Raw genomic sequence first — 57,671 nt, forward strand, 5'->3', positions numbered from 1 at the left:
GCCTGAAGCTTTTTCAGCATTTACTGCTAAATCATCACCTAAAATCCCAGCTGTTTTCTTTGCAGCAACTTTACTCATTACTGCAACGTCATCCATAATTGCTGCGATATCATCTAATAGAACGAAAAAACCTGAAGCCATTTTTTAATTTATTTTAGTGATGCGAATCTAGACATTTTGCCTTAATCTTCCCAACAATATCGCATCAAAATTTACCTTTTATTCGTAGTTTTCTGAACTGGAATTCCAAAAAAAATTAACTGCACTGCCCTAAAATTACCCAGATAATAATAAAAACTAAAATTGTCCCAAAACAGCCTCCGCCTAATTTTTTAGCACCATATCCTGCAATTAAACCTCTAAATATATTATTCATAGCTTTTCTTTTTTTTAAATTAATTATTTGAATTTGTTTGATTTATATTAATTATAAAATTCTATGTTTTTAATAAATCTGTTGTTACACAAATGAGGGTAAAAGTTTCAGAATTCACGGATAAAAAAAAAGCATCAGTAAAATACTGATGCTTTTTAAGATTAACAATGAAAAAAAATTAATTAGCGGTCTGGTTTCTAAAAACCAATTTGCCATCGAAAGCGTCTAATAAAATAATGCTCTCTGTTGTTATATTTCCTGCCAGAATTTCTTTTGACAGCTGGTTTAAAACCTCTCTTTGTACAACACGTTTTACAGGTCTTGCTCCAAATTGAGGATCATATCCTTTGTCTGATAAATAAGCAATTGCTTCTGGAGTTGCATCCATTGTAATTCCTTGTAAAGCCAGCATTTTAGTAACGCTCTTAAGCTGTAAGCTCACAATTTTCGAAATATTATCAACTGTAAGAGGTGTAAACATTACGATTTCATCAATACGGTTGATAAACTCTGGACGAACAGTTTGTTTTAATAATCCTAGAACTTCGTTTTTGGCTGCTTCTGTCGCTGCCTCAACACCGCCTTTTAGGTTCTCAAACTTTTCTTGTATAATCTGGCTTCCCATATTAGAAGTCATGATAATAATTGTGTTTTTAAAATCAGCCAGACGTCCTTTATTGTCGGTTAAACGCCCTTCATCTAAAACTTGTAATAATATATTAAAGGTATCTGGATGTGCTTTTTCGATCTCATCCAGCAAAATCACAGAATATGGTTTTCTACGAACAGCTTCTGTCAATTGACCTCCTTCATCATAACCTACATATCCTGGAGGCGCACCAACTAAACGGCTCACACTGTGGCGCTCTTGGTACTCACTCATATCGATACGAGTCATGGCGTTTTCATCGTCAAAAAGATATTCGGCCAATGCCTTTGCAAGCTCTGTTTTACCAACTCCTGTTGTTCCTAAAAATAAGAATGTTCCAACTGGTTTTTTCATATCCTGTAAACCAGCACGACTTCTTCGAACAGCATCACTTACTGCTTCAATTGCTTCTTCCTGCCCTACTACACGTTTATGTAACTCATCTTCAAGATGCAATAGTTTTTCTCTTTCGGTTTGAAGCATTTTCATTACTGGAATTCCTGTCCATTTTGCTACAACTTCGGCAATATCTTCTCTGGTAACTTCTTCTTTAATCAAAGATGTACCCGATTGGAATTCAAGTAATTGTTTTTGCAAAGCTTCCTGACGTTCCTGTGCTTCTTTTATTTTTCCGTAACGAATTTCGGCCACTTTTCCGTAATCACCATCACGTTCTGCACGTTCTGCTTCGTATTTAAAGTCTTCGATTTCAAGTTTTACAGCCTGAATGCCGTCAACAATATCTTTTTCAGATTTCCATCTTGCATAAATTTCGTTGCGTTCTTCTTTCAGATTCGCCAAATCCATGTGAAGAATCTTCAATTTGCTTTCTTCCTTCTCGCGTTTAATGGCCTCGATCTCAATTTCAAGCTGCATAATTTTACGATCCAAAACATCTAATTCTTCTGGTTTTGAATTGATTTCCATACGCAGTTTAGAAGCCGCCTCGTCCATTAAGTCAATCGCCTTGTCTGGTAAAAAACGGTTTGTTATATAACGCTGAGAAAGTTCAACTGCTGCAATAATAGCCTCGTCTTTAATTTGAACTTTATGATGCGTTTCGTATTTTTCCTTGATTCCGCGTAAGATTGAAATCGCACTTTCTGTATCTGGTTCGTCGATTAAAACTTTTTGGAAACGCCTTTCTAATGCTTTATCTTTTTCAAAATATTTTTGATATTCATCTAGAGTCGTTGCTCCAATTGCTCTTAACTCACCACGAGCCAAAGCTGGTTTCAAAATATTAGCCGCGTCCATTGCGCCTTCACCTCCACCCGCTCCTACAAGCGTGTGAATCTCATCAATAAACAGAACAATATCACCTTCTGCAGAAGTTACTTCTTTTACAACAGATTTTAAACGTTCTTCAAATTCTCCTTTGAATTTTGCACCAGCGATCAATGCCCCCATATCCAGTGAGTAAACGATCTTATCTTTTAAGTTTTCTGGAACGTCTCCATCTACAATTCTGTGTGCCAAACCTTCAGCAATTGCAGTTTTACCAACACCTGGTTCACCAATTAACATTGGGTTGTTTTTTGTTCTACGAGTCAGAATCTGCAATACACGACGGATTTCTTCGTCACGGCCAATAACTGGATCTAGTTTTCCTGTACGTGCTAATTCGTTTAAGTTTTTAGCATATTTGTTTAACGAATTATAGGTTTCTTCAGCAGATGCCGAGGTTACTCTTTCGCCTTTACGTAATTCTTCAATTGCAGCTTTTAGACCTTTACCAGTAACTCCCTGATCTTTTAAAATCTGAGAAACTTTACTTTTTGAGTCGAAAATCGCTAAAATTAAATGTTCGATCGAAACATATTCGTCGTTCATTTTTTGTGCAATAATTTCAGCTTCATTCAACGCTTTATTGGCGTCTCTCGAAAGCAGAATGTCGCCTCCTGAAACTTTTGGAAAACTCTGAATTGTACTGTCTAGAACTTGTAAAAACAAAGGCACATTAACATTTAATTTTTTCAATATAAAAGGCGCCACGTTTTCATCAACTTCAAAAATTGCTTTGAAAATGTGCTCATTTTCAATTTGCTGCTGGCCATTTCGTTGTGCTATTTGCTGTGACAACTGAATGGCTTCCTGCGATTTAATAGTAAACTTGTTAATATTCATATTTTTTTCAATTTGATTGATTTTATTTGTCTGGTATTCAATAAGATTAAAGTTACAACTTATTGAGATACTTTTTTAGTTCAAATACTCTAACTTTGTACTTGAATAGACAAATTATATTCCATATCAAAAATAAAGACAAAATGACATTAAAAAGATGATTTTTATCATATTTAAATGCCAAAAAGTCATAAAACAAGTCAAATATGAGTTTTTTTAATTCAATCTTCGGAAGTTCAGAGAACTCAGAAGCTCCAAAAAGTAAAATAAACTGGACAGAATTAACAGATATTGTTCAATTAATGGAAATCGAAGCAATATCTAACGAAAAGCCAGTTGTTATTTTTAAACATAGTACAAGATGCAGTATCAGCCGAATGGCATTAAAGCAATTTGAAAGAGATTATGATCTTGAAGGAATTGTCGATGCGTATTTTTTAGATTTGATTGCTCATCGCGATATTTCAAATGAAATTGCAAGCCGATTCGGTGTATATCACGAATCTCCGCAATTAATTTTAATCAAAAATGGAAAAGCTGTTTACAATGTTTCACACAGCGATATTGACGCACAAGCTTTAAAAAGTAAAGTGTAATTTTTTTTTGTAAAATGTGAAATGTAAAATGTGAGGCAGTTAAGGAGTACTAGTCATTTCTTCTCACATTTCACATTTCACATTTCACATGTCACATTTTACAGTTCACATTTTACAGTTCACATTTCTAAAAACTTCCATCAGAACCTCCTCCACTGAAGCCTCCACCTCCAAACTCCATAGGAGAAGCTTGTGGTTTTACTTCCGGTTTCATTCCAAAAGTAGAAGCTACTACTAAAGCTTCAGCGTTTAAAATAGCATCTGAATGATTGATTCTATCAGGTTTAAAAGTTAAGCCACTTTCCTTTCCTTTTAATTTTTTAATGGAGAAATAGGCAATTGCAAATAAAATAAGCCCGCCAAGAGTCAGCGCAACTTCTATAGGTAAAACTGTGTAATAAAAACGGATTGTATAAATTGAAAATCCAATAGCTAAAAAACTGATCCACAACATTATCCTATCTTTTGTTTTTAAAGCCTGAACCAAATACACAATTGGAACAATAAAAGTAAATCCGTAGAAGAAAAATGCAAATGGAATATCAGTTCCTGGTGTAACTTCTGTTCCTAAAAGTTCTGCAGAAAGCTCTCTAACTACCAGATAATTACAAGAAAGATAAAATAGCACTAAACAAAAACTATTGGCTAATAGAAGTCCATTGTAATAGTAACTTTCGTTTAGATTATTAATTAATTTCTTTGTTACAAAATAAAAAATTGCACCTAAAATCATTGCTGTAAAAGGCAGAATAGCTTTTCCTAAATCTCCGAATTCAAACATTCCGAAAAATAAAAAAGCTGTTACAGCTAGACAAAACACCAGCATCGATAGTAAATGTAAATATCTCAAAAACATAAAAATGGCCACAACAGCCACAAAGAAAGCAATAACTATTTCATAACCTTCTGTAGTGATTCCGATAGCAAATCCCACATTTAAAAGTGCTCCTAATATAAATGAGTCATCTAAACCGTGGTTATGGAAATTCTGTTTTGCCAATAATTCTGAGCCCACAAAACCAACAGCAGCAAATAAGTAACAGCAGATTTCAAGAAAGATATCTTCTGAACTTAATCCTAAAATAGAAATCGCCCCACATATTGAGCTATACAATAAATTCCCCAGCAAAAAGAAACCAATTCTAACCAATATATTGTCTTGACTTTTAAAAACGGGTAATTCTTTTTTTATAAACTTCCTCTGCTCTTTACTTATAAAACCTCCTTTGTAAAAAGTATCGGCTTCATCAACTAATGCATCATTCTTTAATATTTGTTTGTCGTATATTATCATTCCGCGATTTCTTTATGAAAGTTTTTGATTAATTTGATGAACATTATAATTGAACCGATAAAATATGCCGGTAATAAGAAAATAAATAATTCCCAAATATTAGAGAAATCAACATTTTCGAAAATTCTAAATATCAATATATTTATTCCAACATAACCGTACACAATCATAAATACATAGATAGACATTGCTTTGAATTCGTAACTAACTTTATAAAAATAAAATGTTGAACCAATTAAAACTCCTGCGAAAATCAGCCAAATTAAAATATAATGATGCAGTAAATTGCTTATTGCCGCGATACTTATAATGTGCAGAGCAAAAGTCAGAAAGATCAAACTAAAATGAGTTTTGAGTGAAATTCGATTACTATAAATGGTCCATACTATGAGTAAAACTCCCAGCATAACAGCAGAATAGCTCAAACTATCGCTGGCATAAAAATCATTCCCGTTTAATAAATCCTGAGGCGTTACCGAAAGTCCGATATAAGCTGCTAAACCGGTTACGGCAATTGTTAATACGCTTTTATTGTCGAAATAGTAAGCACAAAAGAAACTGACTATCGTTGGAACTAAAGTGGCTAATCCGTAATGTTCTCCAAAAGGTTTGTATTGAAATTGAAGGTAACCAATAAAAATACAGGTTAAAATATTAGCTAATAAAACCAGATATTCTAAAACAGGATGCTCGAAAGTTGTTTCTGTTTTTTGAAAGCCTTTTGAATTCTTGAAACAATAATAAAAACAAATTGCTATTACGATTAAAAGAAGGGAAAGAATAGCAATATGACCAATTGTATCTATATTTTCATAGATCAAGATTCCAATTCCTGAAGTAAATAATAAAACAGATAAATAAAGAAATAACTTTAATTCTGCATTTACCGAAAAGATATTTAAATTTCGATATGCTTTAACTTCTTCAAACTGATTTTCTGTAATTAAACCTTTTTCATAAAGACTTAAAGTAGACTGCTCTTTAAATTTTTTCATTCGCATTATTTAAAGTAATAATCAAATATATGTATTTAGCATGAATTTTCTCCTTTTACTTCAAAACCTTTTCAATCGCTACTTCAATCTGTCAATCTGATTATTAATACCATGTAATTTTATTAGTGTAAGAACAACACTTATAAGTCTTGTAATCAAAACTTTAAATGATAAAAAATTGATAAATTGATTTGAAATAATTTTTATTCTTTTACATTTGTGCAATCGATTACATTAACTATTAAAACCACAAAAAACCACGCTTAAATGAAAACAAAACTTATCCTACTCTCATTGCTTTTGCCTTGCTCTTTTCTTTTTGCTCAAAATTATTTTATGAGCTCACCCGAAGGATTTGGAGCTTCTGCAACTGGAGGCGGAAATGCGACTCCTGTAACTGTGACGACTTTACCCGATTTAACAGCAAAATTAAAGCTGACTACTCCACAGGTTATTTTAGTTTCTGGAACTATAAATTGTTCATACACTAGCCTCCTAGTGAATGACAAGACCATTATCGGTCTTCCTGGGGCACGATTAGTTAATCTGGATCAAACAGCAGCAGGTTCTGGAATTTTAAATTTAAAAGCAGGTTCGAATAATATTATTATCAGAAATTTAATTTTTGAAGGTCCTGGGGCTTATGATGTTGACGGACGTGATAATCTAACCTCTGAAGCAACGAATATCTGGGTTGATCACTGTGAATTTCAAGATGGAATGGATGGTAATTTTGATAATAAAGGCGCAGCAGATAATGTAACTGTTTCTTGGTGTAAGTTTATTTACTTAAAAGCTCCAAAATCTGGCGGATCCGGCGGTGCAGATGACCACCGTTTTTCAGATTTAGTAGGCTCTTCTAAAAGTGACGCACCTGCTGATGGTCATTACAGCATTACTTTCAAAAATTGTTATTGGGCAGAAGGCTGTAAAGAAAGAATGCCTAGAGCAAGAAATGCCGAACTGCATATTTTAAACTGTTATTATAATACCTCGGTTTCGGGTTCGCTCGCAATTGGATTGGGTGGAGGAAATAATAATACGACTTGTTATGTAGAAGGAACTGACTTTGCTAAAATCGGAACTGCATTTAAAAATTATGTGAGTACAGATGGCGGTACAATTGGCGTTGCTTTTACAGATTGTTTAAATGCGCCTGCAAGTTCAGGAACCGCTGTCACTAAGCCTTCTTACGCTTATACCGTTTTACCAATTGCAAATGTTGCTGGATTCATTTCGAATTCTTCTTGTGGTGCTGGAGCAACACTTCAAGTTACTGCTCAAGGCGCTTTATCTACAAGCTGCAATAATTTAGGATTGAATGAAAATACAAATAACTTAGATCTAAAATATTATCCATCGGTTATTAATCGTCTTTTAAATATAGATTTTTCGAGTACAGATAATGGATTGGCTCAGGTTAATTTATTTTCATCGAATGGTGCAAAAGTATATTCGCAATCAAAAAATATTTCTGCTGATGAAAAATTAGAACTGAATGTTGGAAATCTTGCTAAAGGATTTTATGTATGCAAAGTTCAAATCGAAAATCGAAGCAAAACTTTTAAACTGGTAAAAAACTAAATTTACTTCATAAAATAAGGTCATTGAAACAAATCAATGACCTTTTACTTTTTACATCCAACTTTTTACATTTCACAAAAACTAAAAAGCTGCTTTCATTTTATCTTTAATAGCATCTAGGCATAAATTATTGATACTTCCTTCGTGCGTGTGTTTGGTTTCTTTTGGAGATTTATACGTTCCCGTTTCTAATTGCTCAGCAACAGCTTTGTAAGCATCTCTAAACGGCATTCCTGCTACAACCATTTCGTTTAAAGTATCAACTGTAAACAAATAATCGTATTTTTTATCTTCTAAAATATGATCTTTAACTGTAATATCTTTTATAGAAAATATTGCAATATCCAAACAAGATTTTAAAGTCTGAATCGCTGGAAATAAACCTTCTTTTAAAAGCTGTAAATCTCTATGATAACCGCTTGGCAGATTATTGGTGATTAAAGTGATTTCGTATGGAAGCGCCTGAATCTTATTGCATTTTCCTCTGATTAATTCGAAAACATCAGGATTCTTTTTGTGGGGCATAATGCTTGAACCAGTTGTAAGATGTGCCGGTAAACCAATAAAATCAAAGTTTTGGCTCATATACAAACAAACGTCCATTGCAAATTTTGATAGCGTTCCAGCCACGCTTGTCATAGCAAAAGCAACTGTTTTTTCTGCTTTTCCACGGCTCATTTGTGCAGCGACGGCATTGTATTTTAAGGTTTCAAAACCTAGTTCTTTTGTGGTAAAAGTTCTATTGATTGGAAATGAACTTCCGTAACCAGCAGCAGAACCTAACGGATTCTGGTCTACAATTTTGGAAGCTGCGTTTAACATCGTAATATCATCAATTAAACTCTCTGCATAAGCAGAAAACCACATTCCGAATGATGACGGCATAGCAATTTGCAAATGCGTATAACCAGGCAATAAAACATTTTGATGTTTTTCTGCCGATTCCATTAATAAGTCAAAAAGTGTTTTTACCTGTTCTTTTATGGCTTTTAATTCGTCTTTAAGATATAAATGAACATCCACTAAAACCTGATCGTTACGAGAACGCGCGGTGTGTATTTTTTTTCCGGCATCGCCCAGTTTTACCGTTAATAAATATTCAATTTTAGAATGTACGTCTTCGAAACTGTCTTCGATTTCGAAATTTCCAACGACAATATCAGCGATAATTTCGTTTAACGCATCAACCAGAGAAGTGGTTTCTTCTTCAGTTAATAAACCAATTTGTCCCAGCATTTTGGCGTGAGCAATTGAACCTAAAGCATCGTATTTTGCCAGAACCAAATCCAGTTCACGGTCGTTCCCAACAGTAAATTGTTCGATTTGTTTATCTGTTGGTATTCCTTTTTCCCAAAGTTTCATAACTTAGATTTTTAGACTTCTTAGATAGTTTAGATTATTAGACTTCTTAGATTTTAGACTTTTAGATTATTCTCTTTGTCGAATCTTTGAAGTTTTTCTCTAATTTACCTCTAGTGTCATTATTTATACTGGTGGTATCTAGCCCCGATAGCAGTGGAAATCCTTTTATTTTTTTTCTTTAAAAAAATAAAAGATTGGAACGGATAGCGGGATTAGCTCCTAAAAAATATTATAATTTAAAGAAATCGGTTAGTATTTTGATATACAAATCGACTCCTTCTTCAATTTCATTTACAAAAATAAATTCGTCTGCTGAATGTGAACGCAGCGTTTCTCCTGGTCCTAATTTTAAAGACTGACAGCTCAAAACCGATTGATCTGAAAGTGTTGGAGATCCATAGGTTGTTCTTCCTAAAGCAATTCCAGCCTGAACCAAACCGTGCGCAACTGGAATAGAAGAAGCATTTAAATGCATAGATCTTGGAGTAACTTCTGCATTTACGTTTGCTTTTACAACTTCCAAAATTTCAGCATTGGTATAACGATCGGTTACACGAATATCTACAACCAAATCGCACTCAGAAGGTACAACATTATGCTGTTTTCCAGCATTAATCTGCGTTACAGTCATTTTTACAGGACCTAAAACGTCTGAGATTTTGTCGAACTTATAGTTTTTAAACCATTCCATTACAGGAATTGATTTGTATAATGCATTATCGTCGTTTTGATGTGCGGCATGGCTTGCAGTTCCTTTTACTTTTACATCCAAAACCAATAAACCTTTTTCGGCAACGGCTAATTGCATTAAAGTTGGTTCTCCTACAATCGCACAATCTAATTCTGGCAAATGCTTTAAAACGCTGTTTAATCCATTTTTTCCGCTGCTTTCTTCTTCAGCCGAAGCCACAATAACAATATTATGCGATAGATTTTGGTTTTCGTAAAAGTGAACAAAAGTCGCTAATAATGACACCAGACATCCGCCGGCATCATTACTTCCTAATCCAAATAGTTTTCCGTCTTTTTCGATTGCTTTAAACGGATCGTTGGTGTACGCCTGATTGGGTCTTACGGTATCGTGATGTGAGTTTAGTAAAAGTGTTGGTTTATTTTCGTCGAAATATTTGTTGAAAGCCCACACATTGTTGTTTTCCCTCTTGAAAGGAATTTCATTCTGATTGAACCAATTTTCGATTAAAAGAGCCGTCTGATCTTCTTCACTTGAAAATGAAGGGGTTTCGATTAAGCTTTTTAATAAACTAATTGCTTCTTGGGTAAGCGTATCTATACTTTTCATAAGTTTGGTTTCTTTGCCACGAAGGCGCGAAGTCACAAAGTTTTTTAATTTAAATCTGCGACATTTTTGATTGGCGCAAATTTCTAAAATTAAATCCTAAAAGCACTGCGCAACTCCGTTTTTTTGCCACTACTTGCACGAGTTTTCATAAATTATCTTTTTGTGACAGATTTAAAATCAAAATAAACTTTTTCATGTAAGTCTAAAATTATTTTCTCTTTTAACTAAAAAAATCAGAGTCAAATTGTGGCAGCATTTTTTATAATGTAATCGTTGTATGCGGAATATTTGAGTTTTGAAGCATTCTGTGATGTCCAATTTTGATTTTCTGCACACCTCTTGACAAACTATTGAAACAGTTATCCAATTTCGGAATCATTCCAGAATGAATTACTTTTTCTTCTTTTAGTTTATTATATAATGTCTCGTTGATTTCTGTTATTACAGAGGAATCGTCTTCTGAATCCTGCAAAACGCCTTGTTTTTCAAAACAATATGTCAGTGTAACATCAAAAACTTCAGATAATGCAATTGATAATTCGCTTGCAATAGTATCTGCATTTGTGTTTAGTAATTGTCCGTTTTTATCGTGTGTAATCGCGCAGAAAACAGGAACAACTCCAGCTTCTAACAAAGTTGCCAATAATTTGGTGTTGACTTGTTTTACATCGCCTACAAATCCGTAATCGATTGTTGGGTGGTTTCTTTTTGTTGACTGAATTAAATTCCCGTCAGCTCCTGAAAAACCAATTGCATTATTGTCTTTGGCTTGCAATTGCGCTACGATATGTTTATTGATTTGTCCGGCGTAAATCATTACCACAACATCAAGCATTGGAGCATCTGTAATTCGGCGTCCGTCAATCATTTGCGGAACTAAACCAATACTCTGAGCCATTTTTGTAGCCGATTTTCCACCGCCATGAACTAAAACTTTATAGCCTTCAATTTTAGAAAAATCGGTTAAGAATTGTTCTAATTCTGCTGGATTATCTATGATGTTTCCACCTATTTTTATTACTGATACGTTCATTTCTTTCAAGGTTCAAAGGGACAAAGGTTCAGAGGAACAAAGTTTTTTCTCAAGGCTGTAAAACCTTTGAACCTTTGTCACTTTGATCCTTTGCACCTAAATTTACAATTTCTTAAGAATTTTTTGTAAAACTAATTGTGCTGAATACGTTCTGTTATTCGCTTGTTCAATAACAATTGAATTTTCTCCGTCTAAAACTTCGTCACTTACAATTACATTACGACGAACAGGAAGACAGTGCATGAATTTTCCGTTGTTGGTTAAAGCCATTTTCTCAGCTGTTACCGTCCAGTTCGGATCGCTGTTGATTACTTTTCCGTAATCATTGAAGTTACTCCAGTTTTTTACGTAAACGAAATCGGCATTTTCAAAAGCTTTGTTTTGATCGTATTCGATTTTGCAGTCTTTTGTAATTTCTGGGCTTAATTCATAACCTTCTGGATGTGTGATTACAAAATCCATATCTTTTTGCATTTGCATCATTTCTACGAATGAATTAGCAACGGCTTGAGGTAAGGCTTTTGGATGTGGAGCCCAAGATAAAACTACTTTTGGTTTGTGTTTCGTTTTGAATTCTTCCATTGTGATGGCGTCTGCCAAAGATTGTAATGGGTGACGAACAGCACTTTCCATGTTTACAATTGGCACTGTGGCATATTTCAAGAATCCTGAAATTACTGTTTCTTGGTAATCTTTTTCTTTATCTACCAAACCTGCAAAGGCACGGATTGCGATAATATCACAGTATTGAGAAACTACTTCTGCCGCTTCTTTAATGTGTTCTGAAGCACCAGAATTCATTACTGCTCCGTCTTCGAATTCTAATGTCCATCCTTCGTTGGTAAAATTCATTACCATTACGTTCATTCCTAAATTTAAAGCCGCTTTTTGTGTACTCAAACGCGTTCTTAAACTCGGATTGAAGAATAACATTCCTAAGGTTTTATTCTTTCCTAAACTTTGATTTTTAAGCGGATTCTTTTTGATTTTTATCGCTTGTTTTACCCATTTTGATAATGAGTTTATGTCTTTTATTGAGATATAGTTCATTTGTTTTTTTTAATTTAGATAATGTGATAATTAGAAAATTGGATAATTGCTCATTATATAATTAACTAATTTTCTAATTGACTCATTAGATTATTTTAGTAAAAGGAATTTCTTCCTTTAATGCTTTCAAAATAAAATTATCATTTAATCCATTAACGATCCAGGTTTCAATATTGGCAGCTTTTGCGATTCCGGCTGCTTCTATTTTAGATTGCATTCCTCCTGTTCCATGTGATGATTTCGATTCACCGATTTCTTTTTCGAGCGTTTTCAAATCATTTACCAATTTGATTGTTTCTGGAACTTCATTGTGAATGGATTCTTTGGTGTAAATTCCGTTTGTATTAGTGGCAATTATCAGAATATCAACATTTAGCAGCACCGCCGTTAAAGCTGCTAATTTATCATTATCACCAAACCGAATCTCATCTGTGGCAACAGTATCGTTTTCATTGATAATCGGAATGTAATTGTTTTTAACTAATACATTAATTGTATTTACAATGTTTTTTTTGGTTTGTTCTTTTTCGAAATCAGAATAAGAAAGCAAACACTGTGAGGTATTTAATCCTAAATCTTTAAAATTTTCATTGTAAATCCGCATTAAATGAGGTTGTCCAATAGAGGCTAAAGCCTGTTTTACAAAAACATCTTTATCTTGATTATCCAGCTTTACAAACTGTTTTGCCGCTGCAATTGCTCCAGAACTTACTATAATAAATTCGTATTCGTCGTTTAGAGCCGCAATCTGAATTCCGAGGTCTTCAATCTTTCCCCGCGAAATATGATTGGTTTCTTTGGTTAAAGTATTACTTCCTATTTTTAATAAAATCCGTTTTTTTGCCATTGTTATAGTTTTGCTCGCGATTTTTTTTACCGCAAAGTCCGCAAGGTTTTTTTATATTGCTTGTGTTTACAAACGCTAAGTTCGCAAAGCTTTGTCCAAATAAATTCCAAATTCCAATATTCTAAAATTGTTAGTCATCATTCTAAAATCTAAAATTCTAAGAAGTCTAACAATCTAAGAAAGTCTAATAATTATCTAATTTGTCCTTCTCCGTAAACGTACCATTTGTTTGTTACTAAATGCTGTAAACCAATTGGACCTCTTTGGTGAAGTTTATCAGTACTTATGGCTAATTCTCCACCTAAACCAAATTGTCCTCCGTCTGTAAAACGGCTTGAAGCATTTTGATAAACAGCAGCAGCATCAACTGCATCCATAAATTCTTTTGCTGCTTGGTCGTCTCTGGTAATTATTACTGCCGAATGCCCGCCGCAATATTTATTGATCTTTTCAATTGCATGTTCCTCAGAATCAATTGTTCCGATTACAATTTTATAATCTAAAAACTCTTCGTACCAAATATCTTCGTTTTGAAGGGTTTCTGTATCTTCAAAATTTTCCAGAGATTTGTCGACGATAACTTCAACATTATTTTCTTTTAATGTTTCTATTAAAATGGCTGTAAAACCTTCAAAATTAGGAAGCTTAGAATCTATTAAAACTTTATCAACCGCATTACAAGCTGAAATTTTAGCTGTTTTAGCATTTAAAATTACCTTTAAAGCCAAATCAGTATCTGCTTTTTCGTGAACGTAAACAAAATTATTACCGCGTCCGCTTACAATTACCGGACAAGTTGCGTGTGCTTTTACAAACTCAATTAATTTTTCTCCTCCTCTTGGAACGATTAAATCGACTTTTTGAGTTGGTTTTTCTAAGAAAGCCTGAGTTTCTGCACGATTATAATTCAGATATTCCACCCAATCTTTCGAAACTCCATTTTCTTCTAAAGCTTTATGCCAAAGACTTACAATTTTTAAATTGGATTTTAAAGACTCTTTTCCGCCTTTTAATAAAATCTTATTTCCAGATTTAAAAGCAATTCCTCCTGCTTCGATTGTAACATCCGGACGTGATTCATAAATAATTAAAATCGTTCCGAAAGCGGCTGTTTTATTAATGACTTTTATTCCATTATCATGAGTAAAATGAAAACGCTCCACTCCAACGGGATCTTCTTGAGAAGCCAATTGGTTTAACGATAAAATCATCTCATCGACTTTTTTATCATCTACTTTTAGGCGTTCTTCCATCGCTAAATCGGAACCGTCGTAATCGGCAAGATCTTCCTCATTGGTCAAGATTATCTGGCTCCGCTCCTGCTCGACCAGCTTTGCCATAGCCCGCAAAACCAGATTGCGTTTTTCAATTGATAATGGGTTCATTTTTTTTTGGTTTAATTGGTTAATCGTTAATTCGTTTAATCGATTAACCAGTTAAACGATTAAACGAATTAACAGTTCTAGATAAACTTAATTCTTAAGTTCTTCTAAACTCTCTTTTAAAGCTTTTACAAACGTATCAATATCAGCTTTTTTGACAGTTAAAGGCGGTAAAATTCTTAACAGGTTTTTATTGTTGGCACTTCCTGTAAAAATGTGTTTTTCGATAATTAGTTTTTTTCTTAAAGCTGCAACATCAAAATCGAATTCTACTCCAAGCATTAAGCCTTTTCCTTTTACTTGTTTGATTCCGTCAACTTCCTTGATTTTTTCTAAGAAATATTCATAAACTTCATTTACATTTTTCTGTAAATCCAGTTTTTCAATTACATCTAAAACAGCAATTCCTGCTGCACAAGATAAATGGCTTCCGCCGAAAGTAGTTCCTAACAATCCGAAACTTGCTTCAAATTTTGGAGAAATTAAAATAGCTCCAACCGGAAAACCGTTCCCCATTCCTTTTGCAACTGAAATAATATCAGCATTGATTCCGTGATGTTGGAAAGCGAAGAATTTCCCGCTTCTTCCGTATCCTGATTGTACTTCGTCTAAAATCAAAACTACATCATGTTTTTTACACGCTTTTTCTAAAGCTTGAAAAAATTCCGTTGTTCCTTGGTCTAAACCTCCAACTCCCTGAATTCCTTCAATAATTACTGCTGTGACGTCTCCTTTAGCCAATTCAGCTTCAACTAATTCGATTTGGTTTAAAGGTAAAAATGTAACTTCCTGCTGTGCATTTAATGGTGCTACAATTTTTTTGTTATCTGTAACAGCAACTGCCGCAGAAGTTCTTCCGTGGAAAGAATTATCAAAAGCTACAACTCTTGATTTTCCGTTATGAAAAGAGGCTAATTTCAAAGCATTTTCATTGGCTTCAGCACCAGAACTGCATAAAAACAATTCGTAATTTTCTAAACCAGAAAGTTTTCCTAATTTCTGAGCCAATTCTACCTGCAAAGGATTTTGAATTGCATTTGAATAAAATCCTAAATGGTCTAATTGATTCTTCAATTTTGCTACATAATCAGGCTGTGTGTGTCCGATAGAAATCACACCATGTCCGCTGTATAAATCTAAGTATTCTACTCCTTTGTCATCAATGATTGTACAATCTATTGCTTTTACTGGAGTGATGTCGTATAATGGGTAAACGTTGAATAAGTTCATGTGTTTTGTTTATTTTGTTTCAGGTTTCAGGTTTCAAGTTGCTCGCAGAACGTGTAACATGAAACTTTAAACTTGAAACTATTATTAAAATCCGCTTGGTTTCAAATGTAAACCTGTGGTTTCTTCTAATCCGAACATTAAATTCATGTTTTGAATTGCTTGGCCTGAAGCACCTTTGGTTAAGTTATCGATAATTGATGTTATGAGAACCCGGTTTCCTTTTTTCAATAAACTAATGATACATTTATTCGTTTGCACCACCTGCTTCATGTTGATGTTTGTTGTGGTTACGGTTACGAAAGGTTCATTTTTATAGAAATCTTCGTATTTAGCAACCAATTGCTCCAAACTATCATCTGAAAGTGTGTATAGTGTTGCGAAAATTCCTCTTGGGAAATCTCCTCTGTTGGGAATAAAAAGCAATTCGCTTTCGAAATCATCCTGCAACTGCACCAAACTTTCTCCGATTTCTCCCAAATGCTGGTGTTCAAAAGCTTTGTAATGCGACATATTATTGTTTCTCCAGCTAAAATGTGAAGTTTCAGAAAGACTTACGCCCGCACCTGTACTTCCAGTTGTAGCATTAATATGAACATCATTATTCAGTCCGTTATGTTTCGCTAAAGGCAATAAAGCCAACTGAATCGCTGTAGCAAAGCAACCTGGATTTGCAATATAATTTGCTTTTTTAATTTCAGCTTTGTTCAATTCTGGCAAACCGTAAATAAAATCTTTTCCTTCGAAATGAGCATCTTTATTCAATCTGAAATCATTTCCTAAATCGATAATTTTTGTATGGCTTGCGAATTTATTTTCCTGCAAAAATGAAATTGATTTTCCGTGTCCTAAACATAAAAATACCACATTTACGTCAGGATTGATTATATCAGTAAAACTCATTTCAATATCACCCATCAAATCATGGTGCGCCACAGAAAGTGGTTTTCCCGCATTTGTCGTGCTGTAAACAAAATCTATATTTACTTTGGGATGATACATTAATATTCTGATGAGTTCTCCAGCTGTATAGCCTGAACCACCAATTATTCCGACATTAATCATGATCTAATTGATTTACAGATGAAAATATGTTTTGTGCATTTCCAAGAATTTTGATAAATCCTTTTGCATCTTCAGATGTCCATGCGTTGTTCATTTCTCCATATTGGCCAAAACCTGTGTTCATCAAATCGTTTTTAGATTCAATTCCGTCAAGTGAGAAATGATATGGTTTTAGTGAAACCGTTACAGTCCCGTTTACTGTTTTTTGCGTGTCTTGCAAAAACGTTTCGATATTACGCATAACAGGATCTAAGAACTGGCCTTCGTGAAATAACATTCCATACCAGTTTCCTAGTTGTTCTTTCCAATATTGCTGCCATTTTCCAAGAGTATGTTTCTCTAATAAATGGTGCGCTTTAATGATAATTAATGGTGCAGCAGCTTCAAAACCAACTCTTCCTTTAATTCCTATAATAGTGTCACCAACGTGAATATCCCTTCCAATTGCATAAGCATTTGCTAGCTTTTCAAGGGCTACAATATTGTTTGAAGGTTTATCTGTTTTTCCGTTAAGTCCAACTAATTCTCCCTGCTCAAAATGAAGCGTTACTTTTTCTTCACCTTCTTTTTGCAATTGAGAAGGATAAGCTTCACTTGGCAACGGTTGGCTTGAAGTTAAAGTTTCTTTTCCTCCAACACTTGTTCCCCAAAGTCCTTTATTGATAGAATATTGTGCTTTTTCCCAAGAATAATGAACTCCGTTTTGAGCTAGATAATCTACTTCTTCTTGTCTTGACAATTTTAAATCTCTAATTGGCGTAATAATTTCAATTTCTGGAGCAATAGTTTGGAAAATTAAATCAAAACGAATTTGGTCATTTCCTGCACCAGTACTTCCGTGAGCGATTGCAGTTGCTCCTACTTTTTTCGCATATTTTATAGCTTCAATTGCTTGAAAAACACGTTCAGCACTTACTGATAACGGATAAGTATTGTTTTTTAATACGTTTCCGAAAATCAAATATTTTATAGCTTTATCGTAATATTTGTCTAAAATCGTTAAGTTGGCGTGCTGCGCACTTCCTAATTCGTAGGCTCTTTTTTCAATGGCTGATAACTCTTCTGCATCGAATCCTCCTGTATCTACAAGTACAGTGTGAACTTCGTATCCTTTTTCATTTTTTAAATATTTCAAACAATACGAGGTATCTAATCCTCCGCTATAAGCTAATACTACTTTTTTCATTTTTTATAATTTTGGCTAATACTTTCGTATTTAGCAGTTTGAGATTTCTTTTTAATTAAATTTTGAATAAAAAAACAAACGACAATAATTTGTTTAAAAATAAAGCCTGTTTAATTTTTTTAAGTCTGCTCAAAACAGCCTCATTAAAAGGGTGTCTCGGCGGTGTTTTTTGTTTTTCTTTTGGGTCGTATAACATCCCCGTACAAAGACACATTTTGTTTTCTTTGCTTTGTAAAATAGGGAAATTGGTACACGTTTTACAGCCGGCCCAAAAACTTGGATCTGTCGTTAATTCAGAGAAAGGAACAGGTTTGTAACCTAATTCAGAATTAATTTTCATTACAGCAAGGCCAGTGGTAATACCAAATATTTTTGCATCTGGAAATCTCTGTAAAGAATAGTCAAACACTTTCGACTTAATTTTTTTTGCCAAACCTAAACTTCTATAGTCAGGATGTACAATTAATCCCGAATGTGCCACGAATTTTCCGTGCTGCCAGCTTTCGATATAACAAAAACCTGCAAATTTCCCGTCTGCCAGAGCAATCATTGCATCACCATTCGACATTTTTTTCTGAATGTACTCAGGAGTTCTTTTAGCAATCCCCGTACCTCTTAATAAGGCAGATGATTCTATCGTATCGCAGATTTCTTGTGCGAATTTGAAGTGTTCTTCCTGGGTAACAACAATAGAGATCTTCATTTCAATAATTGAAGTTAGAGTTAAAAATTAAAGAATATTGTTTGTTTTGAAATCCAGAACTGAATCCAATAAAATTAATCAAAATAGAAGTAACATATTCAAAATCAAAAAGTTGATTCAGAAAATTTACAAAATAATAAATACTTTTAGGATATGTTTGTCCAATGGACAAATTATGTGATTTCAAAATGAAAAATGGATATGAATAAATATACGGCTATAAAACTCAGTGAATACTATAGAGATAGTATCCGTACTTCGGGAGAAGTAATCGGTGAGTTTGTCCGTGACAAAGAAGTTATATGTAAACTTATTTTATTCATCGGTGCAAAAGTACATTATTTTTTTATTTACAAGACAAAAAAATAAAAAACTAACATTTTTTTTACGTTTTGTGAATAAACACAAAAGCAAAACCCGATAATTATTGCTAATTATCGGGTTTTAAATATTTTATATTTTTACAATTTTACTTTTTCGTAAACGGAATTACTTGACCGTTTCCTAAAAGTATCATATCGAAACCAGTTTTGGCTTCATTAAATTTAAATTTTAATCCAGCTCTTTGCGACTCAAATGTATCTTTTTCGTTTGCAACAGGATCTAAAGCAAATTTTGGATAATTTGGAAGCTCTGCATTTAGCACACTGTTTTTCTCTGTCAATTCAATTGTTAGAGGTGATTTAGAAGTAGTATAATTACCTAAATATCCGTCTAGAATAATATCTTTCTCTAATTTACCTTTTCCCGCTGTCCAAACGTTGTTTGATTCATTATTATCGGGAAAAGCATGATTTGGATCTAATGTTATACTTTCAATTTCTTCAGTAGAATTATGTTTGAAAGACCAAGATTTATTTTTCTGCCAGATTTCTACAGGAAGATTAACCCTTGTCACTTTACCGCTTTTTCCTTTAACATCTAAAACGATCGGCATTGGCATTTTATCAAAGTTTTCAACTGTAATTACAGCTCCTTTTGACGGATCATTTTTCACATATTTAACCGAATTGATTCCTTGGTCAAAACGCCAGTTATTTACAAACCAGCTTCTCCAGAACCAGCTTAAATCTTCACCAGCAACATTTTCCATAGATCTGAAAAAGTCATCTGGCTGTGGATGTTTATAAGCCCAACGTTCGATATAAGTTCTAAAAGCAATATCAAAACGCTCTTTTCCTAAAACTTGTTCTCTTAAAAGAATAAGACCTGCACTTGGCTTGAAGTAACACAACATACCAATATTTGCTTCCTTCATATTATCAGGAGAACTCATAATTGTTTCTAGATCAGGACGAGTAAAAGATTCTGCTGATTCATGTAAATCTGTTGCAGGCTCTTTGTATTCTCCATTATTAAACGCTTCTGTACTTAGTGAATTAATGAAAGTGTTAAATCCTTCATCCATCCATCCGAATAATCTCTCGTTTGAACCAACAATCATTGGGAACCAGATATGACCAAATTCGTGGTCTGTAACTCCCCATAAATCTTGCCCTTTAGATTTCCATCCACAGAAAACAATTCCAGGATATTCCATTCCTCCTTCATTTCCTGCAACGTTTGTCGCCGCTGGATAAGGATATTCAAACCATTGTTTAGAGTAATGCTCAATCGATGCTTTTACATATTCTGTAGAACGTCCATAAGCACCTTGACCAGCACTTTCTACAGGATAAGCAGATAATGCCAAAGATTTTTTACCGCTAGGCAAGTTTATTTTTGCTCCATCTAAAATGAAAGCTGGAGACGATGCCCAAGAAAAATCACGTGCATTTTTTATTTTATAATGCCAAGTTTTTTCTGTTCCAGCGTTTGTATTTGCTGTCGCTGCCACATCTTCTGCTGAACGAATTGTAACTGTTTTATCGCTGTCAGATGCTTCTTTGTATTTTTTGAATTGATCACCAGAAAATACTTCCTGACCATTTAATAATTCTCCAGAAGCTACTACATAATGATTTCCTGGAACAGTCAATTTCACATCAAAATCGCCATATTCTAAGTAAAACTCAGAAGCGCCTAAATAAGGTGCAGTATTCCACCCTCTTACATCATCATACACACAAATACGCGGGTACCATTGTGCGATTGTAAAGATTTTTCCGTTTTTAGTTTCTAAAACCCCCATTCTATCAGACCCTTCGAAAGGCGCGATAAAAGAGAATTCGATTTTAATTTTTACAGATGCTCCTTTTGCAGCCAATTCTTCTGGAAGAAAAATCTGCATTCTTGTATCTGTTACAATATATTTTGCATCAACTTCTGTTTTCTTTTTCCCAACAGAAACTATTTTTACTGATTTAATTTTGTTTCCACCGTCAAAAACTTGCCCTTGAGCTCCGTTACGGCTTCCTGTTAATGGCACAACAGCGTTTCCTCTAGAATCCTCCTTAAATAAGTTTTGATCTAAATTCAACCATACAAATGACAATTTATCTGGACTATTATTTGTGTATGTGATTTCGTCTGTACCTATAATCTCATTTGTAGTTGCATTTAATTTTGCCGTAATCTGATAATCGGCTCTATTCTGCCAATATTCCTGCCCAGGCTGACCGCTCGCAGCACGAGTTGTAGTTCCATTTTTTGTATAAAAATTTGGACCAAAGGCATCATGATAATTGTAATTATTGACTGGATTTGCTGTTGTCGCTGACGGAGTTTGCTGCGCCCAAACAGATGAAATCCCAAAAAATAAAGCCGCGGTTAAAATGGCTTTTGCAGATTGCTTTTTCATATTTTTTAGCTGTTTATGTAGCAAATTAATGAAAAAAAAAGCTATTCACAGAGAAAATTTAAAACATAAATTCAATTTTAGCAAAATTTTATCAATAAAATAATTTAAGCCATTTTCTTAGAAAACTAAATTTTATAAAATATATTTACATCTGCATATAAACACATTCATTTTATCCATTACTATTTTGACAACAACTATATCAAATTCAATATTAAGTGCTTCTATCAAACATTCTGGAGCTGAGCTATTTTCTATAAAAGACAACCAAAACAATGAGTATATCTGGGAAGGTAATCCAGATTTCTGGGGCAAGCACTCCCCTGTTCTTTTTCCGATTGTTGGTACTTTAAAAAACAATTCTTATAAAATTAACGATAAGGAATATCATTTACCTCGTCATGGTTTTGCCCGTGATATGGAATTCGAATTAATTGATAAAAGCGAAAATAGAGCTGTTTTCTCGCTGCAGTCTTCTACAGAAACATTGACAAAATATCCTTTCGAGTTTGAACTACAACTTATTTATACGCTTAACGAAAGTTCACTAACTTTAGAATACAAGGTTATTAATAAAGGAGATACCACTATGCCTTTTTCTATTGGTGCACATCCTGCAATTGCACTTCCTGGAAATTTCGATGATTACGCTCTTGAATTCGAAAAAGAAGAAGCACTAAAATATTATATTCTTGAAAATGATTTGATTTCATCTCAAACCAAAATTCTAGAAACTACGCATAATATTGTGCCTTTGAATTATGAATTATTTAAAAATGATGCTTTGATCTTTAAAACATTAGAATCAAAATCTTTGATTATTCTTAAAGATTCAAAACCTTATGTAAAAGTAGCTTATAATGATTTCCCAAGTTTAGGAATTTGGACCAAAGAAAATGCACCTTTTATTTGCATTGAACCATGGCTTGGATATTCCGATACTGACGAAAACTCAGGAGATTTATATGAAAAAGAAGGAATTTTGACTTTAGAAGAAAATAAAAGCTTCGATGCAAAATTTAGTATCACAATATTATAACACAACAAAATGTTAGATTTTAATTTTAGTCCGTTCCCAGTCGTAGAAACCGAGCGTTTAATTTTGGATGAAGTCAATGATGGGGACGTACAAGAAGTTTTTGAACTACGCTCTAATCCTGAAACCATGAAATATATTCCAAGACCTTTGGTAAAGGATCATGAAGATGCGCTGGAACATATTAAAATGATAAAGGAAAAAATTGAAAATAATACTGGAATAAATTGGGCTATTCGATTGAAGGATAATTCTAAACTTCTCGGAATTATTGGTTTTTACAGATTACAGCCAGAAAATTACCGTGCTGAAATTGGTTATATTATTTTACCTGAATTTCAAGGAAAAGGTTTAGTTCCAGAGGCTGTTACTCGACTTACAAAATTCGGATTTGAAGACTTGAGACTGCACTCTATTGAAGCTGTTATTGATCCAGAAAATTATGCTTCAGAAAAAGTACTCCAAAAGTGTGGTTTTACAAAGGAAGCCCATCTTAGAGAATCTGAATTTTATGAAGGAAAATTTCTTGATAAGGTAATTTATTCATTACTAGAAAGATAAACTTTTCTTCTTGTTAAAGTAACTTTTTACACAATATTTATCTACCATTATACGTTATATTTGCGCTCAAAATTAGCTAAAATTGCTTGTTTTGAATCTGAAAACACTTTTATGAAAAAAATACCTGCCTTATTTGTTCTTTTATTTTGTATACAGTTGCAAAGTCAGACTTTTGTAAAATTTAATGGAGCAACTGCTTTGCTTGCAATCCCAAATGTTGGAATTGAAACAAGTATTGGCGAAAAAATGACTTTTAATGCTGATGTAATGGCTTCTTTTTGGGAATCATTTAATGGTCATAATCCAATGAAATTTATTACTGTAACTCCAGAAATTCGTTATCATTTTAAAGAAAAATATAATGGCTTTTATGTAGGTGGTCATATAGGAGCTGATAAATATGAATTACAGAAATGGAATTACTGGGATAGCAATAAATACGAAGACGGCTTTGGTTATAGGCTTGGTGCTACTATAGGTTACAACTTAAAATTAAACGATAAATTTTTACTAGACTTTTTCGTTGGTGGAGGCTGGCATCAAGGTTTTTATCATGGTTACTACAATGATGGAACTCCAGGAAGATATGAAAAAGCGGTGCATTGGAATAAAAGCGGCGAATGGCTTCCTTACCGTGGCGGCGTAATGATTTCGTATAAATTATAAATTAGAGAATTTAGGCAACGATTTTACGTAAAGTTCTTCAACTTTTTTTCGAGCCCAATCTGTTTTTCTTAAAAAAGTAAGACTCGATTTAATACTTGGATTTGATTGAAAACACTTAATTGGAATTAACTCTCCTAAAGTATCAAAACCATAATGATCTACTAAAGTTTCTACAATTTTTTGAAGTGTGATTCCGTGTAAAGGATCTTTGGATTGATTTTGCATTTTATACTTTTTAAATTATATGAAAAGACCGTACTATAAAAAAGTACGGTCTTTCTTTTTTGCAAAATTACTAAATAGAATTTTACATCAATCAAATAAAAAATAATTAGAACAAGAATTTAAATCCAACAGAAATTGGAGATGTTAAATTAGGATTACTTCCTCCTAAAGCTGTATTATAAAACGGGTCAACATTTGCAACATGAGCTAAACCAAAATTAGTAACTGTCGTTTTATCTCCCGTTTTTGGATCAATTGTAGTCGATGTAAAGTTGGCTAAGTCATAAGAAAACTCGACAGAGAAATTTTTAGTTACAAAATAATCAAATCCGCCAGATAGCGATAGACCAACCTGATTCACTTTTAATTCACTTTCTTTCTCTTTACCAGTAATAATTGGAACTGCCACCTGCCCAAAGAAATAAAGAGAACCCGCAACATTCCAATACTTTCTCACTAAAGGCTGCGCAACAAACAAATCTGTTTTGGCGGCTGTTCCTGCATCAGAATCTGCTTTAATATTAATATATCCAACTCCTGCACCAACAGCAACTGATGGCGTTACAAATGTTCCAACAATTGGCAGTACAGATAAAGTGGTGTTTTTCGCATCAGCCGATTTCGTCTGCTGATAACCAAATTGAGACGTTGCAAACCAAGTACCTTTTAAACCTTGACCTGAATCTTGAGCTTTAGCTGTTAAACTAACTAATGCAATACTTACCAGTGTTACAATTTTTTTCATTTTAATTTTGTTTTTGAATTATAAAGCAAACTTAAAAGGAAGCATTTTTGTCGCAGCTGATTAAAATCATAGATTTAAAAAAAACTTTAATTATCTTAGCTCTTCATAAAGTTTTTCATTTTTGTCTTACATTTGCACACATGTTAAAATCAGTCAATATATTAAATAAAAGAGCCCGATTTGATTATGAAATAATCGACACGTATACTGCTGGAATTGTTTTAGCGGGTACCGAAATCAAATCGATACGTTTAGGAAAAGCGAACATTACAGAGAGCTTTTGCGAGTTTAGCGGTATGGAGCTTTTTGCTATCAATACTTACATAGAAGAGTATTCATTTGGAAATCAATTCAATCATAAATCTAGAAGCGAAAGAAAATTGCTTTTAAATAAAAAAGAATTAAAAACACTTCACAAAAGTGTTCAGGCTAAAGGACTTACTATCGTTCCGCTAAAATTATTCACAAATGAAAAAGGTTTAGCAAAACTTCAGATTGGTCTGTGTAAAGGAAAGAAAAACTACGACAAGCGAGAATCGTTAAAAGAACAAGATACTAAACGTGATTTAGACCGTATTAAAAAAGCTTTTAATTAAAAAGCTTTTTTAATTTAGGTAAATTCCTATTTATTAATATTTTATCGTTATTTTTACTTATAACCAATTTAACTGTAAAATATGAAAAAGTATTTATTTTTGTTTTTAACTGTAGTGGTGTTATCAAGTTGCGGCAGTAATACTTCGATCGTAAACAGCTGGAGAGATCCAAAAATTACCGTTTCTCAAGAAAACTTCAAGAAGGTTTTAGTCGTCGCTTTGGTAAAAGATGAAGCTTCACGAAGAGTTACGGAAAACAGAATTGCTGCTGGTAACGAAATTTTCAAAACTTCTTACCAATACTTAAACGAATCTACCAAAGACCTTACTAAAGAACAGAAGTTAAAAATACTTCAAGATGAAAATTTTGATGGAGTAATAACCATGCGATTAGTTAGTAAAGAAAAAGAAACAACCTATGTTCCTGGAACTTACACTGGAATGTATTATGGAGGTTTTGACGGCATGTATGCAGGAATGTATGGTTATGGTTTTGGGAATTGGTACGGAATGTATTCTCCAAACTTCTACGATCCGGGATATTATCAGGAAACAACATCCTATATGGTAGAGACCAATATTTTTTCATTAAAAGAAAATAAATTAATCTGGACAGGAACTACAGAATCTCAATATGTCACAGATTTAGGACAAACAGTTGATGCTATTATGCAGGCTGTAGTTAAAGAAATGAGAAAAGACGGTTCATTACCTCCAAAATAAAAGATATAAAAAAAGTGACTTGAAAGTGTCGCTTTTTTTACAAACAAAAAATTGACTAAATTTGTCAAGACTAAATTTTTCATAATGAAATCGCTTTTAAAAAACGCAAGAGAACAAAAAGGTTTAAAAACCCGTGAACTGGCTCAGCTTGCAGGAATAGATCAAGCATTAATCAGCAAATTTGAGTCGGGAACCCGCAAACCAACCAAAGAACAGATTTCAAAATTAGCGCAGCTTTTAGAAATTGATTATGAAACTTTAATGATTGCCTGGCTTAAAGAAAAAATTCTTTATGAAATTGGTGATGATGAGCTTGCATTAAAAGCTTTAAAAGTTGCAGAAGATGAAATCAAGTATAATAAAACAGTATCTAACCTTAAGCTGTCTACTTCTTTAGAAAAAATTTTAAAAGAGATAGATTTGTTAAAACAAAAATTAGATTCTTACAGGCAGTTTGATAGTTTTAAAATTAAACAAGCTTTAGAGCTTGAGTATACCTTTGAAAGTAATAGAATTGAAGGAAATACAATGACACTTCGAGAAACTGACATGGTTATTAATGAAGGTTTAACAATTTCAGGCAAAAGCATGCGGGAACATCTTGAAGCTATAAATCATCAGGAAGCTATTGGATTTATTAAAGAATTAATGAATAAAAACAATTCATTAAACGAACGCGATCTTTTGTCAATTCATAATTTAATTTTAAGAGGAATTATACCTGAAGACGCAGGACGTTATCGAAAAGTTCAAGTTATGATTCAGGGAAGCAGTCATATGCCTCCACAACCTTTAATTGTGCCGCAAGAAATGGAAGAATATTTTACTTGGTACGAAATCAATAAAAATAAATTACATCCGATTATTCTGGCTGCTGAAATGCACGAACGATTAGTAACGATACATCCGTTTATAGATGGAAACGGCAGAACTTCTAGGTTAATTATGAATTTGATTCTAATGCAAAAAGGATATCCAATTGCCAATATCAAAGGAGATTATGAAACTAGAATGCAATATTATCAGTCTTTAGAAATTGCTCAAACTAAAAAAAACAAAGAAGACTTTTTTCTATTTATAGCTCAAAAAGAGAAAGAAAGTCTGGAAAGATATATCTCGATTCTTACTCAATAAAAGAAGCCCAGTATAAATTGGGCTTTCTCTTTAATTTTTATCTTCTAATAAAGGAACAAATCTAAATTCTCCAAACTCATGTTTTTCAAATTGCGTTTCATTCTTTCTAATTAATAAAGTCATAATCTGAACATCTTCTCCAAGCGGAATCACAAGCCTTCCTCCAATTTTAAGCTGAGCCATTAACGGTTTCGGGATAAATGGTGCACCAGCTGTAACTATAATACTGTCAAAGGGAGCATAATTTGGTAACCCTTTGTAGCCATCACCAAAAGATACATGTTTAGGACGAATATTTAGTTTTGGAAACAAAATAGAAGTCTGTTTAAACAATTCTTTTTGTCTTTCTACAGTATAAACTTTTGCTCCAAGATTAAACAAAACTGCAGTTTGGTATCCAGAACCAGTTCCAATTTCTAGAATTTTGTGATCTTTTTTTACTTCTAACAACTGCGATTGAAAAGCAACTGTGTAAGGCTGCGAAATAGTTTGACCCGCTCCAATAGGAAAAGCCTTATCTTGATAAGCATAATCTTCAAAACTTGAATTCAAAAAAAGGTGTCTTGGGATTTTTTTTATCGCCTCTAAAACCGCTCTATCAGTAATTCCCTTTTGCTCTAAAGTGCTTACTAATTGATTACGAAGTCCTTGATGTTTGGCAGTGTCTTTCAAAATGGGTAGGTTTTATTTTCGCAAAAGTAAAGAATCTAAAAAGGAAATCAAATATTGATTTTTAATTATTAAATTAATAATATCGAAAGTCAAAAGCCGAAAATCAAAAGCCCTAGCCGATAATTTACAATTCATAACTCACAACTCACAATTAGTTAAATTCATTTTCACTTTCGACAAATAAATTATATTTTTGTTTAAAATACATTCTCATGTTAAAAGTAGGAGTTTTAGGTGCTGGTCATCTTGGTAAAATACATTTACGCTTATTACAACAATCTGACAAATACGAATTAGTTGGATTTTACGACGAAAATCAAGAAAATGCCGAAAGAATCTCTAAGGAATTTGGCTATAAAAACTTCAGCACAATTGCAAAACTTATTCATGCTGTCGATGTAATCGATATTGTGACTCCAACGCTTTCGCACTATAAATGTGCAAAAGTGGCAATCAAATCAGGAAAACATATTTTTATAGAAAAACCAATTGCCAATACTGTAGCAGAAGCTGAAGAAATCATAGCTTTAGCTAAAGAGTACAATGTAAAAGGTCAAGTTGGTCATGTTGAGCGTTTTAATCCTGCTTTTATCGCAACAAAAAACATGATCGAAAACCCGATGTTTATAGAAACGCATCGTTTGGCAGAATTTAATCCTCGTGGTACAGACGTTCCTGTGGTTTTGGATTTAATGATTCACGATATTGATGCCATTTTGAGTGTGGTAAATTCAAAAGTAAAAGATATTCATGCAAGCGGAGTCTCTGTTATCAGCGATACGCCAGATATTGCCAATGCAAGAATTGAATTTGAAAATGGCTGTGTTGCCAACTTAACAGCCAGCAGAATCTCGATGAAGAATATGCGAAAATCTCGTTTTTTCCAAAAAGATGCATATATCTCTGTTGACTTTTTAGAAAAGAAATGTGAAGTAGTCCGTATGAAAGATGCCCCGGAAGTTCCTGGAGATTTTGATATGATTCTGCAAAATGCAGAAGGTGTAAAAAAACAAATCTATTTCACTAATCCAGATGTTGAACAAAACAACGCTATTCTGGACGAGTTAGAATCTTTTGCACATGCAATTAATACAGATACAACGCCGGTTGTAACACTAGAACAAGCAACAGATGCTTTGCGTGTAGCCTACCAGATTATTGATTGTTTCGATAAATAATAAAAAATATAACTCATTATTTTTAAGGTTTAAAGCTGGCAGAAAAGTCACTTTAAACCTTAACTTTTAAAATTTAAATACCAAAATTAAATGAAAACTATAGCTGTAATTGGTGCAGGAACAATGGGTAACGGAATTGCTCATACATTTGCACAAAGCGGTTTTACCGTAAAACTAATCGACGTTTCAGAAAAATCATTAGATAAAGGAATGGCAACTATTGCGGCCAATTTAGACCGTATGCTTGCAAAAGGTACAATTACACAAGAAGACGTCGCTAAAACTATTACCAATATTATTACCTATACAGATATTAAAGATGGTGTTGTTGGGGTTGATTTAGTAGTTGAAGCTGCAACAGAAAATGTAGAATTAAAACTAAATATTTTCAAGCAATTAAACGAAGCTTGTTCTCATAATACTATTTTAGCAACTAATACTTCCTCTATATCGATTACACAAATTGGTTCTGTTGTTGCGCATCCTGAACGTGTTATCGGAATGCATTTTATGAATCCAGTGCCAATTATGAAATTAGTTGAAATCATCCGCGGTTATAATACAAGTGATGAAGTGACAAAAATCATCATGGATTTATCTGAGAAATTAGGAAAAGTTCCTGTTGAAGTAAACGATTATCCTGGTTTCGTAGCCAACAGAATTTTAATGCCTATGCTAAACGAAGCAATTGAAACGTTATACAATAAAGTTGCGGGAGTTTACGAAATTGATACTGTAATGAAATTAGGAATGGGACACCCTATGGGGCCACTTCAATTAGCTGATTTCATTGGTCTTGATGTTTGCCTTGCCATTTTAAATGTAATGTACGAAGGTTTCAAAAATCCAAAATATGCTCCTTGTCCACTATTGGTTAATATGGTAAGAGCAGGAAAACTAGGCGTAAAATCTGGTGAAGGTTTTTATGATTATAGTGAAAGTAAAAAAGCAGAGAAAATCTCTAAGCAGTTTTTGTAAAATCTCGCTTATTCAATGAAAAAAATATTTTTATTAGTCATTTTAATAGTTTTTAGTTTAGTTGCTCTTTATTATTACAAACCAGTGACTATTAATTATTTCTTTGGAATAGCCCGAATTTTAAAACAAGAAAACGGTTATCAATTAGATATCAATAACAAAAAGTATGATAATTGTGTCTTTAAAAGCACCGAAAGTTTTGATAAAAAACGAAAACACAATTTTTTAATTTTATATTTAAGAGATTTAGATATAAAATCAAACTTTGAAATAATAGTTGTAAATCTTGATGAAAAAGTAGTAGGTTATACTTGTGGTTCCTTTGATTGCTATGATAAAGTATTCGGGAGTCTTTTTCAAAGTGATATGGGATCGTTTTATACACCTTTAGAAGATGATGCAAAAGGTCCTGGATTCGATACTCAATTAAAAATGGAAAACAAAAAGATCGATTTTTACATTCCATCGGAAAGAAAGGAAAGATTACATATTCTGCTTTCAAAAAAATAAAATAAAAATGTCAATAGCATCAAACTTAAATACAATAAAAACAAGTTTACCTGAACATGTAACTCTTGTTGCCGTTTCTAAAACAAAACCTGTTTCAGATTTAATGCAAGCTTATGAAGCCGGCCAGCGTATTTTTGGAGAAAACAAAATCCAAGAAATGACTGAAAAATGGGAAGAAATGCCAAAAGATATTCAGTGGCATATGATTGGTCATGTTCAAACGAATAAAGTAAAATTTATGGCGCCATTTGTGAGTTTAATTCATGGTGTAGATAGTTTGAAATTATTACAAGAAATCAACAAACAAGCTTTAAAAAACAATAGAACAATAGATTGTCTTCTTCAAATGTATATTGCCGAAGAAGAAACTAAATTTGGTCTTGACGAAAACGAATTAAACGAACTTTTAACTTCTTCAGCATTCAAAGAGTTAAAAAATATTCGTATCTTAGGTTTAATGGGAATGGCAACTTTCACAGAAGATCAAAACCAAATTAAAAAAGAATTTACCCATTTAAAATCCATTTTTGACTCATTAAAAAACATTGACGGATATGGTAAAGATGCATTGCAATGCGTCTCTACAATTTCTATGGGAATGTCTGGAGATTATCAGCTTGCAATAGAATGCGGCAGCACAATGGTTCGCATTGGAAGCAGCATTTTTGGAGTCCGTTGATTATCAAAAACCACATTTCGTAAGGACGGATACGCGCCTATACAAAAACTGAATACTAAAAACTGAGACCGAACACTAAATTTGTACGCAATACTAGACATAGAAACAACTGGAGGGCAGTTTAACGAAGAAGGAATTACTGAAATCGCCATCTATAAATATGATGGACACGAAGTAATTGACCAATTCATAAGCCTTGTCAATCCTGAAATTCCGATTCAGCCTTTCGTAGTAAAGCTAACCGGAATCAATAATGCTATGCTGCGTTCTGCACCAAAGTTTTATGAAGTCGCCAAACGTATTATCGAAATAACTTCTGACTGCGTTATTGTGGCTCACAATGCCTCTTTCGATTACCGAATTTTAAGAACAGAATTCAGACGTTTAGGCTACGATTTTGAAGCCAGAACGCTTTGTACTGTCGAACTAGCCAAAAAACTAATTCCTGAACAACCTTCTTACAGTTTAGGAAAATTGGTTCGTGCACTTGGAATTCCGATGGCAGACAGACATCGTGCCAGCGGAGACGCAATGGCTACGACAAAACTGTTTAAAATGCTCTTGGAAAAAGACGTAGAAAAAACAATCGTAAAAGATTTTATAAAACTCGAAGTCGAAAAAGGAATTGCCCCTAAATTCTTAGATCTTTTAAATCAAATGCCGGCTAAAACTGGTGTTTATTATATTTATAATGAAAGCGGCACCTTAATTTATATTGGCAAAAGCCATAACATAAAAAAAAGAGTCAACCAGCATTTTACTGGAATTACAACTAAAAGTAAAAGAATCCAGGCCGAAGTTTTTACCATAACCTACGATGAAACGGGAAGTGAATTAATTGCACTTTTAAAAGAAAGTCAGGAAGTTAAAATTAATCGTCCAAGACATAACCGTTCTCAGAAAAAAACAGTATTTCCTTTTGCATTATATGCCGAGAAAGACTCGAATGGTTATCTCAATTTAAAACTTGAAAAAGCTGACGGCCGAAAAAAAGACATCACATCGTTTGTTTCTGTGCAAGAAGGCAAAAATGCACTTTTTAAATTCACGGCAAAATACCATTTATGCCAAAAGTTAACAGGGTTGTATAATAGCAAGAAAGAGTGTTTTCAATATTCAATCAAAGAATGTGACGGCGCCTGTATTGGTGAAATAACTCCTGAAGTCTACAATTTAAGAGTTCAGCAATTTATTTCTGAAAATAGTTTTGAAAATAAAAGCATGATCCTGATTGACAAAGGCCGTAATGTAAACGAACGAAGTGCTATTTTAATCGAAAATGGAATCTACAAAGGTTATGCTTACTACGATCTTAATTATCAAATTACCAACATTGAGATTCTTAAAAACATTTTGATCCCAATGGAGCACAACCGCGATGTAAAAAACATTCTTCAAAGCTACCTCCGTAAAAGTAAATCTATTAAGATTTTAAATTTTTAACAATATAAAACTTTCATTATCTTAGAGATATGAAAAATAAAAAATCACAATACGAAATCTTTAGAGAAAAAGTCAAGGTAGTTCTATATGGCACCGATACCATTTTAGGGCGCATGTTTGATTTAGTCCTGCTAGGTTTGATTTTATTGAGCGTTCTTTTAATCATGCTGGATACAGTTAGAGGAATAAGTTTAAAATACCATGAACAACTTCTTATCTGCGAATGGGTTATCACAGTATTTTTTACAATCGAATATATTTTAAGAATCATATCCATTCAAAAACCCGTTAGATATATCTTCAGTTTTTACGGAATTATAGACTTGCTTGCAGTCTTACCCATGTATCTATCTATATTTTTCCCTGGAGCAAGTATTTTGTCAATCGTAAGAGCTTTACGTTTTTTGCGATTATTCAAAATCTTACATATTCCGCAAATTTCACATCAATCCTTGCAATTAAAAGAGGCAATAGAAGCTAGCAAAGAAAAAATCTTGGTTTTTATATATTTTGTACTCATTAGCACTGTAATTATCGGTACGATTATGTATTTAGTCGAGGGCCGAGAATCTGGTTTTACAAGCATTCCAATGGGAATCTATTGGACGATTGTAACTTTAACGACGGTGGGTTATGGTGACATTTCGCCGCAAACTCCTTTAGGACAATTTATTGCAGCATTAGTAATGATTTTAGGATATGGAATAATTGCGGTTCCAACCGGAATTGTTACCGCAGAATTCGCCAAAAGCAGTTTGAGAAACAGTGCAGTAAGCACCAAAAAAACATGCAAAAACTGCAATTCCCAAGTCCATTTTGACAGCGCAAAATATTGCTACGAATGTGGAACAGAATTGCCAAATAATTAATTTTAGAAGCTAATCCAGCTGTACATTGCAACTCCTCCTTATCTTTGTTGTTTTTTTAAGGCATAAAAGGAGCTTCCGCTGGTCGCTCTTTTACACCAAAAAAAACGAACAAATATAAGTCCGGGGTTTTCATTTCCATCTGGGCTAAAAAATATGAAATACCTAATAACCATTGTCGGACCAACAGCAATAGGCAAAACAGCCTTAAGTATTGCTTTGGCACAACATTTTAAATGCGAAATCGTTTCTTGCGACAGCCGTCAATTTTTTAAAGAAATGACTATTGGTACAGCCGTCCCCAATCAAGAAGAATTGAATTCTGCCAAACATCATTTCATTCAAAATAAATCCATTTTTGAAAATTACACTGTTGGAGATTACGAAAAAGAAGCTTTAGTAAAAATCGAAGAACTTTTTCAAACCAACGATTATGCAATTCTTATTGGCGGATCAGGATTATATGTAGATGCCATTTTAAAAGGTTTTGATGAATTTCCAGAAATCAATCCAGAAGTTCGCTCAGAAGTAAATTCAAATTACGAGAAACTCGGAATTGAATATCTTCAGGAACAACTAAAAAATCTAGATCCAGATTATTACCAAAAAATAACTATCGAAAATCCTCAAACTCTACAAAATCCGCAGCGAATGATGCGATTTGTAGAAGTTTGCATTGGAACAGGAAAACCGTATTCTTCATTCTTAAATCAAAAGAAAAATAATCGAGGCTTCACTCCTATTCTAATTGGTTTAGATGCCGAAAGAGAAATCATTTACAACCGAATCAACCAGCGTGTTGATATTATGATGAACGAAGGTTTACTGGAAGAAGCCAAAACCTTGTATCCTAATAAAGCGTTAAATGCGCTTCAAACGGTCGGTTATAGAGAATTATTTAGTTATTTTGACGGAGAATTTACATTGCCTTTTGCAATAGAAGAAATCAAGAAAAATACTCGAAGATTTTCCAAAAGACAATTAACGTGGTTCAAACGTAATGAAAACACTAAATGGTTTGATTACGCGGCAGATAGAAAGGAAATTATAAGCTATATAGAAAATCTTCTAAAGTAAAAATCTATTTTCTTTCATCTTCCTTCTATTTTCTAAAATAAAAATCTAAAATTAAAAAATGCCAATATCTCCAAATTTCACATCAGTTTTAAGTAAAGACTGGGAAATCAATTTCACACAATGCACGCCCGCTGGTTATTTAAAGTATACCGATTTGTGTAATATTTTACAATTAACTGCTGCAGCACATTCAGAAGTTGGCGGCATTAGTTTTTATGATATGCAGGAATTTCACCAAGCGTGGGTTTTAAGCCGAATGCGCGTTGAAGTTCATGCTTTACCAAAATGGCAGGATGTTGTAACCGTAAAAACATGGATCAATAGTTTAGAAAATTCACGTTCAGTTCGTGCTCTTGAAATGTATGTAAACGGAAAAAAAATTGTAGGATGTGAAACCTATTGGGCTGTTTTCAATACACAAGCGCGCCGTCCAGAAGCGTTGGCTTTACCATATGAACATTTTGAATTATTTCCAGAAGATAGAGCTACAGAAGAAGGTTTTTCTAAAATAAACATCAACCACGAAAAAGAAGCCGTTTTTGAAAAAACTGTTTATTTATCAGATTTAGATATTGTAAATCACGTCAATAATGTAAAATATCTCGAGTGGTGCCTAGATCACGTTGATCCAAAAAGAATTTTAAAACAAGAAGTGAAAAGTTTCGAAATGAACTTCATGAAAGAGCTTTCATTACAAGACAATGTTGTCATTCACGAAAGTGAAGATGACGATCATACAAAAGCAACATTCAGTATTACAAAAGGCGAAAAAACGTGTTTTGCTTTGGAATTGCATTGGAAATAAAGGTTTTTTAAATCTGACATTCCTCAATATTGTCATTTCGACGAAGGAGAAATCTTCCCGAGAAGCTCTGCAAAGATTGACTATTTTGCTTGTGGAATTACTTACGAAGATTTCTCCTTCGTCGAAATGACAAACTTTGTTTGTAACTTAATTAAACAAAAAACGATGCAAAATTGCATCGTTTTTGTTTAAAATTATTTCGATTTCTTTTTAGAATCTTTTTTTGTTTTTTTATCTTTTTTCTTTTTCAACAAATCAAGTTTACCTTTAATTCTTTTCTCAACTTCACTAATTCCAGAGTCATAATCATGTTGAATAGAATGTAATTTTGCTAGCTTAATTTCTTTTAAAGCATCTTTAAATTTATGCTGTACTTCTAATAAAATTGCTTTTTTGATATAAATTTCAGACTTGTTTATTCCTTTTACAGTCAAAGCAAAATCAATTAGCTTTTCAGCTTCTTCATAATCTTCATTCACAATCAATGTCTGCAAATAATACGAATATACTTCAAGAGCATGAATATTAATAGCTAACGCATGCTGAAAATAAGATTTTGCTTCTTCGTAATTCATTAATTGTTCTGCCTGAATTCTTCCGTATAGACATAAAACCATTGTGTTTTTATCATCATAAGAAAAAGCATAATCCAAAGATTCGATTGTTCCTTCAAGCCAAAACGGATAATTATCCAAGGCCTGAAAAAGATATTTATCAGTTGTTTTCATTTCGTAAATCGTTTTTTAATTTCTGACGAGTTCCTTTGTAACTCTTCTCCACTTTATTCTTTTTAAAGTCACTTCCGGTAAAAACTCTAATAGGATTTCCACGCTCAACATTGAGTTGATTTTCCCATTGTTTACCAACATGATTTTTAAGCTGAATCAGTTTTTCTTCTTCTAATTTTTTTAATAATCTTTCTGTTGCTAGTTTTTTGTTTTGGTGTTGAGAACGACTGTCCATCGAAACAACTGCAATTCCTGTTGGAATATGTGTTGCCCGAATTGCCGAACTCACTTTATTTACATGCTGACCGCCCGCTCCCGAACTCCGCATGGCCTGATATTGAATATCATTTTCTGAAACCGCTGTCTTTTTCTGCGGTTCGATTTCAAAAATTCCAATAAACCAGTTCTTGCGTTTATGCATTTTTCTAAACTGACTCTGCCCAATCCATTGAATCGTTCCAATCCACGATTTTACAAATTTCTCAGCATTTTTTCCTTTTACAGCAATTGAAGCCGTTTCAACCGTTCCATTTTCCTGACCTGCTTCTCGCTGCAGTAAAACGGTTTCTAATTGTTGATCCTGCGCCTCTTCCAAAACTTTTTTAAGCACTTGGGCAACAACCCAAGTGCATTCTGCAGGTCCGCGACCCGCTGTTATCTGAATTATTTTTTCCATTTCCTTAAATCTCTTTTTAACGATCCATTCTAACGATCTTTGGCGTAAAAGTTCCCAAAACTTCTACTAAATTGGTTTGATTCGCCATAACTTTTGTAATGTCTTTGTACGCCATTGGAGCTTCGTCAATATTTCCTCCAATCAAGGTTACATCATTGGCTTTCAAAACCTTTTTGATCTCACTTTGCGTAAAAGTACTTTTACATTTCGCTCTCGAAAACAAACGGCCAGCTCCATGAGAGGCAGAGTTTAAACTTTCTGCATTTCCTTTACCCTTTACAATGTAGCCAGGCGCAGTCATCGAACCCGGAATAATTCCCAATTGACCTTCAGCTGCTGGCGTTGCTCCCTTTCTATGAACAATACATTCTTGACCATTTACCATTTCTTTCCAGGCAAAATTGTGGTGATTTTCTATCGTAACCACTACTCTTTTTCCAATTGCTTTAGCAATTCGTCTATGAATATCATCATGACAGGCTTTGGCATATTCTCCTGCTAAATTCATTGCCAGCCAATATTCCTGACCATCATGTGTATTCAAATCCAGCCATGCTAAATGCTGCACATTTTTTGGTAACGGACATTGCTTTGTCGCCAAATAAGTGTAATGTTTGGCAATGTTTGCGCCCAAACCACGCGAACCACTATGCGAAAGAACAGCGAAATACTCCCCTTTTTCGAGCTTCCACTCGTTTTCTGGGTTATCGATTTTAGCAATTCCAAATTCTACAAAATGATTTCCTCCGCCTGAAGATCCCAATTGTTTGTAAGCTTTAGGTAAAAGATTCTTCAACAGCGGAATATCTTGAAATTCACTTTTATAAAAAACGTCATGGTCTACTTTTGATGCATGCGTTTCATACATCCCAAACTTGGTATTGTCTTCTAAAATAGCCTCAAGCTGATGCTCTCTCCCTTTAAAATGAGAAGCTGGCAAATCAAAAATTGAAAGACTCATTCTGCATCCGATATCAACTCCTACTCCGTATGGAATCACAGCATTATCGGTTGCTAAAACACCGCCGATTGGTAAACCATATCCAGAATGTGCGTCTGGCATTAAAGCTCCTGCAACCGAAACTGGCAGTTTCAAAGAATCATACAATTGAAATTTTGCCTGCTGATCGATTTCATTTTCACCAAAAATTGTAAAAGGAGCTCTGGTTGTTTTCAACTGATGCATCCTTACTTGAACTGGTTTTATCAAGCCTTCGGCTACTTTCCCCCAGGTTCCGTTTCCTTCGTACTTTTCAGGATTTAGCAAGACGTCTTTTGCTTCTGTTAGAATAGATTCCTTTTTTTCTCTTTTTCTATATCTGTTTATCTGCCCTAAGGCGATATTTATTGAATTGTTTTTTGGAAAGCCTAATTTGATCAGGTCTTTTCCAGATAATTTATTTCCCATAAATTTTTTATACTACTATTTACAGCATGCCCAAGTCCACTTAATACAAAAAGGATTAAATAAAATTTAAGCACACAAACTTTTTATCCTTACGGATAATTACTTTGAATCTTTTTTCGGGAAAATTTGAAGTGTCTAGAATAAAAAAAGCCCGAAACTAAATGTCTTCGGGCTTTTTTATATATCTAAAAATGTATTTCTAAGATTGAAATAAGCCACGAAGAAGTGCTGCACCAAATTTGTTTGGTGTGAAGCTTTGTGATGTCGATGTAAGTACAAACATTTTTTCTTCGTTTTAAAGGGTTATTATTTTTTTCGTCTGCAAATATTCAGAATTGTTTTTTGATTTTCCAAATTTATTTAAAGAAAATACATCTAAAAAAATAATTGATGAATTCTAAATATATAAAAACTAGATTATCTATCTAAAAATCAAAACCCTAACTCTAGCAATAATTCTATGTGTTTTTCTCTCTTTTCAGCAAGAAAAAAATCATATAAATCCAAGATTTAGAGTTGTAGGCTAAAAATGGAGCATAAAAAAAGCCCTGATTTCTCAGAGCTTATATTTTTTAGTGTGAATTTGTTATTCAGTAACTTTGCTTTTTACTACTAATCTAAAACCTTCACCGTGAATGTTTAAGATTTCAACATCTTCATCTGCTTTTAGGTATTTTCTAAGTTTAGCGATGTAAACGTCCATACTTCTTGAAGTAAAGTAGTTGTCATCTCTCCAGATTTTTGTTAAAGCTAATTCTCTTGGCATTAAGTCATTTTCATGAAGAATAAGCATTTTAAGCAATTCATTCTCTTTTGGAGATAATTTGATTGGCTCTTCATCTTGGAAAGTCAAGAATCTCAATTTTGAATTTAAATGAAACTTACCAATGTTAAATTCAAATTGTACTTGTTCTGCTTTTGTATCTGCTGATTTTCTTTGAATGATTGCTTTAATTTTCATTAAAAGAACTTCAGAATCAAAAGGTTTATTTAAATAATCATCTGCACCAGCTTTATATCCTTTTAAAACATCTTCTTTCATAGACTTGGCTGTCAAAAAGATAATTGGCACTTCACTGTTCTTCTCTCTAATTTCTTTGGCCAAAGTGTAACCATCTTTATAAGGCATCATTACGTCAAGAATACATAGATCATATACGTCTTTCTTGAATTTTTCGAAACCTTCCATACCGTTTTTAGCTAAAGTAACTTCAAAGTCATTTAACATTAGATAATCTTTAAGAACTGCCCCAAAATTTAGGTCATCTTCTACTAAAAGTATTCTTTTGTTAGTATTTTCCATATTTTAATTTATTAATGGTATTTTTATTATAAAGGTGCTACCTTTTCCTTTTTCGCTTTCTACATATACTTGACCGTTGTGGTCTTCAACAATTCTCTTAACATAGGCCAAACCTAAACCGTGGCCTTTTACATTGTGCAAATCTCCTGTATGCTCTCTGTAAAACTTCTCAAAAACTCGTTTTTGAGCTATCTTACTCATTCCCAAACCATGATCTCTTACTTTTATCAAAATCATATCTTTTACATTTTCTGTAAAGATTTCAATCTCTGGTGTACCTGGTGAGTATTTGATGGCATTTTCCAAAATATTAACCAATACATTTGTAAAATGAACTTCATTTATCAAACAGGTTGTTCTCGCTGCATTATAATGCCTTACTACAGTACCCTTTCTATCCTCTAGAATTAGATTCACGTGTTCAATTGCATCATCAATAATATCATGAACTACAGTTGGCTCTTTGGTGATGTCAAGTTCTCTTTTTTCTAATTTAGAAATACGAAGAACATTTTCCACCTGTGCATGCATTCTTTTATTTTCATCTCGAATCATTTGAAGATAGCGATACACTTTTTCTTTATCTTCTATAATTCTTGGATTTTTAATAGCATCTAATGCTAAATTTATAGTTGCAATTGGAGTTTTAAACTCATGCGTCATATTGTTTATAAAATCTGTTTTGATTTCAGAAATATGTTTTTGACGCAATAATTGATTTAATGCACTCGTGTAAGCAACAATTATAATTAAGGTAAAAACTATCGATAAAATAGTGATACTTAATAATTCAGATAATAAAAATTTCTTTTTATGTGGAAAAGTAACTGACAATTCGTATTTGCTATTTCCCTCATTATCTGTATAAACTGGAATATTGTAAGTAGCATCCTTGTCATAATGAAATCCGTCAGATTTTATTTTTGTTGGAACGCCGCTGCTATAAATTCCGAATTCAAATTTGGTTTTAACACCATATTCTTCCAGCTCTTTCTTTAATAATTTAGAAAGCTTGTCTTTTGTAATTCTTCCTTCAATTGGAGTCAAAGAGGCAATGTCTTTATATTGAATCTGCTGTTGAACTTTATTTAAAATATCCAAACTTCCAGATTTTTCATCCCTTATATCTGGAATAATACTTTGTCCTAAACTATTATTATCAATCCCATTGTTATTATAAACTTCAGTTACTCTTTTTGAACTAAAATTTTTAAAACGTTCACTGCTGAACTTTTTGTTAAAAATAGAACCATTAATATCGTAATCTTCAGATGTCAATGTATTAGAATAAACAATTGTTTTATTCGTTTTTGTGTTTCTTTGTACATAAAGTACTTCAAGTAAATCTTCTTTTTTTGGAATTTTACCCGTACTATCTTTTATACGGTTGTATTTGTCGTAGAAACTATACTCTTCTTGTTGTTCCAGTTTATCTGCAACATTTCCAATTACTTGAGTAACGTGGTATTTAAATTGTTCTTCATTATTCTTGAACGAAGAATTAAACCAAAATACCTGTACCAGAATTATCCCGATTAAGGACAAACTCATCAATAAAACAAGTATTCTAAAAAATAATTTATTCATCGAAACAAAATTAATATTTTAACAATATACTAAATAATACATTAACCAAATATTAACATTTAAGACTGATTTTGTTTTATATTCAAAATTTTAAGAATTTTAACAACTTCTTCTTTAGCAATTTTAAGATTATCGTTATTAATCACGAAATTGCTCATAGAAATTCGTTTTTCGTCATTCCATTGCATTTTCATCCTGCTTAAAACTTGTTCCCTTGTAGTTTTATCTCGTTCAATAACACGCTCAATCCTTACTTCTTCTGGAGCTGTAACCGTTATGATTATATCGCATTCTTTATAACGTCCGCTTTCAAATAAAATGGCAGCTTCGTAAATTACATAATCAAAATTTTTATACTCCTGCATCCATAATTCAAAATCTTGTTTTACTGCTGGATGCACAATTGCATTTAATTTTGCTAATTGTTCTTTATCATTAAAAACTATCTGAGCTAACTTTGCTCTATTTAAAACTTGTCCGTCAAAAATATCTTGGCCAAATACAGCTTTAACTTCTTTAAGAATAACATCTGACTGCATTACTCTTTTGGCTCCATCATCTGCGATATAAACTGGAATTCCCATTGCTGCAAAATAGTTTGCAATAGTTGTTTTACCGCTTCCAATCCCTCCTGTAAGACCAATAACTTTTGTCATTATTATACTTTAAAAAACATACGTGGAAAAGCTTCCTGAGGTTTCTTTTTTAATAAAATTACTTTTATAAAAGATTCCAAAAATCCTGTTCCGTAGCCATAGAACTGTTTCCACACTGCTATTACAGAAAGATATCCAATTTTAATACTTTTATTTTGGACACTTGATGTAAGAAAAATTATAACGAAATATACGAAATATAATTGTAATAAAATATCAATATTGAAAATTAACAATAAAAAAGCTAATAATAATCCTAATATAAATACTGTTGGAAAGAAGAAAGTCAGCTTATTATGTTCTGGATACCAGCTGTTTAAAATCGGTCTTGCGATACCAAATTTTTTTACTTGAAGAGAGAATTTTTCCCAGTCAATTCGACGTTTATGATACACATAAGCCTCAGAAAACAGTCTTGTTTCGAATCCTAAATTCCATAAACGGATAGATAAATCAGGATCTTCACCTGGATGAATGTTTCCAAAACCTTTTGAAGCTTCAAAAGCTTTCTTAGAAATTCCCATATTAAAGCTTCGCGGCTGAAATTTATTGATCTTTTCAGAACCACCTCTAATTCCTCCTGTAGTCAAAAAAGAAGTCATTGCAAAATTGATTGCTTTCTGAATATCCGAAAAACTATCAAGCGCTTTATCTGGGCCTCCAAAGCAATCAACATATTTTTCATTTAATGCTTTACGTACTTCCGTCAAATAGTTGGAAGGAATAATACAATCTGAATCAAAAATGATAAAATAATCTCCTCTCGCCTTTTGCATTCCAAAATTACGAGAATCTCCAGGTCCTGAATTTTGTTTAAAATAGTAGGATATATTTAATTTTCCCTGATAATTCATTACCACATCTCTGCATGGTATTGAAGATCCATCTTCGACAAGAACAATTTCAAAAGCTTCATTATAATCAGATTTTGAGAGACTTTCTAAAAGTTCATCAACTTCATCTGGACGATTATACACGGGTATAATTAAGGAAAAAATCATAGCAGAATGCGCGTTATTAAAGGGTAAATTTTTTAGGTTTCAAAATTTTAACAAAGATATGGTATATTCACAAAAAAACCATCAACTTTTGGTTGATGGTTTTTGCTTACTAGTAAGTAAATATTGTTATTTGATACTTTCAATTTGGACAACTTCATTTGCTTCTGCATTATAATCAACACCAGCAAATTCAAATCCGAATAAATTTAAGAAATCATTTCTATAACCTGCAAGATCACCAATTTCTGGTAATGTTTCTGTAGTTGCTTCTAACCAAAGTTTAGCCACTTTAGCCTGAACATCTTCACGCATTTCCCAGTCATCAATTCTAATTCTTCCTTTTTCGTCTACAGGAACATCAGAACCATTGTATAATCTGTCTTGGAACAAACGCTGAATCTGCTCGATACAACCTTCGTGAATTCCTTCTTCTTTCATTATTTTGTATAAAAGAGAAATGTATAACGGAATTACAGGAATTGCAGAACTTGCTTGAGTTACTAAAGCTTTATTTACAGAAACATAAGCTTTTCCTCCAATAGATTTTAAAGAATCTCCAATTGTAAATGCTGTAGCTTCTAAATGATCTTTCGCACGTCCAATCGTTCCTTTACGGTAAACCGCTTCTGTTAAAGATGGTCCGATATAAGAATAAGCAACAGTTGTAGCTCCTTCTGCTAATAAATTTTCATTTTTCAAAGCATCGATCCACATTGCCCAGTCTTCACCTCCCATAACAGCAACTGTATTCTCTATATCTTCTTCATTTGCTGGAGCGATAGAAACTTCAGAAACTTTACCTGTATGAAAATCAACAGTTTTGTTTGTAAAAGTTTGTCCGATTGGTTTTAAAACTGAACGATGTGTAACTCCGGTAGTAGGATTTGTACGTACTGGCGAAGCTAAACTATAAATAATAAGATCCACTTGTCCTAAATCAGCTTTGATTAAATCTAGAGTTTCTTTTTTAATTTCATTTGAAAACGCATCTCCGTTGATGCTTTTTGCATATAAACCTGCTTTATGAGCTTCTTTTTCAAATGCTGCAGAATTATACCATCCTGGAGAAGCAGTTTTTCCTTCAACCGGCGGTTTTTCAAAAAACACTCCAATTGTTGCAGCACCAGAACCAAAAGCACTAGTAATTCTTGAGGCCAATCCGAAACCTGTTGAAGCACCAATCACTAAAACTTTTTTAGGACCAGCAATTTCTCCTTTAGATTTAACATATTCAATTTGATTTTTAACATTTTGCTCAGCTCCCGTTGGGTGGGCAGTCAAACAAATAAATCCTCTCATTCTAGGTTCTATAATCATCTTGCAATTATTTTTTTTGTATTATTTCAATTTCAGTTTTAATTTTTCAAAAATAGACATTTTATCCTTAACCCTTTTCATATTAGCATTCATATTGTCAATAAAATTTGGGTTTAATGCATTTTTGGTTGCTGCTTTATAATAATTATAAGCCATAATATATTGACTTTCATACTCTGCCATTCTACCTAATTCACTATTATAAGTAGAATTATCTGCATTTTCTAAATTAGCCAAAGTAAAATTAATATGCTCTTTTGCTTCGGCATATCTGCCAATATCAATTAATAAATAAGTATAATTTAAATAAGGTGCAGGATATTTAGTATCGAACTTCATCGCAAGTTTGTAATGATAAATTCCTTTCTCATAATCACTTAATTTATTGTAATAAATCCATCCTAAATGATTGTGAGCTTTTCCAAAATCAGGATACTGCGCTAAAATTTCTTCAAGTAATTCTTTTGCGTCTGCCGAATTTCCCTCAGAAATTAACGCATCTGCTTTTATAAATTGATTTTCGTAAAAACTCAAACTTTCCATTCCTATGTTTTTAATTCAATAATTGTTTTGCATGGTTTAAAGCCGAATCAGAAATATTTGCTCCAGATAACATCTGCGCAATTTCTAAAATTCGTTCTTCCTGCGATAAAAGCTTTAACTCAGACTGCGTATCATCTCCAACTGTCGATTTTGAAACTTTAAAATGAGAATCTCCTTTTGCTGCAATCTGCGGCAAATGCGTAATGGCAAATATCTGCATCGTTGCACTCATTTCTTTCATAATTTCACCCATTCTAATCGCAATTTCTCCAGAAACTCCTGTATCAATTTCGTCAAATATAAGGGTTGGCAATTTCGAATATTTTGCTAAAATAGCTTTTACAGCCAGCATAATACGAGACATCTCTCCTCCAGATGCTACTTTTTTCAACAAACCAAAATCCGTTCCTTTGTTGGCAGAAAATAAAAATTGCAATTCGTCTTTTCCGTTTTGAAAGTAAACTTCAGAAGGTAGTAATTCCATTTTAAAACGAACATTTGGCATTCCTAAAGTTTCTAAAATAGAAATTAATTGTTCTGAAAGCTTCGGAATTGCATTTACCCTGTTTTGGTGAATTTGAACTGCATAATTATCTAGTTCTATAGTTTTCTCCTCAATAATTTTAGATAAAGCTGCTATTTCTTCATCCATATTATCGAGTTCCAATAAACTGTTACCTAATTCAGCTTGAATTTGAAGCAGATTATCAACAGAATTTACTTGATGTTTTTTCTGCAAATTATAAATCAATTGCAATTTCTGATTTACTAATTCTAATTGCACCGGATCATTTAGCAATTTTTCCGAACAATTTTCCAGTTCTTTAGAAACATCATCAAATTCAATAGCTAAGCTTGTTACTCTTTCAAATAAATTTTGATATTCTGGTGAAAATGGAGCCACTTTCTGCAAAGCTGCTTTAATTTCATTTAAATTATGAAAAACACCAAACTGTTCCTCGTTTGCTATTGTAAGCGATTTATCAAGAGATTCTTTGATTATTTCAACATTATTTAGCTTTTCATAATCAGCCTCTAACTCTTCTTGTTCGCCAGATTTCAATTGTGCAGACACTAATTCATTTAACAAAAATGTATTGTATTCCTGTTCCTTTCCTGAATCACTCTGCTTTTTAATCAAAGCATTCCATTTTGATTTATCCGCTTTATAAGATTTAAGCAATTTTTGATATTCTGAAATAACCCCTCCATTATTGGCAATAGCATCTATAATCTTGAATTGCACATTTTCATCTGACAATTCCTGAGTTTGCTGCTGCGAATGAATATCTATTAAATACAAACTTAAATCTTGAAGTTGCTGCAGATTAACAGGACTGTCATTTATAAAGGCACGCGATTTTCCAGAAGGCAAAATTTCACGTCTAATGATCGTTTCATCTTCATAATCCAGATCATTAGCTTCAAAAAACTCTTTTAAATTGTATTTCGAAATTTCAAAATGCGCTTCAATAACACATTTTTCTTCTTTATTTTTTAAAGAAGTAAGATCTGCTCTTTTACCTAAAACGAGACCAATAGCACCTAAAATAATTGATTTTCCTGCTCCTGTCTCACCTGTAATTATAGAAAAACCTTTAGAAAAATCTATCGCTAGTTTTTCAATAAGAGCATAATTTTTAATTGACAGTGACGTGATCATAGAGCAATTTTGTAAAAATAAAGGTTAAAGTAGGTTTTAAAAATGAAACAGATTTAATATTTAATCTGTGACCATTTAGTAGAATTTAATGGCGAAACTTTGTTTAAAACATCTGTTAAATCGGTAACAGAAATACTTGGTCCTCCAGAAAAAATAGAAACAATTTCATCTGATTTTGCATCAAAGAAAACTCGGGTTATAAACGCATTTGGTTTAACTGAATTTAATTTACCTATAAGCATTAATGCAGATTTTATTTTTTCTTTTGAGGCTTTTAAATCTAAACTCATACCATCTAATCCAGTATGATAAGCGTACATAGTTTGGCGTAAATCGCTGTAAGTCGGCGCAATCATATCATTAATCAAATAATAACGATTTTGAAGCCCATCTGATTGATTCCAGCCTTTAAATCCGCCTTGTTGCGCAACGTTAGCAATGTTTTGAGCAGTTTGAAGATATTGATTTCCTGCACCCATTTGAAAAGTATCAGCATCCATACCTAAAATCATATAACAATAAAAAGATATAACAGAAACTAAATTTGAGTCATAAGTATTTGGATTAAATAGCAATGGTTCGTATTCTGTATATCTAAAATTAAAATCTTTGTCGTTATAATTTAAAACCGGTGAAGAATAAGTAGAATTAAAAATCAATCTTGAAGATTGAACCTGAATAGTTCCTGTAAATTGATCTGAACTGTTAGATGATAAAGTAATATACATCGAGCAGTTAATTCTTTCGTTTTGTTTTAAAATTGAACCTGTCCAGTCTGTTTTGTTTACAAATTCAGACAATGAGGTTTGAAGCGTTTTAAAAACCTGATTATTCGGGTTCGTAAGTCGCTCTGTATTAATAGTTACTGTACAATTTAGCTGCTGCCCTTGCACAAAACCAAAGCTTAGAAATACTAACAGCGTAACTATCTTATTCATAATTGTATAAATATTAAATTTAAACATAAATTGTTGGGATTTATGTTCTCGGCGTATATTTTAAATCTAGGATTTTGAAAAATGCAGAATAACTTTATTCAAAATATCAGCCGCTACAAATTCTTTTGATTTTAATTCCATTGGTTCGATTTCAAAATTTTTATCAATAAAGGTTACTTTATTGGTCTCTTTTTTAAAACCTGCTCCTTTATCTTGTAAGGAATTTAAAACAATCAAATCTAAGTTTTTTTTCTGAATTTTCAACTTAGCATTTTCAATTTCATTTTCAGTTTCTAATGCAAATCCAATTAAAAACTGATTTTTTTTAATAGCTCCTAAAGAAGACAAGATATCTTTTGTCTTTTCAAGTTCTATCGAAAACTCAGCTGCAGTTTTCTTAATCTTTTGGTCTGCAACAAATTTCGGTCTATAATCTGCAACAGCTGCCGCCGCGATTGCTGCATCAACGTCATTAAAATACAAATGACAAGCATCGTACATTTCTTGAGCAGATACAACATCCACAACCTTTACTAAAGCATTCTTAGCCTTATAATACGTTGGACCAGCAATTAAAAACACCTCTGCTCCTAGACTTGCAGCTTCATTGGCAATATCAAACCCCATTTTACCAGAAGAATGATTTCCTATAAAACGTACGGGATCTATCGCTTCGTATGTTGGTCCTGCAGTAACTAGTATTTTTTTTCCTTTTAAGGGCAGTTTACTCTCTAAATCAGCTTCTAAGAAAGCAATTATGTTTTCAGGTTCAGCCATTCTTCCTTCACCAGATAAGCCACTAGCCAATTCGCCATTTTCAGCTGGAATCATTACATTTCCAAACTGTTTTAATGCCGCAAAGCTCGATAAAGTTGAAGGATGCTTATACATATCCAAGTCCATTGCAGGTGCAAAATAAACTGGACATTTAGCCGATAAATAGGTTGCAATTAAAAGATTATCACAGTTTCCTGTAGCCATTTTCGATAATGTATTGGCTGTAGCGGGAGCAATCAACATAAGATCAGCCCAAAGTGCTAATTCAACATGATTGTTCCAAACTGCATCTTCATCATCTTGATTAAAGAAACTTGAATGTACTGGATTTTTAGATAACGTAGATAACGTTAATGGAGTTACAAAATCCTTAGAAGCAGGTGTCATTATCACTTGGACATGTGCACCTGCTTTTATAAAAAGTCGTACTAATGAGGCTGTTTTATAGGCTGCAATTCCACCAGAAACTCCCAGTAAAATTTTTTTCCCGTTTAAAACTGACATTATACTGTTATTTGTTTGAACTTCTGTGGTAAGTTTTACCGTCTAACCATTCTTGAACAGCTAAAGCGTGTGGTTTAGGTAATTTTTCGTAAAATTTAGAAACTTCGATTTGTTCTTTATTTTCAAAAACTTCTTCTAGACTATCATTATAAGTAGCAAACTCTTCTAATTTTTCAGTCAATTCTTTTTTAATCTCAGAATTAATTTGATTTGCTCTTTTAGCCATAATGGTAATTGCCTCATACACATTTCCTGTTGGCTCTTCAATAACTGTTTTGTTGTAAGTTATTGTGTTAACAGGAGCATTCGTCTTTTTTAAATCCATGACTTTATTTATTTAGTAAATTTTTGTAAATCTGTTTCAACTCTAGCATTCATTTCGTCTGCTTTAACTTTGTATTTTGTGTCGCTTTTAAACTTAACTAAGTTATTGTAAGCTACTTTGGCAACATTTAGGCGTTCTTCCATTTTTGAAGGTACACTATTGATTGCCAATTGATATGCTGAATCATATTTATAAAACAGCGCATCTTCTTTAAAAGGTGTTCCAGGATAATCAGCGATAAAATTATCAAAAGCAACTAAAGCTGATTTGTAATCTGAAATTGTATTGTAACCTTTAGCATTTTCGTATGCTTTTTTCTCTAATTTACCATTTAACAGCTGCACAGTTTCATTTGCCTGAGCTACATATTCTGAATTTGGATAATTATCAATAAAAGCTTGTAATTTTTCTAATGCTTTTACGGTATCTGTTTGGTCTAAACTGTAAACTGGTGCAAGTTTTGAATAGCTGTATGCACCTAAAAAAGCAGCTTCCTGCACTTTTTCGCTTCGTGGATAACCTGAAACAAAACTTTCGAACTGGTAACCAGCTAAATAATATTGTTTTGTTTTATAATAAGATTGCGAAAACATGTAAAATAGCTTTTCTGCCTGAGGTTTTCCTCTATAAGATGTAGCCAATTGTTCGAAAAGACGAATCGCTTTTGAATATTTACCAGCATCATACATTTTGGTTGCCATCTCAAATTTAGCCGCAACATCTTCATTTTTTAATGCTTTTTGATACTCACTACAAGAACAAAAAAGGGCCACAACAATTAACAGCGATACTATTCTTTTCATTTTCTTACTTTTATTATGATCTCTCAGACAATTTGCCAAAGCAAAATCACACCGAAGTTTCGGTGGCAAATTTAGTTATTAATTTAGCTACTACAAAATATTTTTTAGTATAATAAAATCCCGTAAAACTTACGTTTATCTAATACTGTTTTTTACAAATTCATTTAATCTTTCTGCCAGCGAATCATCTACGCTTACTAAAGGAAGACGAACGGTATTATCAGCAATTCCAAGGGCTTGGAAGATTTGTTTAATTCCAGCTGGATTTCCCTGCTCAAAAATCATATCAATACTGTCTGACAAGAAATAATGGGTTTTGAATGCATCTGCCACTTTTTTATTCAATCCTAAACGAATCATTTCTGAAAATTCTTTCGGAAAACCTTGTCCAATTACCGAAATAACACCAGCACCGCCCGCCAAAACAATTGGCAATGCCAGCATATCATCTCCAGATATAACTAGAAAATCTTTTGGCGCATTTTTAATAATCTGCATTGCCTGTGCCATGTCTCCTGCAGCTTCTTTAATTGCTACAACATTTTCAAAATCATTAGCAAGACGTATAACGGTTGAAGGAAGCATATTACTTGATGTTCTTCCTGGAACATTATATAGAATTACAGGAATTGGAGAAGCCTCTGCAATTGCTTTAAAATGCTGGTATATTCCTTCCTGTGTTGGTTTATTATAATATGGTGAAACAGATAATATTGCTTCAAAAGCAGAAAAATCTCTTGTTTTTAATTCTTCAACAATCTGCATAGTATTATTCCCGCCAACTCCCAAAACTAGAGGCAGTCTTCCTTTATTAACATCGATTACAGTCTTTATAATCAATTCTTTCTCTTCTGCTGTAAGGGTAGCGTTTTCTGCTGTAGTCCCCATAACAACAAGATACTCCACTCCGCCATCTATAGAGAAGTTTACAATTCGCTGTAAAGCTTCGATGTCAACTGAAAAATCTTTTTTAAATGGAGTCACAAGAGCAACACCAGTTCCTATTAATGATTGCATATTTTAATTGTAATTTATTTTATATTTTTTAAATACCTAAACAATTCTGAAACGAATAGTTTGTAATTTTCTAATTCTGTACTAATCATCCAGCGGTTTAAATTTTGATCTACAGCAGAAAATCCGACTTTAAATTTAGCTTTTGATTTATTGGTGATCATCATTAAAATGACATTTTCGACATTATAATAACTCAACAAAAGATCAAATTCTGAATTGACAAATTTGTTCAAAAAATCTTCGGTAATTTCTCCTTTCCAATTGATATGTTTTTTACCAAAAGTAGGTCTTAAATACGTTTCTTTCTCGTTAATTTTTCCTCTGTATGCAACAACTTTTATGTTTTCTGAAGCAATTCCATGAAGCTTTAATTCGTTAATCAGCGCTTCAGAATGGTCAAAATTACTTTCATCTATCAATAAACCAATTGTTTGAACGTTCTTAGAAAAGACCTCGTTTTTATTGTTACTTAAGTTATTTTTTAATGATTTTTTTACAAAAAATTCCTTTATATAATTTAAAAACATAGTACTTTTACTAGATTACAAAATTAATTATTTAAGTTGCATTTAAAATGGTAAAACTAAAAAAGTATAACGGATTTTTGAAACTTTTTGTTATATTCTTAACACTTTTTTTTACAGTTTCCTGTAGTCAAAAAAATTACAGTCTAAACAAAATTGAAGGGAAACAACTTCCTGTTACTGAAAAAACTGCTGAAACTCCAGCAATTGAAAACTTTATTAAACCTTATCGTGATCACATTAACCAAGATTTGGATAATGTTTTGGCTTATGCTCCTGAAACTTTAGACAAGAGTACAGGAAAATGGCAGACCAGCATTGGAAGTCTATTAGCTGATGTTTGCCTGCAAAGAGGAAATACTGTTTTTAAAGCACGCGAAAATAAAGATATCGATTTGTGTCTTTTAAATCATGGGGGCATCCGCGCAATTCTTCCTAAAGGAAATGTAACTACGAGAACCGCTTTTGAAATTATGCCTTTCGAAAACAATCTGGTTGTTATAGCTTTAAAAGGGGAACAAATTTTAGAAATTGCAGCCTATATTATTAAGGAGAAAAAACCGCAGCCTCTGTCTGGAATGACTTTTACAATTGCAAAAGACAATACTGCAAAAAACATCCTAGTTCAAGGAAAACCGCTAGATCTGAACAAGACGTATTATGTAGCTACAAATGATTATTTGGCAAATGGCGGTGACAGTATGATTTTCTTTACTAAAGGCACTCAAAAGTTTGACTTAAACTATAAACTTAGAAATGTATTGATTGATTATTTTAAAGATGTAGACACAGTTGTGGCTCCAAAAAATATCAGAATTAGAGAAGAATAAAAAAATTAAAGAAAAAAGTAAGCATTCCTGCAAAAAAAATATAAAATGAAAAGAAGAGAGTTTATCGAAAAAACAGCAGCAAGCACTGCCCTACTAAGTTTAGGATTGTCTTTGAGCAGTTTTGAAACTAACGATATTAAACATTTAACAATTCTACATACTAATGATGTGCACAGCCACATTGATCCTTTTCCTGCTGATGATCCGCGTAATCCTAATATGGGCGGTGTATCTCGTCGTGCGGCATTAATAGAGTCTATTCGTAAAGAAAATTCGAATGTGCTTCTTTTAGATGCAGGAGACATTTTTCAGGGAACTCCATATTTTAATTATTATGGCGGTGAATTGGAATTTAAATTGATGAGTATGATGAAGTATGATGCTTCAACTATTGGAAACCATGATTTTGATAACGGCCTTGATGGCTTATACGCTCAGCTTCCTCACGCCACTTTTGATTTTATCTGTTCTAACTATGATTTTAAAAATACGGTTATGGACGGACATGTAAAACCGTACAAAATCTTCAATAAAAACGGAATTAAGGTTGGTGTTTTTGGAGTTGGAATTGAATTACAAGGTTTGGTAGACAAGCAATTATACAAGGAAACTGTTTATAATAATCCCGTAGAAATTGCGCAGGACATGACACAGCTTTTGAAAAAGGAACAAAAATGTGATTTAGTAATTTGTCTTTCGCATTTGGGATATAAATATAAAGATGATCCAACTAAAATAAGCGATTTGAAATTTGCTGAACAAACTCAAGATATTGACTTAATTATTGGCGGTCATACTCATACTTTTTTAGACAAACCAACTATTGTAAAAAACAAAGCTGGTAAAGAGGTATTGGTAAATCAGGTGGGTTGTTACGGAATCAATTTAGGTCGAATAGATTTTTATTTTGATAAAGACAAAGCACATACAAACCAAGGTACAACTATTGTGGTGTAGGTTTATTTTGAATTCTAGCTTTTTCTAAAAAGTATTCTACCATAAAGAAATAAGCTAGAATTTGAGTTATGTCTCGTATTAAAACCAAAACAATCGAGTACGAGAAGTATTCATTGAAAATATAGAAAATATCTGAGAAGATATAGCTTACTGCCATTAATGACATCAGTAAAGTAATATGCGTTCCTTTGGTGATGTAACTTACAAAACAGTAATAACTTAAGACGCTTAAAACAATTCCGTAGAAAGTGTAAATTATGTGAAACCGTTTCATACTGTCTAATTGTAAACTCAAGACAGAAACTAGTAAGTAGACAATAAAAACTACCACAATAGAAATAGGCAGAATATCGCGTTTTGTTAATTTTATTCTTTCGTGCTCTTTAATGAAGATTCTAATAATTAAAAGGTAAACGATTAAAAAACATATTACTCCCCCTATTTCAGAACTTTCAATATCCATTAAGTCATATACCTGCCCTACAAAACAAAAAAAGAAAATCACACCTTCTGATTTTCCAATTTTGAATTCATTGCTAATTAAAAAATAAATAAAAATAGCCGGGAGAACTATTGCTTTGGCATACGTCGCAAAAAAGTCTTGTTCTGTATAATCAAAAATGATTGTACAGAACAATGCCAGAAAAAACAAAATTAACGACGGTTTATTCGGTTTCATTTAATTTGTTTATAAAATCTTCTTCTGATAATATAGGTATATTTAATTTAGTGGCTTTTTCTAATTTCGCTGGTCCCATATTATCTCCTGCTACAACAAAATCTGTTTTTGCAGAAATAGAGCTTCCAACTTTTCCTCCGTTATCTTCTATGGCTTTCTTCAATTCATCTCTTGAAAATTGACTAAATACTCCAGAAACAACAAATGTTTTTCCAACAAATTTCTCGGTCGCATTTGGATTTACTCTTTCTTCAATTTGAAACTGAACTCCATAATTTTTTAAGCGCTCAATGATTTTTTGATTTTCTTCATTTTCAAAAAATTCAACAACGCTTCTTGCAATTCTTTCTCCAATTTCATCAACCAAAATTAAATCCATTAATGAAGCTTTGCTTAAAGCATCGATATTTTTATAATGTTTGGCTAATTTTTTGGCTACAGTTTCTCCGACAAAACGAATTCCAAGTGCAAACAATACACTTTCGAACGGAATTTCTTTTGATTTCTGAACTCCATTTACCAAGTTTTCGGCAGATTTTTGAGCCATTCTTTCTAAATGTAGAATATCTTCTACTCTCAATTCATACAAATCTGCATAATTGTGTACTAAGCCATTTTTGAAAAGTAACGCCACAGTTTCTCCGCCTAGACCTTCGATATCCATAGCTTTTCTAGAAATGTAATGTTGAATTCTACCTATAATCTGCGGTGGACAACCGTAGAAATTAGGACAGTAATGATTGGCTTCACCCACATTTCTAACTAATTCAGTCTGGCATTCCGGGCAATAGGAAATATAATGTGTTACTTCTGAATTTTCTGGGCGTTTGGCTAAATCTACTGCAATGATTTTTGGAATAATTTCACCGCCCTTTTCTACAAAAACAGTATCATTTACCCTAATATCTAATTTTTCGATTTGATCGGCATTGTGAAGAGAAGCTCTTTTTACAATTGTTCCAGCAAGCTGCACAGGTTCTAAATTCGCAACTGGAGTTATGGCGCCAGTTCTTCCTACTTGATAGGAAATTGATTTTAATTTGGTTGAAACCTGTTCTGATTTGAATTTGTAAGCTATTGCCCAGCGCGGTGATTTTGCAGTATAACCTAATTCTTCCTGATGCTGAATGCTGTTTACTTTTATTACAACTCCATCTGTTTCGTAAGGAAGATTATGACGGTGCACATCCCAATAATCAATAAAGTCAAAAACTTCGTGCATATTATTGACTAGTTTTGCTTCTTTCGGTACTTTGAATCCCCAGCTTCTTGCGGCTTCTAAGCCTTCGAATTGTGACGAAAAAGGCAGGTTATTTCCCGTTACAAAATACAACAAACATTCTAGCGGTCGTTTTGCAACCTCAGCACTATCTTGTAATTTTAAACTTCCTGAAGCTGTATTTCTTGGGTTTGAATAAGGTGTTTCTCCAATTTCGATTAATTCCTGGTTCATTTTTTCAAAACCAGCAAGCGGCAGAATTATTTCTCCTCGAATATCAAATTTATCTGGATATTTTCCTTTTAAGTGTAAAGGAATTGATTTTATCGTTTTAATGTTATTGGTTACCTCATCGCCTTGAAAACCGTCTCCGCGCGTTAACGCCTGAACTAACTTTCCGTTTTCATAGGAAATACTAATTGAAGCACCATCATATTTTAATTCGCAGGTATATTGCAGATTAACATTTCCGAGCACTCTTTGAATGCGGTTTTCCCAATCCAGCAAATCTTCTTTAGAATAGGAATTATCTAAAGAATACATTCTATATTGATGTGCTATGGTTTTAAAATTTTTGGTAACTGTTCCGCCAACGCGTTGTGTTGGTGAATTTTCATCAAAAAATTCTGGATGTTTATTTTCTAAATCTTGAAGTTCTTTCAGTTTTATATCAAAATCATAATCTGAAATCGTTGCATTATCTAACACATAATAGTTGTAATTGTGTTGATTAAGTTCATTTCGTAATGTTTGAATGGTTTCTTGAATGCTCATAAAATATTGCAAATTATAATTGTGATAAACTGAATATCAAAATTAGAATTTATTTTTGTTCAAAAGCATAAAAATTGAAAGTTTTAAAAAATCAAAAATCAGACTGCAAATTCATGCAGTCTGATTTTCTCCTTGTCCATTATTCTTAAAAAAAGAATTAATAAAAACCAACTTCCAAATGGTTTCGACGTTACATGTTTTAGAATGATAATCAATAAATTACCACGAAAACATAAAACTATTTTTGAATAATGATAAAGTCTGAACGTCTATTTAACAGGTGCTCTTCTTCTGTACATTTTACACCATTTTTACATTTATTAATTAAACGAGTTTCGCCATAACCAATTGCGCTTTCAATTCTAGAAGGATCAATGTTTTGAGAGACAATATAATCTCTTGTAGATTTAGCTCTGTTGTCTGAAAGTTTTAAATTGTAGGCGTCTTTTCCTCTAGAATCTGTATGTGATTCAATTTTGATTCTGATGTTTGGAAATTTTCGCATAATAAAAACTACTTTAGACAATTCTTCAACTGCTTTTGGCGTAATGTCGTATTTGTCGTAATCGAAATAAATTGGATTTACATCGACTTTTTCAACCCCTTGTTTTTTAACAACTAAGTCATCGTAGTTACTCAATTCAAAATTTACATCTTTGATTTCGCCTCCATTTTCTTTAGTGGTTTCAACCGTTTTATCATCACTGCTGTAGTTCGGTTTTGCCGCAATCATTTTAATGACTTTGTTGCAAGGAACTTCTATGGCATATTTTCCATCGAAATTGGTTTTTATTTCGCCAAGAACTTCACTGAAAGAGTTATAAGCCATTATCGTAACATCAGTCAAAGGTTTTTTGCTTTTACGATCTATAGCCATTCCAGAAATACTCTGATTGCAGACTGGTTTTCCTTTTACGAAAGAATAGATATCATCATCGCCCTTTCCTCCTGCTCTATTAGAAGAAAAATATCCATAACCATCTGTTCTGTCAATTATAAAAGAAAAGTCGTCTTTGTTACTATTAACTGGTGCACCAAGATTTTTAGGGGTCGTGAAATTTCCATCTCCCAGAAATTTACTTTCATAGACATCTAAATCTCCCCAGCCATAATGTCCGTCTGAAGAGAAATACAAAGTCCCGTTTTGAAAAAATGGAAATACTTCGTTACCAATTGTATTAATGTTAGGTCCTAAATTTAAAGGCGAGCTCATAGTTCCGTCAGCTGCGATTTTTACCACGTACAAATCTGTTTCACCAAATCCTCCCGGCATGTCTGATGCGAAGAAAAGCCACTGCCCGTCTTCACTTAATGCTGGATGTCCTACGGAATAATCATCACTGTCAAAAAATACTTTCTGCGGATTCTCTAATTTATTATCAACAATTGATCCTTTGATAATCTGAAAATTATTGATTTTTGCATCGTCAACAACTAATTTGTTTTTCTTTACAATATTTGTCGAATAGTAAATCGTTTTTCCCTGAGTATCAAAACTTGCTGTTGCCTCGTGATATTTAGTCATTACATTCGGAAGAAATACTGTTTCATTAAACAAACTTCCATCGGCAGGATTTCTTTCCGCAAGATATAAATTCAGAAAAGGCTGATTGTTCCAAGTATATAGTTTTTCACTAAACTTAGTAGTGTCACGAGCCGATGTAAAAACCACATTGTCTTTGAAAAAAGTGGCTCCAAAATCTGATTTACTAGTATTAATATCTAAATTTTTAATGGTATAAAGAGGTTTTGCTTTTGCCACGCTGTCCATATATTTCTTTTGGGCAACATATCTGCTTATCTCTTTTTTATCTCCCTTTTTATCCAGATATTCTTTTGTAACTCTATCTGCTTCATCATAATCCATAACGGCTTTCATCGATTGGATATAACGCAGATAGTAAATATCAGTCAAATTATTTCCTTGAACTTCATACAGCTTTCTATACCATTTAAGTGCATTTCTAGAATCTGAAATGAAATAGTAAGAATCGGCAGCATTTTTCAGGGTTTGAGCTGAAGGATCTTTTAT

Annotated in this window: 56 protein-coding genes (2 of these 56 only partly in view); 19 read left to right on the plus strand and 37 right to left on the minus strand. The window is 32.9% G+C overall.

The window, feature by feature from the left end; translation table 11 throughout:
* Window positions 1-141 carry the 5' end (the start) of a DUF808 domain-containing protein gene (locus ASE40_RS17475; protein WP_057118412.1) on the minus strand. Its footprint begins 738 nt before the window's first position, so only the first 141 of its 879 coding nucleotides appear in the window; the start codon lies at window positions 139-141; the stop codon falls past the left edge of the window.
* Between the two features lie 413 nt (window positions 142-554).
* Entirely contained in the window at window positions 555-3,152 is a 2,598-nt protein-coding gene (clpB, locus tag ASE40_RS17480) for an ATP-dependent chaperone ClpB (protein WP_057118413.1), read from the minus strand.
* Window positions 3,153-3,358: 206 nt separating this feature from the next.
* Between clpB and ytxJ the strand changes: the two genes are divergently transcribed.
* Entirely contained in the window at window positions 3,359-3,748 is a 390-nt protein-coding gene (gene ytxJ, locus ASE40_RS17485; protein ID WP_057118414.1) for a bacillithiol system redox-active protein YtxJ, read from the plus strand.
* A gap of 127 nt (window positions 3,749-3,875) precedes the next feature.
* On the opposite strand, the gene ASE40_RS17490 is transcribed toward ytxJ, so the two are convergent.
* Both ASE40_RS17490 and ASE40_RS17495 read right to left on the minus strand, forming a co-directional pair.
* Window positions 3,876-5,042, minus strand: a complete 1,167-nt coding sequence (locus ASE40_RS17490; RefSeq protein ID WP_057118415.1) for a hypothetical protein — start codon at window positions 5,040-5,042, stop codon at window positions 3,876-3,878.
* Entirely contained in the window at window positions 5,039-6,037 is a 999-nt protein-coding gene (locus ASE40_RS17495; RefSeq protein ID WP_057118416.1) for a DUF2157 domain-containing protein, read from the minus strand. Before ASE40_RS17495 ends, ASE40_RS17490 begins: the two co-directional genes overlap by 4 nt.
* Before the next feature lie 267 nt (window positions 6,038-6,304).
* On the opposite strand from ASE40_RS17495, the gene ASE40_RS17500 reads away from it, so the two are divergent.
* Window positions 6,305-7,621, plus strand: coding sequence for a T9SS type A sorting domain-containing protein (locus tag ASE40_RS17500; protein WP_057118417.1), 1,317 nt, complete (start codon window positions 6,305-6,307; stop codon window positions 7,619-7,621).
* An 81-nt stretch (window positions 7,622-7,702) separates the two neighbouring features.
* On the opposite strand, the gene argH is transcribed toward ASE40_RS17500, so the two are convergent.
* The 10 genes from argH to ASE40_RS17550 all read right to left on the minus strand — a co-directional run bounded on the left by argH (window position 7,703) and on the right by ASE40_RS17550 (window position 18,776).
* Entirely contained in the window at window positions 7,703-8,983 is a 1,281-nt protein-coding gene (argH, locus tag ASE40_RS17505; RefSeq protein ID WP_057118418.1) for an argininosuccinate lyase, read from the minus strand.
* A 229-nt stretch (window positions 8,984-9,212) separates the two neighbouring features.
* Window positions 9,213-10,283, minus strand: a complete 1,071-nt coding sequence (locus ASE40_RS17510; RefSeq protein WP_057118419.1) for a M20 family metallo-hydrolase — start codon at window positions 10,281-10,283, stop codon at window positions 9,213-9,215.
* Window positions 10,284-10,542: 259 nt separating this feature from the next.
* Entirely contained in the window at window positions 10,543-11,316 is a 774-nt protein-coding gene (gene argB / locus ASE40_RS17515) for an acetylglutamate kinase (protein WP_057118420.1), read from the minus strand.
* 102 nt (window positions 11,317-11,418) lie between these two features.
* The gene (locus ASE40_RS17520) at window positions 11,419-12,366 is read right to left on the minus strand and encodes an N-acetylornithine carbamoyltransferase (RefSeq protein WP_057118421.1); all 948 of its coding nucleotides are present in this window, start codon (window positions 12,364-12,366) and stop codon (window positions 11,419-11,421) included.
* 85 nt (window positions 12,367-12,451) lie between these two features.
* Window positions 12,452-13,213 carry a glutamate 5-kinase gene (proB, locus tag ASE40_RS17525; RefSeq protein WP_057118422.1) on the minus strand — a complete coding sequence of 254 codons (762 nt, stop codon included), beginning with the start codon at window positions 13,211-13,213 and terminating at the stop codon, window positions 12,452-12,454.
* A gap of 191 nt (window positions 13,214-13,404) precedes the next feature.
* Window positions 13,405-14,598 (minus strand): glutamate-5-semialdehyde dehydrogenase, encoded by a 1,194-nt coding sequence (locus tag ASE40_RS17530; protein WP_057118423.1) that lies wholly within the window; start codon window positions 14,596-14,598, stop codon window positions 13,405-13,407.
* A gap of 87 nt (window positions 14,599-14,685) precedes the next feature.
* Complete coding sequence (locus ASE40_RS17535) at window positions 14,686-15,825, minus strand: aspartate aminotransferase family protein (protein WP_057118424.1); 1,140 nt, start codon at window positions 15,823-15,825, stop codon at window positions 14,686-14,688.
* An 84-nt stretch (window positions 15,826-15,909) separates the two neighbouring features.
* Complete coding sequence (gene argC / locus ASE40_RS17540) at window positions 15,910-16,887, minus strand: N-acetyl-gamma-glutamyl-phosphate reductase (RefSeq protein WP_057118425.1); 978 nt, start codon at window positions 16,885-16,887, stop codon at window positions 15,910-15,912.
* A complete protein-coding gene (locus tag ASE40_RS17545; protein WP_057118426.1) occupies window positions 16,880-18,073 on the minus strand; it encodes an argininosuccinate synthase in 1,194 nt (397 codons plus the stop codon). Before ASE40_RS17545 ends, argC begins: the two co-directional genes overlap by 8 nt.
* A gap of 55 nt (window positions 18,074-18,128) precedes the next feature.
* Window positions 18,129-18,776, minus strand: coding sequence for a GNAT family N-acetyltransferase (locus tag ASE40_RS17550; protein WP_057118427.1), 648 nt, complete (start codon window positions 18,774-18,776; stop codon window positions 18,129-18,131).
* Window positions 18,777-18,977: 201 nt separating this feature from the next.
* On the opposite strand from ASE40_RS17550, the gene ASE40_RS22175 reads away from it, so the two are divergent.
* Complete coding sequence (locus tag ASE40_RS22175; protein WP_157848518.1) at window positions 18,978-19,145, plus strand: hypothetical protein; 168 nt, start codon at window positions 18,978-18,980, stop codon at window positions 19,143-19,145.
* A 100-nt stretch (window positions 19,146-19,245) separates the two neighbouring features.
* Here the strand turns inward: ASE40_RS22175 and ASE40_RS17555 are convergent, their stop codons facing one another.
* Window positions 19,246-21,516, minus strand: coding sequence for a M1 family metallopeptidase (locus ASE40_RS17555; protein WP_057118428.1), 2,271 nt, complete (start codon window positions 21,514-21,516; stop codon window positions 19,246-19,248).
* Between the two features lie 187 nt (window positions 21,517-21,703).
* Here ASE40_RS17555 and ASE40_RS17560 point away from each other — a divergent pair, with 187 nt between their 5' ends.
* The 3 genes from ASE40_RS17560 (at window position 21,704) to ASE40_RS17570 (ending at window position 23,779) form a co-directional block, all read left to right on the plus strand.
* Window positions 21,704-22,555: an aldose 1-epimerase family protein gene (locus ASE40_RS17560; protein ID WP_057118429.1), complete on the plus strand. Its 852-nt coding sequence runs from the start codon at window positions 21,704-21,706 to the stop codon at window positions 22,553-22,555.
* Between the two features lie 9 nt (window positions 22,556-22,564).
* Window positions 22,565-23,113 (plus strand): GNAT family N-acetyltransferase, encoded by a 549-nt coding sequence (locus tag ASE40_RS17565; RefSeq protein ID WP_057118430.1) that lies wholly within the window; start codon window positions 22,565-22,567, stop codon window positions 23,111-23,113.
* A gap of 111 nt (window positions 23,114-23,224) precedes the next feature.
* Window positions 23,225-23,779: a DUF3575 domain-containing protein gene (locus tag ASE40_RS17570; RefSeq protein ID WP_057119833.1), complete on the plus strand. Its 555-nt coding sequence runs from the start codon at window positions 23,225-23,227 to the stop codon at window positions 23,777-23,779.
* On the opposite strand, the gene ASE40_RS17575 is transcribed toward ASE40_RS17570, so the two are convergent.
* Both ASE40_RS17575 and ASE40_RS17580 read right to left on the minus strand, forming a co-directional pair.
* Window positions 23,774-24,004: a VF530 family DNA-binding protein gene (locus tag ASE40_RS17575; protein ID WP_057118431.1), complete on the minus strand. Its 231-nt coding sequence runs from the start codon at window positions 24,002-24,004 to the stop codon at window positions 23,774-23,776. The two genes, ASE40_RS17570 and ASE40_RS17575, sit on opposite strands and share 6 nt — an antisense overlap.
* Before the next feature lie 106 nt (window positions 24,005-24,110).
* Window positions 24,111-24,749, minus strand: coding sequence for an outer membrane beta-barrel protein (locus ASE40_RS17580; protein ID WP_057118432.1), 639 nt, complete (start codon window positions 24,747-24,749; stop codon window positions 24,111-24,113).
* A 140-nt stretch (window positions 24,750-24,889) separates the two neighbouring features.
* Here ASE40_RS17580 and smpB point away from each other — a divergent pair, with 140 nt between their 5' ends.
* The 3 genes from smpB (at window position 24,890) to ASE40_RS17595 (ending at window position 27,202) form a co-directional block, all read left to right on the plus strand.
* On the plus strand, window positions 24,890-25,345 hold the full coding sequence (gene smpB, locus ASE40_RS17585) for an SsrA-binding protein SmpB (protein WP_057119835.1): 456 nt from the start codon (window positions 24,890-24,892) through the stop codon (window positions 25,343-25,345).
* 81 nt (window positions 25,346-25,426) lie between these two features.
* Window positions 25,427-26,068 (plus strand): lipoprotein, encoded by a 642-nt coding sequence (locus ASE40_RS17590; RefSeq protein WP_057118433.1) that lies wholly within the window; start codon window positions 25,427-25,429, stop codon window positions 26,066-26,068.
* Between the two features lie 84 nt (window positions 26,069-26,152).
* The gene (locus ASE40_RS17595; protein ID WP_057118434.1) at window positions 26,153-27,202 is read left to right on the plus strand and encodes a Fic family protein; all 1,050 of its coding nucleotides are present in this window, start codon (window positions 26,153-26,155) and stop codon (window positions 27,200-27,202) included.
* A gap of 30 nt (window positions 27,203-27,232) precedes the next feature.
* Here ASE40_RS17595 and ASE40_RS17600 read toward each other — a convergent pair whose 3' ends face one another.
* A complete protein-coding gene (locus tag ASE40_RS17600) occupies window positions 27,233-27,874 on the minus strand; it encodes a protein-L-isoaspartate(D-aspartate) O-methyltransferase (RefSeq protein ID WP_057118435.1) in 642 nt (213 codons plus the stop codon).
* Window positions 27,875-28,086: 212 nt separating this feature from the next.
* On the opposite strand from ASE40_RS17600, the gene ASE40_RS17605 reads away from it, so the two are divergent.
* The 8 genes from ASE40_RS17605 to ASE40_RS17640 all read left to right on the plus strand — a co-directional run bounded on the left by ASE40_RS17605 (window position 28,087) and on the right by ASE40_RS17640 (window position 35,410).
* Window positions 28,087-29,052, plus strand: a complete 966-nt coding sequence (locus tag ASE40_RS17605; RefSeq protein ID WP_057118436.1) for a Gfo/Idh/MocA family protein — start codon at window positions 28,087-28,089, stop codon at window positions 29,050-29,052.
* Between the two features lie 90 nt (window positions 29,053-29,142).
* Complete coding sequence (locus ASE40_RS17610) at window positions 29,143-30,030, plus strand: 3-hydroxyacyl-CoA dehydrogenase family protein (protein ID WP_057118437.1); 888 nt, start codon at window positions 29,143-29,145, stop codon at window positions 30,028-30,030.
* Window positions 30,031-30,045: 15 nt separating this feature from the next.
* Window positions 30,046-30,540, plus strand: a complete 495-nt coding sequence (locus ASE40_RS17615; RefSeq protein ID WP_057118438.1) for a hypothetical protein — start codon at window positions 30,046-30,048, stop codon at window positions 30,538-30,540.
* A gap of 7 nt (window positions 30,541-30,547) precedes the next feature.
* Window positions 30,548-31,219: a YggS family pyridoxal phosphate-dependent enzyme gene (locus ASE40_RS17620; RefSeq protein WP_057118439.1), complete on the plus strand. Its 672-nt coding sequence runs from the start codon at window positions 30,548-30,550 to the stop codon at window positions 31,217-31,219.
* Between the two features lie 81 nt (window positions 31,220-31,300).
* Window positions 31,301-32,662: an exonuclease domain-containing protein gene (locus tag ASE40_RS17625; RefSeq protein WP_057118440.1), complete on the plus strand. Its 1,362-nt coding sequence runs from the start codon at window positions 31,301-31,303 to the stop codon at window positions 32,660-32,662.
* Window positions 32,663-32,691: 29 nt separating this feature from the next.
* Window positions 32,692-33,531, plus strand: a complete 840-nt coding sequence (locus tag ASE40_RS17630) for an ion transporter (RefSeq protein WP_057118441.1) — start codon at window positions 32,692-32,694, stop codon at window positions 33,529-33,531.
* A gap of 153 nt (window positions 33,532-33,684) precedes the next feature.
* A complete protein-coding gene (miaA, locus tag ASE40_RS17635) occupies window positions 33,685-34,605 on the plus strand; it encodes a tRNA (adenosine(37)-N6)-dimethylallyltransferase MiaA (RefSeq protein WP_057118442.1) in 921 nt (306 codons plus the stop codon).
* 58 nt (window positions 34,606-34,663) lie between these two features.
* Window positions 34,664-35,410 carry an acyl-[acyl-carrier-protein] thioesterase gene (locus ASE40_RS17640; RefSeq protein ID WP_057118443.1) on the plus strand — a complete coding sequence of 249 codons (747 nt, stop codon included), beginning with the start codon at window positions 34,664-34,666 and terminating at the stop codon, window positions 35,408-35,410.
* Window positions 35,411-35,604: 194 nt separating this feature from the next.
* Here the strand turns inward: ASE40_RS17640 and ASE40_RS17645 are convergent, their stop codons facing one another.
* From ASE40_RS17645 to ASE40_RS17720, 16 genes are all read right to left on the minus strand, one after another.
* Window positions 35,605-36,138 (minus strand): hypothetical protein, encoded by a 534-nt coding sequence (locus tag ASE40_RS17645; protein WP_057118444.1) that lies wholly within the window; start codon window positions 36,136-36,138, stop codon window positions 35,605-35,607.
* Window positions 36,125-36,814: a peptide chain release factor H gene (gene prfH / locus ASE40_RS17650; RefSeq protein WP_057118445.1), complete on the minus strand. Its 690-nt coding sequence runs from the start codon at window positions 36,812-36,814 to the stop codon at window positions 36,125-36,127. The genes ASE40_RS17645 and prfH overlap by 14 nt, the downstream gene beginning before the upstream one ends.
* A 16-nt stretch (window positions 36,815-36,830) precedes the next feature.
* Window positions 36,831-38,222: an RtcB family protein gene (locus ASE40_RS17655; protein WP_057118446.1), complete on the minus strand. Its 1,392-nt coding sequence runs from the start codon at window positions 38,220-38,222 to the stop codon at window positions 36,831-36,833.
* 586 nt (window positions 38,223-38,808) lie between these two features.
* Entirely contained in the window at window positions 38,809-39,525 is a 717-nt protein-coding gene (locus tag ASE40_RS17660) for a response regulator transcription factor (protein ID WP_057118447.1), read from the minus strand.
* Between the two features lie 3 nt (window positions 39,526-39,528).
* Entirely contained in the window at window positions 39,529-41,112 is a 1,584-nt protein-coding gene (locus tag ASE40_RS17665; protein WP_057118448.1) for a sensor histidine kinase, read from the minus strand.
* A gap of 59 nt (window positions 41,113-41,171) precedes the next feature.
* A complete protein-coding gene (coaE, locus tag ASE40_RS17670) occupies window positions 41,172-41,768 on the minus strand; it encodes a dephospho-CoA kinase (protein ID WP_057118449.1) in 597 nt (198 codons plus the stop codon).
* Between the two features lie 2 nt (window positions 41,769-41,770).
* Window positions 41,771-42,769: a glycosyltransferase gene (locus tag ASE40_RS17675; protein WP_057118450.1), complete on the minus strand. Its 999-nt coding sequence runs from the start codon at window positions 42,767-42,769 to the stop codon at window positions 41,771-41,773.
* 126 nt (window positions 42,770-42,895) lie between these two features.
* Window positions 42,896-44,086, minus strand: a complete 1,191-nt coding sequence (fabV, locus tag ASE40_RS17680; RefSeq protein WP_057118451.1) for an enoyl-ACP reductase FabV — start codon at window positions 44,084-44,086, stop codon at window positions 42,896-42,898.
* 21 nt (window positions 44,087-44,107) lie between these two features.
* Window positions 44,108-44,629 (minus strand): tetratricopeptide repeat protein, encoded by a 522-nt coding sequence (locus ASE40_RS17685; protein WP_057118452.1) that lies wholly within the window; start codon window positions 44,627-44,629, stop codon window positions 44,108-44,110.
* 10 nt (window positions 44,630-44,639) lie between these two features.
* Window positions 44,640-46,292, minus strand: a complete 1,653-nt coding sequence (gene recN, locus ASE40_RS17690) for a DNA repair protein RecN (protein ID WP_057118453.1) — start codon at window positions 46,290-46,292, stop codon at window positions 44,640-44,642.
* 53 nt (window positions 46,293-46,345) lie between these two features.
* Entirely contained in the window at window positions 46,346-47,230 is an 885-nt protein-coding gene (locus ASE40_RS17695; protein ID WP_057119837.1) for a DUF4835 family protein, read from the minus strand.
* 66 nt (window positions 47,231-47,296) lie between these two features.
* Window positions 47,297-48,511: a bifunctional phosphopantothenoylcysteine decarboxylase/phosphopantothenate--cysteine ligase CoaBC gene (gene coaBC / locus ASE40_RS17700; RefSeq protein ID WP_057118454.1), complete on the minus strand. Its 1,215-nt coding sequence runs from the start codon at window positions 48,509-48,511 to the stop codon at window positions 47,297-47,299.
* Between the two features lie 7 nt (window positions 48,512-48,518).
* Complete coding sequence (locus ASE40_RS17705; RefSeq protein ID WP_008463064.1) at window positions 48,519-48,836, minus strand: DNA-directed RNA polymerase subunit omega; 318 nt, start codon at window positions 48,834-48,836, stop codon at window positions 48,519-48,521.
* Window positions 48,837-48,844: 8 nt separating this feature from the next.
* Window positions 48,845-49,639 carry an outer membrane protein assembly factor BamD gene (locus tag ASE40_RS17710; protein ID WP_057118455.1) on the minus strand — a complete coding sequence of 265 codons (795 nt, stop codon included), beginning with the start codon at window positions 49,637-49,639 and terminating at the stop codon, window positions 48,845-48,847.
* Between the two features lie 135 nt (window positions 49,640-49,774).
* Window positions 49,775-50,656, minus strand: coding sequence for a 4-hydroxy-tetrahydrodipicolinate synthase (dapA, locus tag ASE40_RS17715; protein WP_057118456.1), 882 nt, complete (start codon window positions 50,654-50,656; stop codon window positions 49,775-49,777).
* Window positions 50,657-50,670: 14 nt separating this feature from the next.
* Complete coding sequence (locus ASE40_RS17720) at window positions 50,671-51,183, minus strand: DUF6913 domain-containing protein (RefSeq protein WP_057118457.1); 513 nt, start codon at window positions 51,181-51,183, stop codon at window positions 50,671-50,673.
* 47 nt (window positions 51,184-51,230) lie between these two features.
* On the opposite strand from ASE40_RS17720, the gene ASE40_RS17725 reads away from it, so the two are divergent.
* The gene (locus ASE40_RS17725) at window positions 51,231-52,010 is read left to right on the plus strand and encodes a 5'-nucleotidase C-terminal domain-containing protein (protein ID WP_057118458.1); all 780 of its coding nucleotides are present in this window, start codon (window positions 51,231-51,233) and stop codon (window positions 52,008-52,010) included.
* Between the two features lie 45 nt (window positions 52,011-52,055).
* Window positions 52,056-52,967 carry a bifunctional metallophosphatase/5'-nucleotidase gene (locus ASE40_RS17730; protein WP_057118459.1) on the plus strand — a complete coding sequence of 304 codons (912 nt, stop codon included), beginning with the start codon at window positions 52,056-52,058 and terminating at the stop codon, window positions 52,965-52,967.
* Here the strand turns inward: ASE40_RS17730 and ASE40_RS17735 are convergent.
* From ASE40_RS17735 to ASE40_RS17745, 3 genes are all read right to left on the minus strand, one after another.
* Window positions 52,954-53,646 (minus strand): lysoplasmalogenase family protein, encoded by a 693-nt coding sequence (locus ASE40_RS17735; protein ID WP_057118460.1) that lies wholly within the window; start codon window positions 53,644-53,646, stop codon window positions 52,954-52,956. The genes ASE40_RS17730 and ASE40_RS17735 overlap by 14 nt on opposite strands.
* Window positions 53,633-55,639, minus strand: coding sequence for an NAD-dependent DNA ligase LigA (ligA, locus tag ASE40_RS17740; RefSeq protein WP_057118461.1), 2,007 nt, complete (start codon window positions 55,637-55,639; stop codon window positions 53,633-53,635). Before ligA ends, ASE40_RS17735 begins: the two co-directional genes overlap by 14 nt.
* Before the next feature lie 238 nt (window positions 55,640-55,877).
* A protein-coding gene (locus tag ASE40_RS17745) for an OmpA family protein (protein ID WP_057118462.1) crosses the window boundary here: on the minus strand, window positions 55,878-57,671 show its 3' portion. The gene runs 144 nt beyond the window's last position; only the last 1,794 of its 1,938 coding nucleotides appear in the window; its start codon lies beyond the right edge, outside the window; its stop codon occupies window positions 55,878-55,880.

This window comes from Flavobacterium sp. Root935 (assembly GCF_001429295.1).
In the GTDB taxonomy this organism is placed as follows: Bacteria; Bacteroidota; Bacteroidia; order Flavobacteriales; family Flavobacteriaceae; genus Flavobacterium.

What these genes read in the sequence shown, in the direction of transcription:
- clpB (WP_057118413.1), bottom strand. Translation starts at nt 3,152, where the DNA reads ATGAATATTAACAAGTTTACTATTAAATCGCAGGAAGCCATTCAGTTG.
- ytxJ (WP_057118414.1), top strand. Translation starts at nt 3,359, where the DNA reads ATGAGTTTTTTTAATTCAATCTTCGGAAGTTCAGAGAACTCAGAAGCT.
- ASE40_RS17490 (WP_057118415.1), bottom strand. Translation starts at nt 5,042, where the DNA reads ATGATAATATACGACAAACAAATATTAAAGAATGATGCATTAGTTGAT.
- ASE40_RS17495 (WP_057118416.1), bottom strand. Translation starts at nt 6,037, where the DNA reads ATGAAAAAATTTAAAGAGCAGTCTACTTTAAGTCTTTATGAAAAAGGT.
- ASE40_RS17500 (WP_057118417.1), top strand. Translation starts at nt 6,305, where the DNA reads ATGAAAACAAAACTTATCCTACTCTCATTGCTTTTGCCTTGCTCTTTT.
- argH (WP_057118418.1), bottom strand. Translation starts at nt 8,983, where the DNA reads ATGAAACTTTGGGAAAAAGGAATACCAACAGATAAACAAATCGAACAA.
- ASE40_RS17510 (WP_057118419.1), bottom strand. Translation starts at nt 10,283, where the DNA reads ATGAAAAGTATAGATACGCTTACCCAAGAAGCAATTAGTTTATTAAAA.
- argB (WP_057118420.1), bottom strand. Translation starts at nt 11,316, where the DNA reads ATGAACGTATCAGTAATAAAAATAGGTGGAAACATCATAGATAATCCA.
- ASE40_RS17520 (WP_057118421.1), bottom strand. Translation starts at nt 12,366, where the DNA reads ATGAACTATATCTCAATAAAAGACATAAACTCATTATCAAAATGGGTA.
- proB (WP_057118422.1), bottom strand. Translation starts at nt 13,213, where the DNA reads ATGGCAAAAAAACGGATTTTATTAAAAATAGGAAGTAATACTTTAACC.
- ASE40_RS17530 (WP_057118423.1), bottom strand. Translation starts at nt 14,598, where the DNA reads ATGAACCCATTATCAATTGAAAAACGCAATCTGGTTTTGCGGGCTATG.
- ASE40_RS17535 (WP_057118424.1), bottom strand. Translation starts at nt 15,825, where the DNA reads ATGAACTTATTCAACGTTTACCCATTATACGACATCACTCCAGTAAAA.
- argC (WP_057118425.1), bottom strand. Translation starts at nt 16,887, where the DNA reads ATGATTAATGTCGGAATAATTGGTGGTTCAGGCTATACAGCTGGAGAA.
- ASE40_RS17545 (WP_057118426.1), bottom strand. Translation starts at nt 18,073, where the DNA reads ATGAAAAAAGTAGTATTAGCTTATAGCGGAGGATTAGATACCTCGTAT.
- ASE40_RS17550 (WP_057118427.1), bottom strand. Translation starts at nt 18,776, where the DNA reads ATGAAGATCTCTATTGTTGTTACCCAGGAAGAACACTTCAAATTCGCA.
- ASE40_RS22175 (WP_157848518.1), top strand. Translation starts at nt 18,978, where the DNA reads ATGAATAAATATACGGCTATAAAACTCAGTGAATACTATAGAGATAGT.
- ASE40_RS17555 (WP_057118428.1), bottom strand. Translation starts at nt 21,516, where the DNA reads ATGAAAAAGCAATCTGCAAAAGCCATTTTAACCGCGGCTTTATTTTTT.
- ASE40_RS17565 (WP_057118430.1), top strand. Translation starts at nt 22,565, where the DNA reads ATGTTAGATTTTAATTTTAGTCCGTTCCCAGTCGTAGAAACCGAGCGT.
- ASE40_RS17570 (WP_057119833.1), top strand. Translation starts at nt 23,225, where the DNA reads ATGAAAAAAATACCTGCCTTATTTGTTCTTTTATTTTGTATACAGTTG.
- ASE40_RS17575 (WP_057118431.1), bottom strand. Translation starts at nt 24,004, where the DNA reads ATGCAAAATCAATCCAAAGATCCTTTACACGGAATCACACTTCAAAAA.
- ASE40_RS17580 (WP_057118432.1), bottom strand. Translation starts at nt 24,749, where the DNA reads ATGAAAAAAATTGTAACACTGGTAAGTATTGCATTAGTTAGTTTAACA.
- smpB (WP_057119835.1), top strand. Translation starts at nt 24,890, where the DNA reads ATGTTAAAATCAGTCAATATATTAAATAAAAGAGCCCGATTTGATTAT.
- ASE40_RS17590 (WP_057118433.1), top strand. Translation starts at nt 25,427, where the DNA reads ATGAAAAAGTATTTATTTTTGTTTTTAACTGTAGTGGTGTTATCAAGT.
- ASE40_RS17595 (WP_057118434.1), top strand. Translation starts at nt 26,153, where the DNA reads ATGAAATCGCTTTTAAAAAACGCAAGAGAACAAAAAGGTTTAAAAACC.
- ASE40_RS17605 (WP_057118436.1), top strand. Translation starts at nt 28,087, where the DNA reads ATGTTAAAAGTAGGAGTTTTAGGTGCTGGTCATCTTGGTAAAATACAT.
- ASE40_RS17610 (WP_057118437.1), top strand. Translation starts at nt 29,143, where the DNA reads ATGAAAACTATAGCTGTAATTGGTGCAGGAACAATGGGTAACGGAATT.
- ASE40_RS17615 (WP_057118438.1), top strand. Translation starts at nt 30,046, where the DNA reads ATGAAAAAAATATTTTTATTAGTCATTTTAATAGTTTTTAGTTTAGTT.
- ASE40_RS17620 (WP_057118439.1), top strand. Translation starts at nt 30,548, where the DNA reads ATGTCAATAGCATCAAACTTAAATACAATAAAAACAAGTTTACCTGAA.
- ASE40_RS17630 (WP_057118441.1), top strand. Translation starts at nt 32,692, where the DNA reads ATGAAAAATAAAAAATCACAATACGAAATCTTTAGAGAAAAAGTCAAG.
- miaA (WP_057118442.1), top strand. Translation starts at nt 33,685, where the DNA reads ATGAAATACCTAATAACCATTGTCGGACCAACAGCAATAGGCAAAACA.
- ASE40_RS17640 (WP_057118443.1), top strand. Translation starts at nt 34,664, where the DNA reads ATGCCAATATCTCCAAATTTCACATCAGTTTTAAGTAAAGACTGGGAA.
- ASE40_RS17645 (WP_057118444.1), bottom strand. Translation starts at nt 36,138, where the DNA reads ATGAAAACAACTGATAAATATCTTTTTCAGGCCTTGGATAATTATCCG.
- prfH (WP_057118445.1), bottom strand. Translation starts at nt 36,814, where the DNA reads ATGGAAAAAATAATTCAGATAACAGCGGGTCGCGGACCTGCAGAATGC.
- ASE40_RS17655 (WP_057118446.1), bottom strand. Translation starts at nt 38,222, where the DNA reads ATGGGAAATAAATTATCTGGAAAAGACCTGATCAAATTAGGCTTTCCA.
- ASE40_RS17660 (WP_057118447.1), bottom strand. Translation starts at nt 39,525, where the DNA reads ATGGAAAATACTAACAAAAGAATACTTTTAGTAGAAGATGACCTAAAT.
- ASE40_RS17665 (WP_057118448.1), bottom strand. Translation starts at nt 41,112, where the DNA reads ATGAATAAATTATTTTTTAGAATACTTGTTTTATTGATGAGTTTGTCC.
- coaE (WP_057118449.1), bottom strand. Translation starts at nt 41,768, where the DNA reads ATGACAAAAGTTATTGGTCTTACAGGAGGGATTGGAAGCGGTAAAACA.
- ASE40_RS17675 (WP_057118450.1), bottom strand. Translation starts at nt 42,769, where the DNA reads ATGATTTTTTCCTTAATTATACCCGTGTATAATCGTCCAGATGAAGTT.
- fabV (WP_057118451.1), bottom strand. Translation starts at nt 44,086, where the DNA reads ATGATTATAGAACCTAGAATGAGAGGATTTATTTGTTTGACTGCCCAC.
- ASE40_RS17685 (WP_057118452.1), bottom strand. Translation starts at nt 44,629, where the DNA reads ATGGAAAGTTTGAGTTTTTACGAAAATCAATTTATAAAAGCAGATGCG.
- recN (WP_057118453.1), bottom strand. Translation starts at nt 46,292, where the DNA reads ATGATCACGTCACTGTCAATTAAAAATTATGCTCTTATTGAAAAACTA.
- ASE40_RS17695 (WP_057119837.1), bottom strand. Translation starts at nt 47,230, where the DNA reads ATGAATAAGATAGTTACGCTGTTAGTATTTCTAAGCTTTGGTTTTGTG.
- coaBC (WP_057118454.1), bottom strand. Translation starts at nt 48,511, where the DNA reads ATGTCAGTTTTAAACGGGAAAAAAATTTTACTGGGAGTTTCTGGTGGA.
- ASE40_RS17705 (WP_008463064.1), bottom strand. Translation starts at nt 48,836, where the DNA reads ATGGATTTAAAAAAGACGAATGCTCCTGTTAACACAATAACTTACAAC.
- ASE40_RS17710 (WP_057118455.1), bottom strand. Translation starts at nt 49,639, where the DNA reads ATGAAAAGAATAGTATCGCTGTTAATTGTTGTGGCCCTTTTTTGTTCT.
- dapA (WP_057118456.1), bottom strand. Translation starts at nt 50,656, where the DNA reads ATGCAATCATTAATAGGAACTGGTGTTGCTCTTGTGACTCCATTTAAA.
- ASE40_RS17720 (WP_057118457.1), bottom strand. Translation starts at nt 51,183, where the DNA reads ATGTTTTTAAATTATATAAAGGAATTTTTTGTAAAAAAATCATTAAAA.
- ASE40_RS17725 (WP_057118458.1), top strand. Translation starts at nt 51,231, where the DNA reads ATGGTAAAACTAAAAAAGTATAACGGATTTTTGAAACTTTTTGTTATA.
- ASE40_RS17730 (WP_057118459.1), top strand. Translation starts at nt 52,056, where the DNA reads ATGAAAAGAAGAGAGTTTATCGAAAAAACAGCAGCAAGCACTGCCCTA.
- ASE40_RS17735 (WP_057118460.1), bottom strand. Translation starts at nt 53,646, where the DNA reads ATGAAACCGAATAAACCGTCGTTAATTTTGTTTTTTCTGGCATTGTTC.
- ligA (WP_057118461.1), bottom strand. Translation starts at nt 55,639, where the DNA reads ATGAGCATTCAAGAAACCATTCAAACATTACGAAATGAACTTAATCAA.